The following is a 57,671-nucleotide window of genomic DNA, read 5'->3' on the forward strand; positions in this document are numbered from 1 at the left end:
CATCTCCTCTAACAAGCCCTTCATGGTCTCTGTATCGTGTTCATTCATTTGGCAACCAAAGGTATAGATTATATAATGCTTGCCCTCTCCAAGCCCTCTCAGCTCATCTGGGACGGCATTGCCATATATCACTTGCACATTTTCTTTACCACGTTGCTTTTCTTGTCTATGGTTAGGCTCCGATATAATGTTGATTTCCCGGCCTTTAATTCGAATTTTCTTACCAAACTCATCCTCAGATAACACTTTAGCATCTGAGAAATCAAAATATTTAGAGTAATCCTTACTTTGTTTCGTCATACTGTTAGTCACTCCTTCAATTCCGTAGAGGAAATTCAACTCCCCTTTAAAAGGCATTACGATAAATTATACCATGAACTGGACGGCATTTCTAGCGTATCTCTTTCCTTATGTAACATCAAAAAAAGCAGGAGAATGATTTCCCCCGCTTTCAATAAACGACTATATTCAACAGATCAAACCTATTTATTCAACAATTTCTGCTGTATCCCCGTTCTTGGCACCAGAAGCGTTCGCTTCATCCGTATCAATGTGCATATCCAGTGCAAACGAATCGGATACACGTGCTACGACATTCTCTAACACGAGTCCACGACTTCCGCCCAGGCGAACTTTCAATAATTGCTTATCTTTGATACCCCACGCATCTGCGTCTGAAGTATGGAAATGAATATGGCGAGCTGCTACAATTACACCCTGGTCAAGTGTTACTTCACCAGCTGGTCCTTTAATTGTAACTCCTGGAGTTCCTTCAATATTTCCAGATTCCCGAACAGGAGCCTTCACTCCAATTGCGAAAGAATCAGTACTAGAAATTTCTAATTGAGATGCTGGACGCGCCGGTCCCAATATTCTAACCTTATCAAATTGACCCTTAGTTCCAATAACAGCTACAGTTTCATTCGCTGCAAATTGCCCTGGTTGGGATAATGGCTTGAACTCTGTTAATTGGTAGCCTTGTCCAAACAAAGCCTCTACGTGCTCTTGTGTAAGGTGTATATGTCTAGCAGACACACCTACAGGTACTGTTTTACTCATCGTAATACACTCCTTATTTTCTCTGTAATTAATATTATGCCGACATCAATATCCATTATACATCCTTTTATCTCAAAATAAAAAGGCGCTCCCTCACTAGAGAGCCCCCCATTTTCATATAATTTGCGTTCTGTTACAGGATTGTCAAATATATAGATTGAACTAAAGTTTTTGCCTTCAAGTTCTATAGATTCTAAGGAATATCAGGAATAGTATTCCTATTTTAGTTGATTCTATAAAGTCTATCGAAGATCAGGATTTCTTGATCCTATCAGTCTATTCGGTAAATGATGCTCTAAAAAAGTTAAAGCGTTCCCCGATAACCAACCTGTAACCTGCGCCTCACTATAGTGTTTTAGCAACAGTTCAACAAAATCAGGATATTGACCCGGATGTTCAAGCCCACTAATCCAAGTCTCAATTCCATCAAAATCAGAACCGAACATGAGATGTTTCTCTGCACCAAGGCCACACATATGCTCAATATGATAAAGAAGATCCTCAGATGTAACCAAGTCATCCGTAGTTTTAACAAACCAAGGAACAAACGTCAATCCGATCCGACCATCCAGTGCAACGATGGCTTTAATCTGTTCGTCTCTTAAATTACGGGGATGTTCACATATAGCATGAGCATTGGAATGAGATGCAATAAAGGGTCTCCGTGTTAAATCCACCAGTTCCCAGAATCCAGCCGTCGATAAGTGGGATACATCAAGCAACATCCCAATCTCATGACATAATTCTACTAACTGTCTCCCTTTTGCAGTAAAGCCCCCGTTTCTTTGTTCTAGTATTCCATCTGCGGCCCAGTTCGCATAATTCCAAGTCACCCCTAGAAAGCGTACGCCTAATTCAAAAGCAGTCTTTACATAAAATAAGTTACCTTCTAGTCCATCTGCTCCTTCAATCGAGAGCATCCCCCACTTACTTTTGGAGTCTCGAACCCGTTCTACTTCATCTTTCCATTTGAGCCACTGCAGACCCTCTCCCGTGGGTAACACACGGTTACGAAAAACATCAATACTATTTAGTATATATTCAAATCGCGCCTGTCCCCAGTGCTGAGACAAATAGATAGCAAAACATTGTAGACCAATACCACCCTGCTGCATCCGTTCGTAAGTGATGTCTAACCTAGCATCATCCAAAAAGGATATCTTAACATTCTCAGTCATTTTATTCAGAACATCACAATGTAAATCAACCCAGCGTGGTGGCATACCCTCGCTCCCTTCTGGCCAATCCTGTAGGCTTCACACAAAAAAACCTGTCTACTTCTAAATGAAAGAATGAATTCAACCTTAGAGGCGAATCCTTCCTTCAATTCAAGTAAACAGGTCTAACTCCCCCATTTCATCTGGGTTCAACGATTAATTTAATCGCAGTGCGGTCTTCCCCATCAATCACAATATCCGTAAAAGCTGGAATGCAAATCAAGTCGACTCCACTAGGTGCTACGAATCCCCGGGCAATAGCTACTGCTTTTACTGCTTGATTCAGTGCACCTGCTCCAATCGCTTGCAATTCAGCACCACCTCGTTCACGGAGAACTCCAGCAAGTGCGCCCGCAACCGAGTTGGGATTAGATTTAGCTGAAACTTTTAATACATCCATAGTAAGATCCTCCCCTGGGAATGATGATGGCTCGCTTCCACATACTTAGATGTTATTCAGGAGAGGGGAAAAAATGCCTTCTTTTTTGTAATCCTATTCCATAATCCATTCATCTTCGCGCAAACGGATCTTCTCTATTTTCGTAGCCTTGCCTGTTGACTCGTCAATTTGCACGAATACTCCATGGAAATGCCATTTCCCTGTATCTACAACAAAGCGCACAGGGAGTTGTGTTTCAAATTTGCGTAGGACAGCTTCACGTTCCATACCCAGTATTCCTTCTTTAGGTCCTACCATGCCTGCATCAGTTAAATATGCGGTACCTTGTGGCAGAATCGTATCATCATTACTTTGTACGTGAGTGTGGGTACCTACTACTAGGGATACTCGTCCGTCTAAATGCCAGCCCATAGCAATTTTCTCTGATGTAGCTTCTGCATGGAAATCAACTAAGATACATTTATGATTTCTCCGCAGTTCTTCGACAATTTCATCACTTTTACGAAATGGACAATCAATAGCTGGTAAAAAGGTACGACCTTGCAGATTAACGATCGCCAGTTCTTTGCCGTTTGCTTTAATGACAGTATGTCCAAGCCCAGGCGTGCCCGGAGGGAAATTTGCAGGACGAATTAATCTCGGCTCATCATCAATAAACTCGAATATATCTTTATTATCCCACGTATGATTCCCCATAGTGATCCCGTGAACTCCCCAGTTATAAAAATCATTGGCGATCGATTCTGTTATCCCTCTACCCGCAGCAGAGTTCTCACCATTAGCTATAATAATATGTGGGTTATACTTAGATTTTAATACAGGCAGTAAAGATTTGAGCGCCTTTCTGCCTACCTCACCTACAATGTCACCAATAAATAAAACGTTGATAGCAAATCTCCTCCTTGTTCGTCTAAACAATATGAAAAGTGGCCCCAATGTGGCCACTTTTCATATTTACCATTATTTCGCGTATTCAACCGCGCGTGTTTCCCGAATGACTGTAACTTTAATGTGTCCCGGATAATCAAGTTCATTCTCGATCATCTTCGTGATGTCACGTGCCAAGCGGAAGGATTCAGCATCATCAATTTTCTCAGGGTGTACCATTACGCGGACTTCGCGTCCAGCTTGAATGGCGAAGGATTTCTCTACACCTTCGAATGATTCAGCGATTTCTTCCAGCTTCTCTAGACGTTTGATATACGTCTCAAGCGTTTCTCTACGTGCTCCCGGTCTTGCTGCTGATAATGCATCTGCTGCACCAACAAGCATAGCAATGACAGAAGTAGCTTCAACGTCTCCATGATGGGAGGCGATACTATTAAGGACTACTGGATGCTCTTTGTACTTCTTCGCCAGTTCCACGCCAATTTCAACGTGTGACCCTTCCACTTCGTGATCTAGCGCTTTCCCGATATCATGCAATAATCCGGCACGTTTCGCCAACACGATATCTTGTCCGAGTTCCCCAGCCATCAATCCTGCTAAGTATGCAACTTCCATTGAATGCTTCAGAACGTTCTGGCCATAGCTTGTGCGGAATTTCAATCGTCCCATAATTTTGATCAAATCAGGATGCAGACCATGAACACCTACCTCAAAAGTAGCTTGCTCACCATACTCACGAATCCGTTCATCGACTTCCTTACGAGATTTCTCCACCATTTCTTCAATACGTGCAGGGTGAATCCGTCCATCTGCTACTAGTTTCTCTAGAGCAGTACGAGCAATTTCACGACGAATTGGGTCAAATCCTGACAAAATTACAGCTTCCGGCGTATCATCGATTATAAGGTCAATTCCGGTAAGGGTCTCAAGCGCACGGATATTACGGCCTTCGCGTCCAATAATCCGTCCCTTCATTTCCTCATTCGGAAGCGTTACGACAGAAACAGTTGTTTCTGCGACATGATCGGCGGCACAACGCTGAATTGCAAGCGTAATAATTTCACGTGATTTCTTATCCGCTTCTTCTTTCGCTTGTTGCTCAATGTCTTTAATCATTTGTGCTGTCTCATGGCGAACTTCTTGTTCCACATTGCTCAAAATAATGCTTTTTGCATCTTCCGTCGTCAAGTTGGATATTCTTTCTAGTTCAGTCACTTGAGTTTTGTAAATTGTATCGATTTGTTGCTGTGTTTCTTCAATTCGTTTCTCTTTGTTCGCCACTTGCTCTTCTTTACGTTCTACCGATTCTAATTTTTTATCCAACGATTCTTCTTTTTGCAATAGTCTACGTTCTTGCCGTTGCGTTTCATTGCGGCGCTCACGAGTCTCTTTTTCAGCTTCAGTACGGATTCTATGGACTTCGTCCTTAGCTTCCAGAACTGTTTCTTTCTTCAATGCTTCAGCGTCCTTCTTCGCGCTCTCCACGATTTGTACGGCAGCTTCTTCGGCACTGGAGATTTTAGCTTCTGCAATAGATTTGCGAATAAAATAACCGACGAACCCAAAGATTGCGGCTACAACGAGAACGATCAATATCCAGATCCAGGTTGGTATCAACCCGTCCACCTCCTCGTTGGTTCCTCCAAGGCATTCCTTGGGATTTCTGTAGTTGCCCATCTTTTTCTTCTACACATACATCATACCACTAAATCGGTCACCCGATCTTCATTTGTACACTTTCGCAGATGTACAAAACCCACCTTTACTAGCTCTAAATACATTCATATAAATTAAGAAAAATACAATCTTTCATAAAAGAGAACCTCTTTTGGAAGGAAAAAGGTCCCTTAATGATTTCGACTCATTTTCATTTTAGTATTTGTTAAAAGATATTGTCAAGAGAATGCGTTCTATCACTTCTAATCTTCTTACCTTAATCAAACATTACATCGTCCTCATCGCTATCCTGTAAATCATCTTCTTGAAGCATTTGATGGAGAACACGTCTAACTTGTTCACCTGAAAATCCACGGCGCATCAGGTAAGAACCCGCTTTGCGCTTCTTCTCTTGCGCCTCACCTTTTGTCTGATTCCACTTTTTTCTTCCGATGGTCAGTGCACTTTCATATTCTTGATCGGCGCTTACACTATCAAGCGCTTCTGAGATCAAAGATTTATCTATCCCCTTTTGCCTCAATTCTTGTCGTACCCATGCTTTTCCCTTACGCTGGCTCATGATACGCTGCTCAGCCCACTGCTCAGCATACATAGCGTCATTCAGTAGCCCCTCCTGCGTTAGACGTACTAGCACTTCTTCGATCACGCGTTGCGCTGCACCCTTTTCCTGCAATCGAATACTTATTTCTTTACGAGTTCTTGGTTTGCGTTCCAAATACTTCAATCCTTGAACATAAGCCTGTTGTTTCTCATCGGCAAGAACAATTTCTTCTAACTCATGCTTCCAAAAAGAATTTCCCTTGATCATACGATATTTGATCATCACATCTTCATGGATAGACAACACATGTTCACCAAAAGAGATTAAATATCGATATCTCTGCTTAGGCTCACGCTCGACCCCTGTAATAATTAATTCTATATGATCTGGGAAAAGAGATACCCCTCCCATTTCTTGTTCCTGCTCCATATCATCATACACTTCTCTCACGCTTACAATCCCTCTCTTCATCATAGAGATAACCCATTACAAAAGAAGCAACGGCCTCTCCGTCCTTAAAGTCTTATATCTTGAATAAAAGGCGCCCTATAGGATCATCTCCCGGGCGCCTTTCTATAAATTAATCAGATCAGATCCGTTACATTCTAGAATTTATTCAATTTCCAATAGTTCTTGTTCTTCTAAATCTTCTGCCTCTTGGTCCTCTGTTGTAGGAACCACAACAGCATTCGTAAGATTGCTAGCTTCCCGAATCTTGTTCTCGATGACATCAGATATCTCTGGATGATCCTTCAAGAACTGCTTTGCATTCTCACGACCTTGGCCTAAACGCTCACCTTCATAGGAATACCAAGCGCCACTCTTGTTAACGATATCTAAATCCGTACCGATATCCACAATGCTACCCTCTTTGGAAATACCTAGACCATACATCATGTCAACATCTGCCTGTTTGAAAGGCGGAGCTACCTTATTCTTCACGATTTTGATCTTCGTACGGTTACCTACGATGTCATTTCCATTCTTAATACTCTCCACACGACGCACATCTAAACGAATCGTGGAATAGAATTTCAAAGCACGTCCACCCGGAGTCGTTTCAGGATTACCAAACATAACCCCTATTTTCTCACGGAGTTGGTTAATAAAGATAGCAGTGGTCTTAGACTTACTAACAGCCCCTGACAGTTTACGTAGAGCTTGAGACATCAAACGAGCTTGTAGACCCACATGGGAATCACCCATCTCGCCTTCAATCTCAGCTTTCGGTACCAATGCTGCAACAGAGTCAACAACAATGATATCTACGGCTCCACTACGTACCAGAGCCTCTGCAATTTCCAATGCTTGCTCACCCGTATCCGGTTGGGATAGAAGCAATTCATCGATATTAACCCCTAGGTTACTAGCATATTTAGGGTCTAACGCATGTTCCGCATCGATGAAAGCAGCTTGCCCGCCCGCTTTCTGAACCTCAGCGATAGCATGAAGAGCTACAGTTGTCTTACCGGAAGATTCAGGTCCGTACACTTCAATAATCCGTCCCCTTGGAAATCCCCCAACACCCAACGCAATATCCAAAGCTAGCGATCCACTGGAAGTAACTTCCACTTGCATATGGGTAGATTCACCTAACTTCATAATTGAACCCTTACCGAATTGTTTTTCTATTTGACGAAGCGCTACATCTAGCGCTGCACGACGATCTGACAATATACTCACATCCTTCTTCAATGTTTATACTTATAATGATACCTTGTTTTAGAACGTTTGCCAAGCATTTTTTCGAACATACATTCGTTTTTTTTGTAGAACCATACCCCTCTCTCATGTTGCCACAAGTTCGCGATATAGAAAAAGAACCGCAGCATCATTGCTACGGTTCTTCCGTTAAAGCCATTATACTCCTATTCACATGAATCATTCAACTCAGTCTATTACAACTTCTCACTTAGCATGATTGTTCTCCATAGACGATAGAGTAAGCTTTTAACCGTGCGATGACGAATTGAATCTCGATTACCCGTTAAGTTAAGCTCATGAACCTCCGTTTTCTTACCTCGTTCGGCAATAGCAACATATACTAATCCCACTGGCTTTCGCTCCGAATAGGCAGGACCGGCAACCCCCGTAATCGAAAGACCAAAATCTGTATCCCCGATCATTCTTACCTGTTCAGCCAATACTTCAGCTACTTCTGCACTAACTGCACCCGGAGCATCCTCGCCTTCAAGTAGATCATGAGGAACATTCAACAGCTTTTCCTTCAACTGATTCGAGTAACATACAATACCACCAAGAAACATAGTCGCGCTCCCTGGGACGGATGTAATGCGTTCCATCAGTAGCCCCCCTGTACAACTCTCTGCAGCACTGAGTGTGAGCCCACGGTCAGCCATAAGGTCTACAATCGCTTTCTCAATCGGTATATCTTCATTCGCATATAAGTGATCTGGAAGCAGTGCTTGAATTTGTACTTCTAAAGCATTTAGTTTCATCATCGCTTCTTTTTCACTTCGTGCTTTAGTAGAAATTCTAACGGTTACCTCCCCTTCTTTGGCGTAGGGAGCAATGGTTGGGTCACTCTGGTTGTTAATGAGATCTAGAAGGCGCTCCTCTAAAGCAGATTCACCAATTCCAGCAAATTTCAGCATGGTAGAATAAATAGGCATCTCATTCGTTAAAGCATGCTGCAAGAGCCACGGTTTGGCTTCATCTTGAAACATAGGTCTCATCTCTTTAGGAGGCCCCGGAAGTACGACGTAATATTTCCCTTCATGTGAAATAGCATTACCTACAGCCAGTCCCGTTGAATTAGCTAGCGGAGAACTTCCCTCAATAGCGAGTGCTTGCCTACGATTATTCTCGGTCATATGAATACCGCGTTGTACGAAGAACTTGTCCACATGCTCCATTGCAAGTCGATCTATATGTAATGTACGATTCAGTACGGTAGCCAATGCATCTTTCGTCAAATCATCTTGAGTCGGTCCAATCCCACCGGTCAATAGAATGATATCTGCACGCTGACGCGCTAATTCAATAGACTCCTGGAGTCTCGACATGTTGTCGCCAACTACGGTCTGAAAGTATACATCAATACCCATTGTTGCTAGTTCTTGTGATAGAAATTGCGCATTGGTATTCACAATTTGCCCAAGTAAAAGCTCCGTTCCTACTGCAATAATCTCTGCCTTCATAATATTATGACCTCCATGAAAAGAGTATTTCGTTCTATGACCATTGTTTTGAAAGAAAAGACAATAGGAATTTATCCTATTGTCTTCAAACTGCGTTTAACTATTGGAGAGGTGAAGCAATGACTTATTCTTGATAAAATAATCAACTCCAGAATACAGAGTTATCAAGGCAGCAGCCCATGTGACAATGACGTCCAACGGTACATGGATCCATTCAAATGGAAAGTTATTAATCAGCATCATTACGATAGCTACAATCTGCACAACTGTCTTTACTTTGCCCCAATTACTAGCAGCAACAACTTTACCTTCCAAGAGAGCAATTTGACGAAGTCCGGTAACTGCAAATTCACGGCTAATGATTATAACTGCAATCCAGCTATCGCACTTCCCCATCTCCACTAAAGAGATCAGAACGGCTGCCACAAGTAATTTATCTGCAAGTGGATCAAGCAGTTTCCCTAAATTTGTCACCATATTATGCTTGCGTGCTAGAAAACCATCAATCCCATCCGTGCTCGCTGCAAGGATGAAGATAATCGCTGCAATAAGCTGATTGTAAGGTAATTCATATGAATCCCATGTCAAAGGAGAGGGATAGAAATCAAAATCAACTAACAGAAACACCATCATAATGGGAATCAGACAAATTCTTGCTATCGTGATACGATTAGGTAAATTCACAGAATAACCTCCTCGGATATGTACTCCGAATTCACCGAAAATTTCGATCTAAGTGTTGTAGTTATGACTCTCTCTGTCATGTATGCATGCATCCCCCAATGATTAACAACCCATTATCCCTAAGTAATACTCACAATTATAATATATCCGTTTGTAACCTGTCAAAAAGAAAGACCTATGCCATTCTTGAGCTTAGCCCCTTCTTCAAGAAAGAGAAACTAAATTACTTCACGTTAGTAAATTGTAGATCTAATGAAAGATCCGCTTTACGTAATAATTGAATGATACCTTGTAGATCATCTTTACTTTTACCCGTTACGCGAATTTGATCACCTTGGATTTGACTTTTGACTTTCAGTTTAGAATCACGAATTAAAATGTTAATTTTCTTCGCGTTGTCATGATCTATTCCTTGCTTTAGTGTCAATCTTTGACGTACGGTTCCAAGGGAGGCAGGCTCTATTTTACTGTAATCTACATTCCTTAACGATAAACCACGCTTAATCATTTTGGTCTGTAGAATATCAATGACAGCATTTAGCTTATACTCATCATCTGAAACAATGACCAGTGTGTCTTTATCTAACTTCAGACTACTCTTACTGCCCTTGAAATCAAATCTCGTTTCAATTTCTTTTTCCGCTTGCGTTATAGCATTAATCATTTCCTGTAAATCAAATTTGGATACAATATCGAATGAATTTTCAGAACTCATTGTTCCACGCCCTTTCTAAACATCTACGTAGTCATAATATATGATTCTTACATTGAAGTCTAATCAGCAAAAAAGGTACTCCTGTGAGAAACTGCCTCATCTATAGGAATACCTTTTCTGAGTAAGTGATTTATTTACTATATGACGGTGCTCTAAACATGTTCAGAATTCCCAAGAAAATATGAGCGAGTCCAAACCCTAGAATACCGTAGCCCCAAGCATTGGGAGTTAGATAATAACCAAGGAGACTCACAATAATACCTAAGCCCGTTACAATCCAGCTTACTGTCATGGCAATAGACCTCACTTCATCGGAAAATAAAAGATTCTAGTCTTGTAAAGCTGATCTTATCATTTCCGTCAAAAGTGGAGCTTATTCGCCAGTAACTGAATTATTTTCTTCGGGTTCACCCATTTTCAACAAAATCCGTGATGTAGCCTTACCATCTGTTACTAACTGTCCTCCAACCGTAATATTCGTCGCTTTGGAGTATCCAGACTTAATATATAGGCCTTGACTATCCAAATCGAAAGACAAATTGTCTCCGTCTTTAGTATTGTTAAAAAATAGCTTTTCTCCCTGAGAATTTCCTCCTCGGTAGATTTCCATCCAACTTTGACCTGTTGCTTTAATTTCCACCTGAACCTTACTTCCCACTGGAGCAGCTACTTTAAAGATTGTATTTTTCCCGCTTTTGCCATCTTCGGTAACTGTCAAACTCTGCGGAACCTGCTCTGGATTCGGTTCTTCTATGGGTTCTTCATCAGGCACTACTGTGCCTTCTTCATCTGGTGTTGTCCCAGCCTCTCCACCATTGCCTGTCGGTGGTGTGACTTCAGGAGCCTTAGGTTGAGTTGAAGGATCTTGCTGTGAATCTGTTATCTTTTGTCCCGAATCGACGACCTTGTTAGCATCAGGCTTATCATCTCGTGTTGATAAATACACATAAATGACCACGACAATCAGTATCGGAAAAGTCCACATTAATACGGTAGATAACCATTTAACATTACGCTCCGAAGGAGCTTTATTACTCGAACGCTTTTGAATCACTGGCTCCATTGTAGATTCAGGCTCAGAGGATGACACATCTTGTTTATGCCCTTCTAACAGCTCATCTGGATTCAATCCCACCGTTTCCGCGTAAGTCTTAATAAAAGCCCGCACATAAAAAGTTCCCGGAAGAACTTTATAATCACCTGCCTCGATGGCTTCTAAATATCGCTTACGAATTTTTGTCATTTCCTGAACATCGTCCAGACTCATTCCTTTTTCCAATCTAGCTTCTCTTAACTGCTGACCCAGTTCCGACATACCATCACCTCCTGTCTAATTTATAAATCGTCGGTATAAGTGCTGGTGAATGTATCATAAATAATTTCCTCACTAGGATTATTCCGAAGTTCTATAATGATCGTGAAATCGTCGTACGAATACTCCGACTCCTTAACAAAAATATCGGGATGTTCAATCACCTTCGTACAAGGCATATTCATAATATCTTGCAACAAATTATAGTGTTTCTCACTAGACCGAATTGTACTAACAATTCCATCAATAATAAAAACATTGTTCGGGTTCATTTCATCCTCAGAGAGTTGACTTCGGATAGTCTGACGTAACAATGTCGAAGAGACGAACGTCCAACGCTTCATGGCACATACACTTCCAGCAATAATGGATTCCGTTTTACCGACGCGCGGCATCCCTCTTAATCCAATAACCTGATTTCCCTCTTTCTTAAAAACTTCACCCAAAAAGTCCACTAATAAACCAAGTTCATCCCGAGTAAAACGAAATGTCTTTCGATCATCTGAATCTCTATCAATGTAACGACCGTGACGAACAGCTAAAATATCGACAAGTTTAGGCGGTCTTAATGCAGAAACGGTTATACTATCCACTTTTTTGAGCATAGCACCCATAAGGTGAATTTTCTCCTCGTCGTCCGTTTCAATGAGCATCCCACGGGTTTCACCTTCCACGCCATTAATTGTCAGTATATTAACTTCCAGCATCCCGAGTAAAGAAGCAATATCTCCCAGTAATCCCGGACGGTTTTTATGTATCTTATATTCCATATACCATTGTTGGATTCCCAATTAAACACCCCATCTTAACACAGATTATACTTAACACTTATTCGACAAAATAGACCTCTGACCCTTTCCGGGAGAGGCTCGTCTCTTGATCGGTTTTGAATAACGGGTCACGTTAATGATATATAAAAAAAATATGAAAGGCAAGGTCAAGTCTTTAAATTTGTAGAAAAGCCCCCGTGAGGGGGCTTTTCTCATGTACTATACGTTTTTTTTGGCTAATTTCACCATTAGACGGGCGATTGTACGCCGTTCTTCTTTGTCTCCCACCGACCATAATTCTTTCAGGGCACGGTTAGAGGGGTTTTGCGGATCGACTTTTTCATCTAGGAAATCGCCAATTTCGTAAGCTAATTTAGATATAGTGTCTTCACTCATACCCATTTTCTCAGCTTGCGTCACACGTTCACCCAAGAACTTTTTCCATGTGTCAAAATTTCTGAGTACTGTTGACATCATAAAACCTCCTTTGCTTGTAGCATGAGATATTTAAAATCAACAGTTGTAATATGACCTAATCCGCTCTTCCTTATTCGGAATAAAATTCGGAAGTTTTACTTAGGTAATCCATCCTCCATTAGGACTAATAATTTGACCATTAATATAACCAGATTCAGGGAGTGCCAGAAAGTAGACAAGTGAAGAAATTTCATCTGGTCTAGCCAGTCTACCCGCAGGAATCTCCTCCTCCAGCATTCGAATTTCTTCCTGCTCCAGATGATCCATCATGGATGTATCCACTGCTCCAGGCGCCACCCCATTGACCGTAATGCCTGAAGGTGCTAATTCCTTAGCTAAAGCTTTAGTGAAAGCATTCACGCCACCCTTACTTGCTGAATATAATACTTCGCAAGAAGCACCCGAAATTCCCCAGATGGAAGATATATTAATAATCCTCCCGTACCTCTGAGCAACCATATATGGCATAAACTGTTGAGTACATAAGAACATGCTTTTAAGATTAGTGGACATCACATCATCCCAAATCTCTTCTGTAACATCAGAGAGAAGACCATAATGTGAAATACCCGCATTATTCACTAAAATATCCGGCATTAATCCATGACTCTCGAGTTTGTCACGTACTCTCGAAATTTGATCCTTATCCTTCAAATCTGCTGTGACTGTCAACACCTTTGCCCCATGAGACATACATCGTCTAGCCACATCATTAGCCGCTTCATGGGAATTCATATAGTGTATGACTACATTCATACCCACCATGGCGAAACGTTCAGCAATAGCAGCTCCAATGCCTCTGCTGGCACCTGTTACTAGAACAGTCGTCTCGCCAATCGGCTTATTTCCGCCTGTAACTAGTTTACTCAAGGATTCACCACGAGCGACACTGCCATCTGCTCCCAATCAATATGCTCATGTAGACGTTGATTCACATCCTCCAATGTAATCGATTCATACACCTCAATCACACTAAAGAAATCACTACCTCGGAATTGATACTTCGTAAACTCATGCGCCATATTCTCAGGAGAATTGAGCATACGTAAATAACCGCCTATTTTCTTTTTGCGAGTCCGTTCGAAATCTGTTTCTGTAAAACCAGTTTTGATAATAAGCTCCACTTCTTCACTGATTCTTTGAAGCAACAAATCAGGGTCTTGCGTGTCCCCACCTATGGCAGAAAAGGCATACTGCGGCGAGCTATTATATTCATGACCGAAGCTGTCAGAAATAAGATCTTCATCATACAGCTTTTGATATAACTTCGTACTAGAGCCAAATAACAAATCCAACATAATTTTACTTGTGAGATCACGTCTCAACAATTCTTCACCTGTGAAACCAACATTTTTCTCCTTGAATCCGAATAAGCACTTAGGCATAGAGACCGCCAGCTTACTCACACGACGTTTCTCTGCCACCTCTACCTGTTCTTGATCAAAGATCCGTTCAATATTACCTTGAGCATCATAGGACTTCTTCGCTTGGTTACTGCGGACAAGTTCAAATACCTTTTTCGGATCAACTCCTCCTACGACAAACAACAGCATATTGCTGGGATGATAAAAAGCGTTGTAGCAACTATATAGCGTCTCCTTAGAGATGGTAGCAATGGATTCAACTGTTCCTGCAATATCGATATGAACAGGATGTGTCTTAAACATGGCTTCAATTAAGCCGAAATAGACACGCCAATCCGCGTTATCTTTATACATATCAATTTCCTGACCAATAATCCCCTTTTCCTTCTCCACATTCTGATCTGTGAAATAAGGGTGCTGAACAAAGTTAATCAACGTTTCTAAATTATCTACGATATTCTCTGTAGCTGAGAACAGATACACCGTTTGATCAAAACTTGTAAACGCATTAGCCGAAGCTCCTTGTGAAGCAAACGTAGCAAAAATGTCTCCCTCTGGTTCCTCGAACATCTTGTGTTCTAGAAAATGAGCAATGCCATCAGGCACAACCGCTTCTTCTTCCCCTTCTACACGAAAATGATTGTCTACCGATCCATATTTCGTGGCGAACGTAGCATAGGTTTTGTGAAATCCTGGCTTTGGCAGAACATATACGTGAAGACCATTATCCATCACTTCAGAATAAATCGTTTCTTGCAGATTATCATAATGTACACTTTGCACCGGCTATTCCTCCTTTTGCCCTCTCAAGAAGTAGATGGTATCCAACTTAAAGGTAGATGCTGCTGCTTGCACATCCTCCACCGTGATATTCTCAACCTGCTGAAGGAGTTCTTCTCCCGAGCGCTCTTTTCCTGATAATTGGCGATTAAAATCAAATCCGATCATTTCAAAAGCAGAGTCTTCCATTTCACGAAGTAAATTGCGGATCATTGCTTTCGTCTGTGACATTTCAAGCTCACTAATCTGACCTGATTTCATTTCCGCGATCTGATTCTGAATAATCTCAACTGCCTTCTTATAATTCTGAACCTCAATACCGGATTGAATCGTTCCAATACCTTTATGACCGTCATACCTTGACGAAGCATAATAAGCTAAACTCTCCTTCTCACGGACATTAAGGAAGAGCTTGGAATGCGGATATCCACCTAGTATACCGTTATACATAAGTGCAGCAGCATAGTTATCATCGCCATATGTGATCGTTGTGCGAAGCCCCATATTCAGCTTACCTTGACTAACATCTAATTTCTCTTCAATTGTCCGTACCTCTCCTACATCACGAGAAGATGGCTTCGTTTCATATGAGATTGACTTAGTAGAACCCAATTGAAAATGCTGCTCTACCAGTTGTTTAACTTCTTCAAGTGTTGTATCTCCTACAACATAAAGGTCAATATTAGCTTCCTCAAGCCATTTGCGATATGCTTTATAAAGTACCTCTGAGTTAATATTATCTAAATCTTTACGCTGCCCTAATGGATGAAGACGATAGGGTTCATTCTGACACATCTCTTCCAAACATCGTTCTGCAGCATATCGAATTTTATCATTAACAATGGATTCTAACTTCTTACGCACATTTTCACGCTCTGCTTGCACATAAGAATCTTTGAAATGGCCATCTTCTAGTACAGGTTTTGTCACAACTTCTCCCAAAAAAGCAAAAGACGAGCTCAAGAGACTCTCCTCACTTTGTACGAAAGAATCATTGATCGTGTCCATACGAAATTGGACGATTTGATAATCACCTCTCTTGTACACATCAAACCCAAAACCAGCACCATATAACTGTTCTAACCGTTCACGAAACTGTGTTGTTTCTGGATATGACTCCGTACCTCTACGCAACACAAATGGCGTTAATGCTGTAGTTGTCACCGTATCTTCTGAAAGTGGAGTTCCTAAATACAGAGACATTGCGAATGTTTTGAAGCGCTTTGTAGGTAGCACATGAATCCGCACCCGTCCCGTATTATCATGTTCAAATCCCATTTTATTCAAGGTCCGAATCTCCTTTATATTGTGGCTTTGTGAAACCATTTACGGTCATTATTAATATCCATTCTATACCAGACGAAAGTCAAGAAGCAACCGAAGACAAGTCTTCGATTGCCGTTTTGTAGTTACATACAGAAAATATGCTCTCCTATCGTTTTCACTTGCGGTCGTGTCCATATCCACTTCGAAGTTGCTGTTTTGGGATTGAAATAATATAAACAACCGCCAGATGGGTCCCAACCGTTCAATGCCTGTTGCACGGCTTGACGTGCTTGGTCATTCGGCTCTAACCAGATCTGACCATCAGCTACAGCCGTAAACGCTCCAGGTTGAAATATAACCCCTGAGACCGTATTCGGAAAACTTGATGATTTAACCCGGTTCATAATGACAGCAGCAACCGCAACTTGTCCTTCGAAGGGTTCACCACGTGCTTCTCCATATACTGCGTTAGCTAGTATCTTCAAAGTGTTCTCAGACAACCCCATCGTATTTGAGGAGGTTCTATCTGGATTATCTTTGGTAGCTTCCGGTTTCTTGGATGTCTCTCCTTGAATAGGTTGTGTTGGTTTCCAATCTTTCGTTGCATTGTATAGTTTTAGCTTAGTCTTACCGCCTACTACACCATCTATTTTCATGCCGAACTCTGACTGAAACCATTTCACAGATTTCAATGTACCACTTCCGAAATTACTATCTATCTTCCCCGTATAGAACCCTAAATACTTAAGTCTACCTTGCAGCTCGTATACATCCTGACCTGATGCTCCATATTTAACTATGTTTGAACTAAATACGGGTTCTGAAGGCGTTGACTGGATATTGTGATCATTCATGCCTATCGTCTCAGTCCCACTATTCATCAATCCGAATACAACTGCGGACAAAAGAAGTAGCACACTGAAAATAATCCAACCTTTTTGTTTTGTCATAAGTTAGCTCTACCTTTCTCTTGTGGGTTTTACAGGATCGCTAAGGTTATTATGACAAGAGCTGTGACTTCCTATTCATTGAATACATACAACGATAAAGAGCCTTCCGCTAACATACGCGAAAGACTCTTATCCTCATCATGAACTTATTTTGTTCTGCTGTTGATACTGCTCTATTGATAAAAGAACCTCGCGGGGCTTACTCCCTTCGTACGGTCCGATAATTCCACGTGACTCCATAGAATCAATTAAACGTGCGGCTCGAGTATAACCCACCCTCATTCTTCTCTGCAATAAAGATACCGATGCTTGCTTGGCTTCAAGTATGATTTGCACTGCTTGATCATATAGTTCATCAAGCATTTCATCTACATTCGCTGACGCTTCCTCTACTTCAGGTACTAGAAATTCGTCATATTTAGCCTGTCCTTGATCACGTACATAATCGACAATATTCTCTACCTCTTGATCATTTATGAATGCCCCTTGCACTCGAATCGGTTTAGAAGAACCCATCGGTAGGAAGAGCATATCTCCTCTACCCAGCAACTTCTCAGCTCCACCCATATCTAGAATGGTTCTAGAATCGATTTGAGAAGATACTCCAAAAGCAATTCTTGAAGGGATATTGGCCTTAATGACACCGGTAATAACATCAACAGAAGGTCTCTGTGTAGCGATGATTAAGTGAATACCTGCTGCACGTGCCATCTGTGCAAGCCGCGTAATTGCATCCTCAACATCGTTGGCAGCTACCATCATCAAGTCAGCTAACTCATCCACAATGACTACAATATAAGGTAATATAGCTGGCAAATTATCTTTCATTAATTTATTATAACCTTCAATATTACGTGTCCCCGATTTAGAGAACTGCTCATAGCGCTTTTCCATCTCAACCACAATTTTTTTCAGTGCTAATGAAGCTCGCTTAGGATCAGTCACAACGGGAGCCAGCAAATGAGGAATCCCATTATATACATTTAACTCAACCATCTTAGGATCTACCATGAGGAACTTCACTTCGTCAGGCTTCGCCTTATAAAGGATACTTGCGATAATCCCATTAATACAGACAGATTTGCCTGACCCTGTGGCACCCGCTACAAGAAGATGGGGCATCTTAGCAAGGTTGCCTATAATCGTTTGGCCCGATATATCTCTACCGAAAGCGACAGAAAGCTTAGACTCAGCATCCTGAAATATCGAAGTCTCCATCACTTCACGCATCGTTACAATAGACACTTCATTGTTGGGCACTTCAATCCCAATGGCTGATTTCCCTGGAATAGGTGCTTCCATTCGAATATCCTTCGCCGCAAGCGCCAAAGCGATATCATCAGTCAGGCTAACAATTCTGCTCACCTTCACCCCAATATCAGGCTGTATTTCATAACGAGTTACTGCAGGACCTCGAACAACCTCTAACACCTTCGCACGAACTCCGAAGCTCTCCAGTGTAGCTTCAAGTTTACGGGCTGTTTGCATGTAATCCTGCTGATCACCCGAATTACCATTACCTTGCTGTTTCGCAAGTAATCGGAACGGAGGCAATATGTACGGCTTTGGAGGTGGGGCTTGTACAATCGGTTCCTCAGGCATGATATCAACATCGCTCGTTAAGACTTCCGAAGTAGAAACATCATCCAATTTGTTCATATCCCCTTGATCCTGATCCCTAGTATGACCCACAGCAGCTACGTCTGGATTATTCATAATCACATTCTTTAAATCTTCAACTTCCTGTCCAGTAAAGACATCCTCTAGATCATCTTCCTCTATCATACCTTCAGACTTCACCTGTTCGAAGAAATTTCGGATGATCGGTGTAGCTACAATCTCTGGCGACTTCGTCTCTGCCGCTCTAATCCAAGGATGCTTATGTTCCTCTGCTTCAAGGTCATCTTCATCGATCAAGGATTGGTCTTGAATAACAGGCGATCCTTCTTGACCCTCCGTATCCGCTCTTGTAGATTTCTTTTTACTACCAAACAGCTGAAAAAATAAAGGCGTCGAGCGCTTAGTCTTAGGAAGGCTAAAGTCCTCATCTTCCTCATCTTCGTCTTCAGGCAAGAGCCGACTCTTATGCACGGTTGCAGACTTAGCATTAGATTTGGTCTGATTCACAGACTGACGATGTGTTACGAACTGCTTTGTTAAACTTGATCCTGTCTTCCAGACTTTTGTACGGACAATTCGTATCAAATCTATGTAAGACAAGTTTGTAATCAACATAAAACTAATAACAAACATAACGATCATCATTAATTTAGCACCGATAGTACCAAACAACCAGAAAAGTACAGTATACTGCACCGTACCCACGTATCCGCCACCGATATCTTTATCCATCATAGAACGTTCTGTTTCAACCGAAGGCGATAAGAGCGCTTCATGTAAATCCATTTGCCCTTGTTTAAAAATGCTACCCGAATTTAGTTCGATCGGTTGTAGCTTTTTCTCTAATCCAGATAGGCTACTCATCAATGTTAGAGCAAGTACAAGTAATACTAAGCCACTTTTACGTGAATTCCATCGTGTAGGCCACTTCCTATTGATCATGACCATAAGACCAAAGTAAATTCCTATAAGTGGAAATACAAAGTAAAACCTTCCTAGAAAAAGGGCGAATATTTTGGATAGAGACCATCCGACTGTAGCTTCACCTGATAGTGCAATAACGGATAATGTGATGAGAATAATCCCATATATTTCATATTTAAGTACGCTGCTAAGTAAAGCTTTTTTCTTTTTTCTTCTTTTTGCCAAAAAATTCACCCCCGGAACATTATTATACCATATAAATCCGTGGGTACCTATGTTCTGTTTTTCAGTCAAAAGCCTCATTTTTCAAGTAAGGAAGATAACTAATTATTTGCCCCGGAGCATAAGCTGGATTCAAGTAATCTGCTAAAGAACAGTTAAGGAGTCTAACAATTTGAGCTGTATTGTTTTGCCTTGGCATGACTTGCATGAGAATACCATTTATTTGGATGTCAGCTGTTAGTTCGGGCTCCTTCAAGCTTCCTTCCCATATTGTCTCCATAGGAATAACCGTATAAAGTGTCATCACTGCACCCTTCCTTGTAGTAATGTTCTTTTTTGTTCATCGATCATAAGGTTTAGCTTGGCCAATGCCTTACCAATACCCCCAACCTCATCCATCAATCCATACTCAACGGCATCTAATCCCCCAACCGCAGTCCCAATATCTCGATTAAGTTCACCTGTCTGGAACATCAGATTCTTGAATTTCTCCTCAGATATTCGGGAATGAGAGGTTACAAAGCGGACAATCCGCTCTTGCATCTTCTCCATATATTCAAACGTCTGAGGCACACCAATGACTAAACCGTTCAGACGAATTGGATGAATCGTCATGGTTGCACTTTCAGCAATGATAGAATAGGTTGAGGCGACTGCAATCGGCACGCCTATACTATGCCCACCACCAATGACTACTGTAACCGTAGGCTTCGTAAGAGAAGCGATCATCTCTGCAATGGCAAGACCAGCCTCCACATCTCCACCTACTGTATTTAAGACAATAAGTAGTGCATCAATACTTTTGTTCTGTTCTGCCGCTACAAGCTGAGGAATGATATGTTCATACTTGGTCGTTTTATTTTGTGGCGGTAATACGATATGCCCCTCAATTTGACCAATAATCGTCATACAAAAAATATTCGATTCACTGCTCGGTACGGCTGTTTGTCCTAACTGCTCAATCGTATTTACAACTTGGGCTTCTTCATTCAAGGGCAAATTTTCTGGAATTTCATTCTCCTCAGATGTTTTTGCATTAAATTCATGATTCGTATCGCCGGAATGGCTTGTCATTTTATTTCTCCTTTTTCTCAACTATAGGGTTAATAGTTAGTATGGGAAAAAAGAGACTAGATTTATACAAGATAACAACATAAAAAAGCCCCTATTCCGCAGGAAACCGTCCAATATTGCCTGCGAAATAGGGGCGACTGTGTGCTTGCACTTATCTAGTCGTTTATTCTATTGTTGATTTTATACTTCCATGATGATGGGAAGAATCATCGGTCTACGACGAGTTTGTTCGTACAAGAACCGTCCCAATGCATCCTTCACCCCTGTTTTGAGGGAAGCCCATTCATTCACTTTCTCACTCATAAGCTTCTGAAGCGTACTGGAGACAATCCGATTCGCTTCGTCAAGCAATCCTTCAGATTCACGAACGTAAACGAATCCTCTAGAAATGATATCAGGTCCTGACATGATGCTACCATCTTGTTTACTCAATGTAACGACTACAACAAGTATACCGTCTTGAGAAAGTAATTTCCGGTCACGCAACACGATGTTACCTACATCACCAACACCTAACCCATCGATCAATACATTACCTGCAGTGACTTTACCAGCTTTACGAGCTGAACCGTTAACAATCTCAACGATTTCACCAAGTTCTGTAATAAATATATTAGCAGGATCAATACCTACTTCTTGAGCTAACAAAGAGTGACGACGTTGCATCCGGAATTCACCATGAATTGGGATAAAGAATTTCGGCTTCATCAAGTTTAGCATCAATTTTAATTCTTCTTGACTACCATGACCTGATACGTGAACCCCCGAATTAGAGCCACTATAGATAACATTAGCACCCAACTTGAATAGTTCATCAATCGTACGTCCTACATATTTCTCATTACCTGGAACAGGTGTAGCAGCAATAATAACAGTATCTCCAGGTAAAATATCTACTTTACGATGTGTAGAGCGAGCCATACGTGTTAGCGCAGACATTGGCTCTCCTTGACTTCCTGTACACAATATAACTACACGATCTGCAGCCATCTTATTTACTTCTTCAGGTTCAATCAGCATTCCATCTGGTATATTTAAATAACCAAGATCTGATGCGATCGATACTACATTAACCATACTACGACCAATTACAGTCACTTTACGGCCTGTAGCTTCCGCTGCATTCACAACTTGCTGAATACGATGTACATTTGAAGCAAATGTCGCTATAACAACACGTTGGGATGACTTACGGAAGATATCTTCAAGGACTACTCCCACATTTCGTTCCGAAGGAGTGAAGCCTGGTTTCTCAGCATTTGTACTATCTGATAGTAGAGCTAATACTCCTTCTTCTCCAATTGCAGCCATACGTTGTAAGTTCGCAAATTGACCATTAACTGGTGAATGATCGAACTTAAAGTCTCCAGTATGAACTACATTTCCCTCAGGAGTAGCGATGCAAATCCCTACAGAGTCAGGAATACTATGATTTGTTCTGAAGAAAGTAGCTTTCATCGTTGTACCGATTTCAACTACGGAATCTTCATCAATTAGAATACGTTTTGTTTCACCAAGAAGATTGGCTTCTTTTAATTTGTTCTCAACTAAACCAAGTGTTAGTTTCGTTCCATAAATCGGAACGTTCAGGTGTTTCAACACGTAAGGTAGTCCACCGATATGATCTTCGTGTCCGTGCGTAAGCAAAATACCTCTCACCTTGTCACGATTTTCTGTCAAATAGGAAATATCAGGAATAACAATATCAATTCCGAGCATATCCTCTTCCGGGAACTTCAATCCGGAATCCACTACAATGATGTCATTTCCATATTGAATGACATACATGTTTTTCCCGATTTCACCGACGCCGCCCAAAGCAAAAATCGCCAATTTATCGTTATTTATTTTTTTAGACAATTGAATCTTACCCTCCTGTATGGTTTTGGACGTCGCACCATCATTTATATTTTATTTCAAAAAAATACCGCACCCAGTCACTTGACATCATTATACATGATTAAAAAGCGAAAAAACAAGTCATCATCTATGTAAGCATTAGTTTTCCCGATTGAGGAAGCCTTTATCTATGAAGAAGACGCCTCAAAAGAGACGCCCCTTTACTACGATAAATGAAAATTTAAAGACTCTAATTATAACGAATCAACCAATTTTTTGATGAATTTCGCCTCTTCCTCATTAGGAGAAATCAGTGGAAGTCGTACATCCCCTACTCGGTATCCTAGCAGCTCAAGAGCATATTTAACGGCTGATGGGTTAGGTAGTGGGGTTGGGGATTCAAATAGTCCTTTAAACACAGGAAACAGTTGTTGATGAAGACGTGCAGCCTCTTTACTATCGCCTTCAAGGTATGATAATATCATCTTCTTCATAGGAACCCCTACGATATGACTCGCTACACTAATAATTCCATAAGCTCCTACAGCTAACGTTGGCAGAGCCGCTGAGTCATCTCCAGAGTAAACTCTGAATTGTTCGTTAGCCCCTGCAGCTATTTGAGTCACTTGATCTACGGATGCACATTCTTTGGTAGCCACGATATTAGGGATCTCCGCCAAACGGAGAGTTGTGTCTACCGATAGACTAGATACTGTACGACTTGGTACATTATAAAGTATTACGGGTAGCTTTGTACTGTTCGCAATAGCTTCGAAGTGACGAAACATACCTTCTTGACTAGGTTTGTTATAGTAAGGTACTACCAACAGAATACCATCGACACCGAGTTTCTCAGCTTCTTGAGTCAAATGGATGGAGTGTGCTGTATTATTAGAGCCTGTACCTGCAATGATCTTGCACCGTTTATTCGCCTTCTCTACAGCAAAACGAAATAGCTCCGATTTCTCATCATCACTTAACGTCGGCGACTCACCTGTCGTTCCAGCAATGACCAAAGAATCTGATTGTTGTTCTTCAATCAAATAATCAATCAATTTCGAAGTTTCATTCCAATTAATATGACCTTGTTCATCAAAAGGGGTTACCATTGCTGTAATCAATCTTCCAAAGTCCAATTCTTTTCCTCCTAAAAACAACGTAAACTACTACTATTTATCATCAAAATAAGGTATCACCGATGCAATTGAAATTTAGTATGTAGTGCGCGCATCGATTGCACCATATCTTCTTTTTTGACAAGAACCCAAATTGTTGTATTGGAATCTGCTGATTGTAATATTTGAATATTATGTTCACTCAGAGCTTCCACTATTCTAGCCATTATACCCGGTACTCCATTAATTCCACCACCAATAACGGAAACTTTGGCACACCCGGACAAACTTCTCGGCTTAAATCCCATCTCTTGTAGTACCGTCAGTGCTCGCTCTGAATCATGATCAAACACCGTATATACCGCACCTGTCAGTGTCACATTAATAAAATCAACACTAATCGAATTTTCGGCCATCGACTTGAACACTTTCAGTTGAAGATTACTCATTTCTTCTTCACAGTCTACCGTTATTTGAGTCACGTTACTGACATAAGCTATGCCCGTAACAAAACGATCTAATATACCTGACTGTACATCTTGGAATCCTTCTGGATGTGTAACCAACGTTCCTTCATTCTCTGAGAATGTTGAGCGTATACGCACAGGGATCTGAGCCTGCATCGCAATTTCTACAGCACGTGGATGAATAACTTTGGCACCTTGGTGGGCCATATTACATATTTCAGCATAACTCACGTAAGTTAATGGCTTAGCATCTTCAACGATCCTAGGATCTGCTGTCAATACACCATTTACATCCGTATAAATGTCAACCATTTCAGCATGTAATACTGCACCTAACGCTGTGGCTGAGGTATCACTTCCACCTCTTCCAAGCGTAGTGAAATCACCAGACACACTCTGACCTTGAAATCCTGTCACAATAACCACTTTATGAGTCTTAAACTCCTCAATGATCCGACTAGGACGGACATCTAGTATCCGAGCACTACCGAAATGATCATCTGTCACGAAACCAGCTTGAGCCCCAGTGAGAACAGTTGATGAGATGCCTTCATGTTGTAGCAGACTACATAATGTAGCTGCGGATATAATTTCACCGCAGCAGAGCAGTAAATCTTTTTCGCGTTCAGGTAATGAATCCCCATTCTGTACAGCCCAATCAAGCAAGGAATCTGTAGCATAAGGATCCCCTTTTCTCCCCATAGCAGACACGACAACAACTAGGTTATAATCAAGAGCCAGTTCTCGCTTAATGTGTGTTAATACATGCTCTCTAGCCTTGGATGAGGAGAGTGAAGTACCCCCGAATTTCTGAACTAAGATGCGCATTTCCATGTCCTCCATATACCCTATGCGCGACTGGAATGCTTAGAAACTATGATCTCAGCTATTTGTACAGCGTTCCATGCCGCACCTTTCAGGAGATTATCAGATACAATCCACATATTAAGACCTAAGTTATGTCCTAAATCACGGCGTAAACGTCCAACGAATACATCTGGCTTACCCGTAGCTTCAGTAGCTAGAGGATAAGATTGTGTTGATGGATCATCCACCAATGTAATACCCGGTGAATTTGCAAGAAGTTCCTTGACTGCATTAAGGTCATAATCTTGTTTCAGTTCCACGTAGACCGATTCAGAGTGGCCATATACGACAGGAATACGAACACAGGTCGCTGTTACTTCGATAGAAGTATCACCCATAATCTTCTTCGTTTCGTTAACCATCTTCATCTCTTCTAACGTGTAACCATTCTCTTGAAATTTATCAATTTGCGGAATCGCATTAAAGGCGATTTGATGTTTCACAGGCAGTGACCCTACAGGTAGAATATCTGGTTGAACATCCTCGCCTTCAAGCACACTTTTACTTTGACGAAGCAATTCCTGAATGGCTTGATTCCCTGCACCTGATACAGCTTGGTAAGTAGAAACGATAATACGAGAAATGCCATAAGCATCTTGTAACGGTTTCAATGCAGCTACCATTTGTATCGTGGAACAGTTCGGATTCGCAATAATCCCTACATGCTCATCGATTTTCTCCGGATTGACTTCTGGTACTACAAGCGGTGTACTCGGGTCCATGCGGTAAGCGTTCGTGTTATCGATACACACCGCACCATGCCTTACAGCATGAGGGGCCAATGCTTTAGTTACATCACCACCTGCACTAAACAACGCAATGTCAATGCCATCAAAACTATCAGGGGTTGCTTCTTCTACTGTTATGTCTTGGCCTTTAAAGTTAATGACAGTGCCCGCAGATCGTGCAGATGACAGTAGCTTCAGCTTAGCAACTGGAAAATCACGTTTTTCCAGAAGGCCTAAAATCTGTTCTCCTACTGCTCCTGTCGCTCCTACAACCGCCACATTAAACTTTTGATTGCTCATTATGCCGTATCTCCCCTTATCAATTAAGACATTTTCTTGTAATCCATATAAGTTATAAGTTCTTACGCTGAATGAAACCGTTCAATAATCATGGGTTGCAGTTGAGCTCCTTGCAATGCGGAATAGCAAGCTTCAGGAATAAGATCCATCTTAGCAACGAGAGAATTTGGCTTTTGTACAGGATTATCCTGGCCAAATGGCACAAAATAAATATTCTTTGTCACTAATAATTTAGCAATATTCGCTGCATTCAAGCCAAGCCCATCATTCGTAGATATAGCCAGCACCAAAGGGCGACCATTTCGCATTTGAGCTTTAGCTGCCATTAACACCGGAGTGTCCGTCATTGCATTAGCTAGCTTACTTGTCGTATTGCCTGTGCACGGCCCAATGACCAGCACATCTAACAATTTAGACGGCCCTAATGGCTCCGCCTCAACAATTGTAGAAATAATATCATTACCTGTTATATCTTTCAACTGTTTCAACCAATTTTGTGAAGTACCAAAACGTGTATCAGTGGTTGTTACTGTATTGGATACAATTGAAACAACGTTGGCACCCAACTCTACAAAACGCTTAATTTGCGGCATTACTTCTTCAAGTGTACAGTGAGAACCTGTTATTGCATAACCGACCGTCTTGCCCTTCCAATTCATTCCCCATCCCCCCGAATCTTCTTTCCGTCCAAAATCAACTGCACCAATGTATTGGCAATGATAATACCAGCTGTTTTGGGAGCTACGATACCGGGCAGACCAGGAGCAAGGAGCGCCTTAATTCCTCGCTTCTCTGCATAACGAAAATCACATCCGCCAGGGGCTGAAGCAAGGTCAATTATGACTGCGCTTTGGGGCATTTTTGACAGGGTCTGTGCTGTGACTATCATAGTCGGTATCGTATTAAAAAGCAAGCCGATATTGCCCACTTCATACTCCAAATCCCTTGTCAGGAAAGGCTCCCAGCCCATCTCAGAAGCCCTAGCAAAGTGCTCCTCAGAACGTACTCCCATCCTCACTTTCGCTCCCAAACCTTGTAAACTTCTAGCCATCGTAAATCCCGTTCGACCCATTCCCAGAACGATGCAGTTCGACCCATGTATCGTAAAGTCAGTGTTCTGAATTGCCATCATTAGTGCACCCTCTGCCGTAGGGATAGAGTTGTAAATAGCTACATCATCACGCTCAAGCAGCTCTACAAGCTTAATCCCATACTGAATGCATACTTTCCTTAGATAAGATTTAGCCATACCTGTGTAAACCGTGCATTTTGGCGACAGTGCTGCAAAATGTTCATCCGTAAGCTCAATAGAATCAGAAGAGAATAACGTATTAACTTTCCCCTCATCATCACACCCTATCACGGGTAATACGAGACAGTTTGCCGTCTCTAATAACTTAGGGGAGAGCTTATTTCTTGAAATATTTACCAACTTATCCTTCAAATCTTCGAATCCGACAATACTTACCGAGGCGTTCAACTCCGAACACTTCCGAATAACTTCGATCTGCCGCGCATCCCCACCTAGGAACACCATTCTGACTCCTGTCAGCATAATGTCGCTCCTTTCACAATACGTGTTCTATACCCGCATAATATGCTACAGGCGAATGAGGGGTGAACAAAAAAAGCTTGCAGCCTGCCTTATTGAAGGCAGAACTACAAGCTCAATGTATTTCACATTAAATTATGATTTTCCAGTATGGCCAAATCCGCCCGCTCCCCGTACGGTTTCTGAGAGTTTATCAACCACTTCCCAAGCCACCTCAGGTACGATTTGAAATACCATCTGAGCGATTCGCTCATTTCTTACAATGGTAAAGGGGAGATCTCCAAGGTTAATGAGAAGAACTTTAACTTCACCTCGGTAATCGGCATCAATTGTTCCTGGAGTATTTAAGCAAGTTATACCATGTTTAAGTGCTAACCCACTCCGAGGACGAATTTGCGCTTCTAGGCCTTGAGGCATAGCAATAGAAAATCCTGTAGGAATCAATTTTCGTTCACCGGGATTTAGTACCCATTCATCTTCTACTGCTGCATATAAATCAAATCCTGAGGCAAGCTGAGACATTTTCTCAGGTAGCTTGATATCCTCATGACCGGGAAACTTATGAATTTGAACGTAATGTAACAAGGTCGTCCCTCCCTATTCCTGTAATGATTTTATCTGAATTCCCTACCATAGCTATAGACATTGGCTCAGCAAACATAAGATTGAGCACCGAATCAACATCTGCCATCGATACTTGCTCAATATTATGAATCATTTCATCGATTGTAAAGTGCTTTCCAAGCATTAGCTCATTCTTGCCGAGGCGATTCATGCGACTGCCTGTTCCTTCTAAGCTCAGTATAAGACTACCCTTTAACTGCTCTTTACCTTTGCGTAGCTCATTTTCACTAATACCATGAGTAGCTACATCAAATAATACTTCTTTGGTTAAATCCATAACCTCTTTAGTCTGCTTAGGAGCTGTACCTGCATAAATAGTAAACAGACCATTGTCTGCATGAGCGCTATGATAAGAGTACACTGCGTATGCTAATCCCCGCTTTTCACGAATTTCTTGGAACAATCGTGAGCTCATTCCGCCACCTAGCGTATTATTTAACAGCACCATAGCATACAACCGCTTATCATCATTCGAACATCCAGGAAAAGAGATACAGATGTGATTCTGCTCTGTCTTCTTTTTATGAAACAAAAGATTGCTATGAAAACTAGGAACGGTAACTACACTTTCTGTACTGTGGTTCTGGAATTCACCAAAGTGACGCTCAAGTAGTTCTACTAAATGCTCATCAATATTACCAGCTACACTAATAACGGTATTCTCTATCGTATAATGTTTAGCCATATAGGATCTTAGGTGGTCAGCGTTCATTGATTCTAGACGTTCCCTAGTTCCTAGGATTGGATACGCTAGTGGATGATCTCCGTACACTGCTTTAGCCATCAAATCATGAACTAGATCATCCGGATCATCCTCATACATTGAAATTTCTTCTAGAATGACGTTCTTCTCTTTGGAGAGCTCTTCATCATCCAGCTTCGAACGAAAAAACATGTCTGATAGCACATCTACTGCGATGGGAAGATGCTCATCCAGCACTTTAGCATAGTAGCAAGTATACTCTTTGGACGTAAAGGCATTCACATTTCCACCAATAGCATCAAATTGTTCTGCAATATCTTTGGCGTCGAAACGCTCCGTTCCTTTAAATAACATATGCTCAATGAAATGAGAGATCCCGTTGTTGTCATGATTCTCATTTCGCGAACCTGTTCTGACCCATATACCAAAAGACACAGATCTACAAGTCGGGATTTTCTCCATAACTACTCTAAGGCCATTAGTTAGTTTTATTCGTTCCACTCGAAAGGCCTCCTATCATTATCCGCAAGCTATTTTTACCTGCTTCATAACTATTTCCTCATCTAGATTCTATCTTTATAAACGTAATCCTTATCCTATCAAAAAAATGCTCCTCACTCAACTGCATGTCCAACTACCCGCTCTGCAGATAACGTCTGACTTACTGTTCCAAGTACTAGACCTTTCCTCTTAATCCCTTGGATCATTCCCTTTAGTGCTCTAGAGGAGGATGAGGTTGGATGCATCAGGATAAGATTTCCTGGTTCTACCTTGCTTGAAATCTTGTCTACAATCGACTCAGGAGAAGGCTTCTGCCAATCTACAGTATCTAAAGTCCATAGTACAGTGTACATTCCAAGCTCACGAGCAATCTTCACGGTGTTATTGTTGAAATCTCCTGACGGAGGAGCGAACCATAGATTATCAACACCTAACTGATCCTTAAGCAGTTGCTGAGTTTTGCTTATCTCTGCTATAGCACGTTCCTTACTTAGCTGGCTCATATTAGGGTGAGAATAAGCATGATTCGAAAGTTCATGCCCTCTTTGTTGAATAACTTTAGCAAGATCGATGTTTTTTTTCAGCCAACTACCATCAAAAAAGAACGTAGCTTTAACCTTTTCCTGATCCAAAATATCAAGCATCGGTAAAATAAATTCATTTCCCCACGCCACGTTTATCATTAGCGAGGCCATAGGCTTATTTGGGTTACCACGATAGATAGGTTCTGCTCCTAAATCCGCAATGGACACCTTCGGAGTAAGCATACGATACATATATGTAAGAGGCGTAGATCGACCTTTATTCTCAGCCAAATGATACGTTGCTTCCACATCAACTTCCATTCCATTATAGCCTGGAATCACTTTCCACACTCGATCTAACTTAGCATCAATGGGTTCAATTCTGCTCTGGGTAGCCTTTGCTTTAATGTGTTGATATAACGGATCTATGTCCGGAGTATCCTCCACTTGTTCAAATGTATCCGTTGAGATGAAAGTGAGGCGTCCTTCCTCAATAAATTGCCGAATACTGCCTACTTGACCTAATCCAATAACAATAGTAAAACAAGCAAGTATGATCGCGATTCTTCTCGTATACATGGAATTTTCATCTCCCTTGTCACCTTTGTCCAATCATATGAACAAGCTACAGGGAATATGAATAAAGTATTCTACAAGGAGAGACGGCTTAGCCGGATACAATTATATTTTAAAAAAAGAGCCAGAAGGTTACCTCTCTGCCTCTTTCCTATATTTGATTACTTCCAGAAATTATGATCTGCTATATGATTAAACGGTTAATGTAGCTTTGCGGGACAAATTAATACGTCCTTGTTGATCAATCTCCGTTACCTTCACCGTGATAGAATCACCAATTGCGATCACATCTTCACACTTAGCTACACGTTCTGTCGATAGTTGAGAAATATGCACAAGGCCTTCTTTATTCGGAAGTATTTCTACAAATGCTCCGAATTTCTCAATTCGTTTCACTGTACCCACATAAATTTCGCCAACTTCAACCTGACGAACAATACCTTCAATTATACCTCTAGCCTTTTGATTCATCTCTTCATTCGTAGATGCGATGAAGACACGACCATCTTGTTCGATGTCAATCTTCACACCGGTCTCTTCAATAATTTTATTGATAATTTTGCCACCTGCACCAATAACATCACGAATACGATCTGGATTGATCTGCAGCGTCATAATTTTAGGAGCATATTGAGAAAGGTTCGATCTAGGTTGTTGAATAGCTTCCATCATTTTACCTAAGATGAACATGCGGCCTTCTTTAGCTTGGTTCAATGCTTCATTAAGAATGGCACGATCAATACCATCGATTTTGATATCCATTTGAATAGCTGTCACACCTGCTGCTGTTCCTGCTACTTTAAAGTCCATATCGCCAAGGTGATCTTCCATTCCTTGAATGTCAGATAGAATCGATACATGATCTCCATCTTTGATCAATCCCATAGCTATACCAGCTACTGGTGCTTTAATCGGAACACCCGCATCCATCATGGCAAGAATACCTGCGCAAATACTAGCTTGGGAAGTGGAACCATTCGACTCCAACACTTCAGATACTAGACGAATTGCATAAGGGAAATCTTCTTCAGAAGGTAGAACTTTAGACATTGCACGTTCACCCAAAGCACCGTGTCCAATTTCACGACGACCAGGAGCGCGAAGCGGACGTGCCTCACCTACGCTGAACGGAGGAAAGTTATAGTGGTGCATAAAGCGTTTGGATTCCTGTGGATCAATACCATCAAGAATTTGTACATCTCCAAGTGCTCCCAATGTACATACACTAAGGGCTTGTGTCTGACCGCGTGTAAACAATCCTGTGCCATGCGTACGCGGTAAAATATTCGTATCACATTCAATCTTTCGAATCTCATCCAAATTCCGTCCATCCGGACGAACTTTATCATGTGTAATTAAACGTCTTACTTCTTCCTTAACTATGTCATGCAGCACTTCCTTGACATCTTTCATGAGTTCCGGAGTCTCTATGTACTTCTGTTCAAATAAAGTTACCGTAGCTTCATTAATCGCGTCAATGGCATCCTGACGTGCATGTTTTTCAGATATTTTAACAGCATCTTTAAGCTGAGCTGCTGCAAATTCACGAACTTCATGATTAGCAGTATCATTCACTGCATGAAGTTTAACTGCCATTTTTTCTTTTCCAGCCTTTGCAACTAATTCTTCAATCGTCGCTACAATTTTCTTGATTTCATCATGACCAAACATGATTGCCTCAAGCATAATTTCCTCTGGCACTTCGTTGGCTTCTGCTTCCACCATCATAATCGCGTCTTTCGTACCTGCAACGACCAAATAAAGATCACTAGCTGCTTGATCTGCTGTGTTCGGATTGATGATGAATTGTCCATCTTTACGTCCAACAGCAACTCCACCAATAGGACCACTAAAAGGAACATCAGAAATACTGAGAGCTGCAGAAGTACCGATCATAGCCGCAATATCAGGTGCACAGTCTTGATCCACACTCATAACAAGGTTAAGAACTTGTACATCATTACGGAATCCTTCAGGGAATAACGGGCGAATAGGACGGTCAGTTAGTCGGCTTGAAAGAATAGCTTTCTCACTTGGACGGCCTTCGCGTTTAATGAATCCCCCTGGTATTTTTCCAACTGCATACAGTCTTTCTTCATAATTAACCGTTAGCGGAAAAAAATCTAAATCTTTAGGTTCATTAGAAGCTGTTACTGTACACAGAACTACGGTCTCACCATAGTGAACCATTACTGCTGCATTCGCTTGTTTAGCAAAACGGCCTGTTTCCAAAATAAGAGTTCTTCCACCTAATTGCATTTCAACTCGATTCTCCATGAAATCCCTCCTTTATTAAATTATAAGTAAGCTAAGGCCCATAGCCTGTCTTCTTATAATTATTTGAAACGGATACCCGCTCCTTACAGAGTGTGTAAAGCCGCTTCTACTTATCCATCAGTATTTCCATATCCTATAAAATTCATATGCATCTACATAAAAAGCAACCCGGTTGCCCCGCTGTCACTCCTAAAAGGACATACGGTGATCAACCAGGCTGCATTTAGTAAATCTATTGGATTATTAACGGCGCAATCCGAGTTTTTCGATAAGTGCGCTATAACGTCTAACATCCTTGTTCTTCAAGTACTTCAATAGTCTACGGCGTTGTCCAACCATCTTCAACAATCCACGACGGGAATGATGATCCTTCTTGTGAGTACGAAAGTGATTTGTCAAATTCGTAATGTTCTCAGTAAGGATAGCAACTTGCACTTCTGGTGATCCAGTATCGGATTCATGAGTTTTATGCTCGTCGATTAATTGGTGCTTACGTTCTTGAGTTAATGCCATTGCTATTCACCTCCTTCATATAATCGCCATTAGCCTCGTTAACGTCGGTGAAGTTCGTATAACCAAGCTAAGGTCGTATGTCATAGTCTTAATGACGTTAATCAGTATAGCATATCCATCTGTAAAAAGTAAATGTCATTCATCAAACTTACTCCAGCGTCATAAGTAACTGCTCTGCTTGCCTAGCGTCTGCTTGAATCTGGATAATTAATTCTTGTATAGAAGGAAAGCGCCGTTCTTCACGGATATAATAAACGAGCTCAACGGTTAGATGTTCGTTATAGATGTTCTCATCGAAGTGAAGTAAATGAACTTCAAAACTAGGTGCAATTTTATGTTCATGAAAAGTGGGTTTGACTCCCAAATTCATAACTCCCGGAATCCAGTTCCCCTTATACAAGGCACGAATTGCATATACGCCTTTAGCTGGAATGACGTAACCGGCATCCAAAGATAAGTTAGCTGTAGGGAAACCAATCGTTCTCCCCCGCTTCTCACCATCAATCACCGTACCACTAATGCGATAGTAACGACCAAACCAATGATTAGCCCGTTCAATGTCCCCTGTCTGGAGCGATTTCCGGATGGCGGAACTACTTACCTTCTCACCATCTAACAGAAACGGAGAAACACATGCAACTTCTATGTCCCCTTGTCCCATCTCACGAAGCATCTCCACATCCCCTTCACCCTTATATCCGAAGCGGAAGTCAAATCCGACAACTGCGATCTTGATGTTCAAAGGAAGCAAAACACCTCTATAGAAATCCAATGGACTAACACGAGAGAACTCTTCATCAAACTGAGCAACATATAACGTATCGATACCCATACTAGCAAGGAGTTCTTGTTTATCCTGAAGCGGTGTTAAGTACCCCTCATAATCACCTTTACCCATAACATCTTTAGGATGCGGATTAAAGGTTAGAACCGCAGAGGGAATACCCTTCTCTTGTGCCAAAGAAATAGCGGTAGAGATCACAGAGGTATGTCCTCGGTGTAGTCCATCAAATTGGCCAATAGCAACCACTTGAGAAAGTGGACGCTCACGAACCATTTCGGATGAGAGGGGATAGGATAATATGACAGTTTTCACAACTTTCTCACCTGCAATTCCATTAGATAACATCACCTGATGTTGTGTCATGAGATCATTAAATAATTATTTATTCTCGCAAAAAGACTTTCACAGCAGCAATAGCTCCCGTCTCTTCCTGCCTTTGAAAAATACCAAGAAATCTTCCAACACTATCGTATAAACGAAGGGGTTCCGGGTGAACTACTTCTGGAATGACGGACTTGTATGAAAGCCGTTGCCCCTGAAGAGCTGCAGATGTTTTATCCTCAGATACCGTATGCGCAGGTAAATGGGAGATCGCCTGATCCACAGGAATTAAATGTGAATGGATTGATCCATCTTCCATATACCGTTCGATATCCTCGAAACTTAGACATTTCTCGGCAAGAATACCTGCAGAGCTCGTACGCTCTAACTTCACCATAACCGAAGGTAGGCCAAGCATTCGTCCAATATCAACACACAGCGTCCGAATATACGTTCCTTTAGAACATAATACACGAAAAGATAGTTCAGGATAAGGTCCTTCTAACCTAATATCCGTCATTTCGATCTCGTATATCGTGACCTCACGACTTTTCCGTTCGACAGTTTTACCTTCACGAGCTAGCTCATAAAGACGTTTACCATCAACCTTCACAGCGGAGTACATCGGAGGAATCTGAGATATAACACCACGGAAAGAGTGGAGTACCTCCTCCACCTGTTCTTTGGTAATAGAAACTTCATCGACTTGCTCTATAATTTGTCCTGTTAAATCTTCGGTATCCGTGGCCATGCCGAGCCGTAATGTCGCCTGATATTCTTTAGGAAGTTCTTGCATGTACTCCACGACCCGAGTTGCTTTACCTAGGCAAAGAGGCAGTACACCCGTTACCTGTGGATCAAGCGTACCGGTATGACCTATACGCTTCATGCAAAGAATTCCACGAACTTTGGCTACGACATCATGCGATGTGAAGCCAGCCGGTTTGTATACCGCTAGAATGCCTTCAAGTTCACTCATAATAAATTTCTCACCCGCTCAATCACTTGTGGAATTATGGTGTCTAAGGTACCTTCCATCCGACATCCAGCAGCCCTTGCATGTCCTCCACCACCAAATGTTTGCGCTAATTCAGCAACATCCACTTTTCCAGCAGATCGCAAGCTGACTTTCACTGCATGGTCATCAATAACTTTAAAGAAAATACCGACTTCTACACCTCGAATATTACGAGGGTAATTAACGATACCTTCAAGATCCTCATTGACAGCACCACACTCCAACATATCTTCAGGCGTTAGGTGTACCCAACTAACCTGACCGTCTGTTGACATTTGAAGCGTATTTAATGCTTTGACCAAGACGCGCATTTGAGGAAGCGTGATCTCCTCCAATAAGTTTTCAGCAAGTTCAGGACCTTTAACTCCATAAGTTAATAATTCTGATGCTATGCCCATGATCTTTGGAGAAGTATTCGAGTACCGAAATCCACCACTATCCGTTAGAATCCCTGTATAAATGGCTGTAGCTAGCTCTTGAGTCCACTCTATATCGAATAGCTTAAGTAAATCATATAATATTTCAGCAGTCGCTGCTGCGTCTGCTTTAATTAAATTAACCTGTCCATAGCCATTGTTCGTAGGATGATGATCTATATTCAGAATAAGAGCATCTTCAGCAAACAACTTGTTCGTTAAACCTACGCGCTTAAAGTCAGCACAATCTACACATATAACATGCTGAAAGGTGCGTAAGGGAGGATGGATCTCCATGTTCTCGATTTGATCCGCCATATTCAGAAACAGCATGCGTTGCGGAATAGGACCTTCGTTAATCATAGTAAATTTCTTCCCTAGACATGAGAGAAGCCAGCCCACGACTACCGTGGAACTGACTGCATCTCCGTCTGGCTGTACATGCGACACTACAAGATAATCATCGTGCTTCAGCAAATATTCCTTAGTATGCTTAAGCGCTTGTTCATAGGTCTGCATCGCCGTCTCCTTTAAAACTGTCATTAATGTTATTCACTCTTGTCGAGATCACCTAGTAGCTTCTCAATGTGACTGCCATAAGCAATCGACTCGTCAATTTTGAAGAAAAGTTCAGGTGTATGCCGAAAGCGAATTCGTTTCCCTAGTTCTGAGCGAAGAAACCCGTTAGCTTTATCTAATGCTTTTAACGTGTTATTCTTCTGTTCCACATCACCAAGTACACTTAAATAAATCTTTGCCTGTGAAAGATCGTTAGTGATTTCGACACCAGTGATGGTGACGAAACCAATACGTGGATCTTTCAGCTCACTTTGAACGAGTTGGCTCAGTTCTTTTTTGATCTGTTCTCCAACACGTCCTGTTCTAATTTTAGCCATGTAAATTCACCTCTCTACTTGCGTTCCACCGTTTCCATGATGAACGCTTCTATAACGTCGCCTTCTTTGACGTCATTATAGCTTTCCAAAGTAATCCCACATTCATAACCTTGGGCAACTTCTTTCGCATCATCTTTATATCTCTTAAGGGAATCGATTTTGCCTTCGTGAATAACAATGCTGTTACGTATCAAGCGAATTTCAGCATTACGAGCAATTTTGCCTGAAGTTACCATACAACCTGCAATTGTACCCACCTTGCTGATACTGAACGTACTGCGAACTTCTGCGTGTCCAATAATATTTTCTTTGTAGATTGGATCAAGCATACCCTTCATCGCTTGTTCAATTTCTTCAATAACATTATAGATAACGCGATGTAAGCGAATATCCACTTTTTCTTGATCTGCTGTTATGCTAGCTTGGTTGTCTGGACGAACGTTATATCCGATGACGATAGCATTAGATGCAGCTGCCAGAATGATATCGGATTCGGTAATTGCACCCGCACCACTATGAAGGATTTTGACGCGTACGCCTTCCACTTCAATTTTCACTAGAGAGCTCTTAAGTGCTTCTACAGTACCTTGAACGTCACCTTTGATAATGACATTAAGTCCCTTAATTTCGCCATCTTTAATGTGTTGGAACAAATCATCCAGCGTTACGCGGACATTGCTACCCATCTCAGATTGACGTTGAGTAATAGAACGTTTATCCGCAATGGAGCGTGCTTTCCGTTCATCTTCGAACACCATGAATGGATCTCCAGCTTGTGGAACTTCAGTCAGACCTGTAATTTCAACAGGTGTCGATGGACCAGCTTCCTTTAAACGACGACCTTTATCATTGACCATCGCACGAATACGACCGAAGCAGTTACCAGCTACGAATGCGTCACCTACGCGAAGTGTACCATGCTGTACTAATACACGTGCTACCGGACCGCGACCTTTATCTAGCTCAGCTTCAATAACGGCACCACGAGCACGTTTGTCAGGATTCGCTTTATATTCGTTCATTTCTGCTACTAGCAGAATCATTTCAAGCAATTCTTCAAGGCCCATTCTTTGTTTCGCAGATACATTTACAAAGATCGTATCTCCGCCCCATTCTTCTGGAACCAAACCATGCTCTGTTAATTCTTGCTTCACCTTATCAGCATCAGCACCCGGTTTATCGATCTTATTAACAGCAACGATAATAGGCAATTCTGCCGCTTTAGCATGACTAATTGCTTCTACAGTTTGTGGCATAACGCCATCGTCTGCAGCAACTACGATAATGGCAATATCTGTAATTTGAGAACCACGAGCACGCATAGCTGTAAATGCTTCGTGACCCGGTGTATCTAAGAAAGTGATTTTTTTGTTGTTGATTTCTACTTGATAAGCACCGATATGCTGTGTGATACCACCAGCTTCACCGCTTGTTACATTCGTAGAACGAATAGCATCCAATAGTGTCGTTTTACCATGGTCAACGTGACCCATAATAGTCACTACAGGAGGACGGGATTTCAAATCAGCTTCTTCATCAATTTCTTCAACGGTTTCGAAGCGATCGTCTTCCACGGCAATTTTCACTTCAACTTCCACGCCAAATTCAGCAGCTAAAAGAAGAACTGTTTCAAGATCCAACTCTTGGTTGATCGTTGCCATTACACCCATCATGATTAACTTCTTGATGACTTCTGAAGCATCTTTATGCAGAAGCTTAGCAGATTCACCAACAGTCATCGCACCACGTACAATGATTTTTTTAGGTGTATTATCCACTTTTTCACGGCGTTCAGCTTGATATTGGTTTTTACCTCTACCATTGTTTCTGCCACCGCGATTGTTTCTGAAATTGCCACCCTTGTTATCATCATAACGTCTAGCGCCATTGTTACCTGAGTTTCCTGGTCTATTCTTATTTACGCCTGGCTTAGAGCTATCTGTCGTTTGGGCACCACCAGCACGGTTTTGCGTTTGAGGACGAGCAGTCGTACTGCTTGAACGTTGTCCTCCACCTTGCTGCGAGCTACCACGATTAGCGGATTGGCCCCCTTGTTGCCCTGTAGTTCTTTGACCTCCTTGAGTTGATGAAGGTCTTTGTGTTCCTGTACTGCTTTGCGGTCTTGATGTACCCGCATTGCTTTGTGGTCTTGATGAGCTAGTACTGCTCTGAGGCCTTGAAGCCCCTTGACTTGTTTGCGGCGTTGACGATACTGCACTTTTATTGTTACTCGGATTATTGTTCATACCTACCTGCTTTTCCTGTTGTTTTTTGGACTGCTCTTGGTCATTTACAGAATTTACTGCACTAGTAGATACCGTCTCCTGTTTAGGATCTGGAGTCTCAACCTTAGCAGTTCCCGCTGACCCATTATTACTAGATGACGTTGATGCGGTTACACGATTATCACCGCTGTCTCTTTTAGCTGCTGCATTTGACTTTATGTTCTTGAAGAACTGTTCCACTTTATGAACTGACTCGCTCTCCATCACACTCATATGATTGTTTACTGGAATATCAAGTCGTTTCAAAATGGTGATAATTTCTTTACTACTCATGTTGAGTGATTTAGCATACTCATATACACGAGTTTTATCCTTATTATCTTGTTTACTCAATATACTCCACCTCCGACATTGTCCCCATTGGTTTGGAGATCATTTCAGCGAACCCTTGATCCGTAATTGCCAGCACAACGCGATTTGGTTTTCCTATACTTGTGCCCAGACTTTCCCGGTCAAATCCGATCAACAGAGGGATTTTGTATGTTCCGCATTTATCACGGAACTTTTTTTGTGTATTTAACGAGGCGTCACCCGCCAAAATAACTAATTTGGCTTCTGAAGAACGAATTGTTTTGAGCACAATCTCATCACCGGTAACAATTTTCCCTGCACGCATGGCTAGACCAAGACGCGAAAGCGTCTTATTCATCATTGGAATTCTCCTTTTGGACCATAAACTGATCTTCTGCAGCTATGAAATCATCTGCTAGTTGCTCATAAATTTCAGGCTTAACATGATGTTTCAGAGCACGATCCAATGATTTATTCTTCTGTGCCAACTTGAAACAGGATACTTTACCACACAAGTACGCCCCACGTCCTGACTTCTTACCTGTCAGATCAATGAGCACCTCGTCTTCCGGTGTTTTCACAATGCGAATCAATTGTTTCTTCGGCATCATTTCTTGGCATGCCACGCATTTACGCAATGGAACTTTTCTTTGTTTCATCATGATACCTCCGTCCTGACTGGAGATTAATCGACAGAGAATGAGTCTTGTTGTGTTTCCTCAGTGTAAGTCTTGGGTCTACCAAATTCCTCTTCCGCCTGAGTTTCACTCTTAATGTCGATCTTCCATCCTGTCAACTTCGCGGCCAGTCGAGCATTCTGTCCCTTAATACCAATAGCTAGAGATAATTGATAGTCCGGCACAACAACACGAGCCATCTTCTCACTCTCAAACACATGGACTTCTAGCACTTTAGAAGGACTAAGAGCGTTAGCTACATACTCTTCCACTTGATCTGAATAGCGTACGATATCAATCTTCTCTCCACGAAGTTCGTTTACAATCGTCTGTACACGAACACCCTTAGGACCGACGCATGAACCCACGGGATCAACTTCATCGTTACGTGAAAAGACTGCAATTTTGGAACGGAATCCCGCTTCTCTTGCTACAGATCGAATTTCAACAACACCATCAAAAATTTCTGGAACTTCTAATTCAAACAAACGCTTGAGAAGACCTGGATGTGTACGAGACAGCATAATTTGCGGTCCTTTGGTCGTATTCTCAACTTTGGTGATATAAGCTTTGGTCCGTTCACCATGTTTGAATTTCTCATTCGGCATGAGTTCGTTTAGTGGTAATAAGGCTTCCACTTTACCTAAATCAACATAAACGTTCCGCTGATCCTGACGCTGCACCGTTCCAGTGACAATATCTTCCTCTTTGTCAACAAAAGCATTATAGATGAGTCCACGCTCCGCTTCGCGTATACGCTGGGTCACTACCTGCTTCGCAGTCTGAGCTGCAATACGTCCGAAATCACGAGGCGTTACTTCAATTTCGGCTATATCCTCCAGTTGGAAATGTGGGTTAATCTCCCTTGCTGCCGGCACTGAAATCTCTGTACGAGGATCAAGAACTTCTTCCACAATTAACTTGCGGGCATAAACTTTAATTACCCCCGTATTGCGGTTCATATCCACTCTTACGTTCTGTGCCGTATTAAAATTACGTTTGTAGCTGGAAATTAGTGCAGCCTCGATTGCTTCGAACAGCACGTCTTTACTAATTCCTTTTTCTCTTTCCAACTCATTCATTGCTTCAATAAAATCCATACTCATTGGAATGTAGTTCCCCCTTTCTTAACAGTACAAAAGATCAATCCGCTTGGGACATCCTTTAGCACCGTACATTTACGATGAAATACTAGACCTCTTTATATATATCTAATATTTTTAAAAAATAATGGCCAACCTAGCGCTGGCTACTTTTTCATACGGAACACTATACTGCGTTTTCTTTTGCTTCTTAGCGACCTCAATGAGAAGTACATCATCCTCAAACGAAAGAAGCCGGCCTTCAAATTCCTTGAGACCGCCCAGCGCTTCGTATACAGTGACAAACACATCTTTGCCTACAGCCTTTAGCACATCTGTGTTTTTCTTCAGTGGGCGCTCTGCACCTGGGGAAGATACTTCCAGAAAATAAGCATCTGGAACAGGGTCATTTCCATCCAGTTTCTCGCTCATATATTCGCTAACCAAGCCGCAGTCATCAATATCAATGCCACCTTCTTTATCAACAAAAATACGCAAGAAATAATTACTTCCCTCTTTTACATATTCCACATCAACAAGTTCAAACGCATGTTCATCCAAAAATGGCTGTATCATTTCTTCCACGATACTTTTTATCTTCGGTGTGCTCAAAGACTATAACCTCCAAGACTTTCATTATCCTATATACCAAAGAGTAAAGAGTGGGTTGCCCCACTCTTTAAACAACGGTTCTATCTCCATGATTACCAATAAAAATTATAACATAGTCTGCCAACACTGACAAGTATCTGTCCTTGACTACCCTTGATCTACAAGGGCTAAAAGCACTTCTCCGTAGCATCTTCACGGTGTTGAATAGTCAACTTCTTGAACTCGGACTTTTAGAATAGAGAAAGCTGATTGCTCTCTGGAAGACCTCGGAAGCATCCTAATTGTGTTAATACTTCGATTATCGCTTTACCTGTCTTGGATTTTTGTTGAAAATCCTCTACAGACAAATACTCTCCCTCTTGACGAGCGGCCACAATGTTACGAGCCGCATTGTCTCCAATTCCTTGAATCGCTGCAAATGGAGGAATTAATGAATCTCCATCCACTGTAAAGCTAGTTGCCTCAGAACGATAAAGGTCAACATTCTTGAATCTGAAGCCACGTGCTGTCATTTCAAGTGCCATTTCTAGAATAGCCAACATACCCTTTTCCTTCGTCGTAGCTTGAAAACCCTTTTGCTCAATTTCTTGAATCTGACGATAAATGGCATCATACCCCTGACAGAATATATCAGCATCGAAATCCTCTGCACGAACCGTAAAGTACGTTGAATAATATTCAATAGGATAATTCAATTTGAAGTAAGCGGTGCGAACAGCCGAGATAACATAAGCTGCAGCATGCGCCTTCGGGAACATGTATTGTATTTTGAGACAAGAATCAATGTACCACGTAGGTACTTTACATTTCTTCATCTCATCTATCCATTCTGGAGAAAGCCCCTTACCTTTACGAACACTCTCCGTTATGGTGAAGGCAAGTCCCGCATCCATTCCCGCCTTATAAATCAAAAAGAGCATAATATCATCACGACAGCCAATCACAGTCTTAATATTACAGGTTCCACTTTTAATTAATTCCTGTGCATTTCCGAGCCATACACCTGTTCCATGCGATAATCCGGATATCTGAAGTAAGTCAGCAAAAGTAGTTGGTAGTGCTTCTATCAACATCTGACGCACAAATTTAGTCCCCATCTCGGGTATCCCATAAGTGGCTACTGGGGTCCGTATTTGCTGCGGTGTAACTCCAAGTGCTTCTGTAGAACTGAATAAACTCATGACTTTAGCATCGTTCATAGGAATGCTTGTCGGGTCAACTCCCGTTAGATCTTGGAGCATACGCATCATTGTCGGGTCATCATGACCCAGAATATCTAGCTTTAATAAGTTAGCATCAAAGGCATGGTAATCAAAATGAGTTGTCTTCCACTCCGAACTCTGATCGTCTGCAGGGTATTGAACAGGCGTGATATCTTCAATTTCCATATAGTCAGGAAGAACGACAATGCCCCCTGGATGCTGTCCTGTACTCCGTTTAACACCTGTAAATCCAGCTGCAAGCCGACTCAATTCAGCTCCACGCCACTTTTTCTGATGTTCTTCTTCATACTTTTTGGTATAGCCAAATGCTGTCTTCTCAGCGATGGTACCAATCGTCCCTGCACGGAACACATTTTTTTCACTAAAGAGTACTTTAGTGTAGTTATGTGCTGTCGGTTGATAATCACCCGAGAAGTTAAGGTCGATATCGGGAACCTTATCTCCTTTAAATCCAAGGAAAGTTTCGAATGGAATGTCTTGACCCTCACCTTTCAGTAGTCCTCCACAATCTGGGCAGGTCTTATCAGGAAGGTCAAATCCACTCGGTACGCTACCATCTAGGAACCATTCGCTATGTCTACAATCTGCGTTTTTACATATATAATGCGCAGGCAATGGATTTACTTCAGAGATACCTAGAAAAGTAGCTACGACTGACGACCCTACAGACCCCCGGGAACCAACCAGATAACCATCTTGGTTAGATTTCTTAACTAAACGTTCAGATATAAGATAGTTGGCAGAAAAACCAAACTTGATAATAGGTGCCAATTCTTTCTCTAAGCGTGCAACCACCACATCAGGCAAATTCTCGCCATAGATGCTCTTGGCTGTATCATAACAGGTGTTACGGATCTCTTCGTCAGCACCTTCTATGATCGGCGTATATAACTGATCAGGGAATAGTTTTATCTCTTCGAATCGTTCTGCAAGCACAACTGTATTGGTAATAACAACTTCAGTGGCTTTATTCTTGCCGAGAAACTCAAACTCTTCAAGCATCTCATCCGTTGTGCGGAAATGAGCATCCGGCTTTTGAATATCTTTCAGTGGGCTGAATCCAGTAATGCCATTGATTGCAATATCACGGAACAACTTCTCACGAGGCTCTAAATAATGCACATTTCCCGTTGCGATCACTGGCTTATCTAATTTCTCTCCAATTTCACATATTCTTTTCACTGCCGTCTTCAGTTCAAGTGCACTATTGACAAGTCCCTTTTCCACCAAATGCATGTACATCGTCAAAGGTTGAATTTCTAACACATCGTAGAATAGTGCTACATCTTCTGCCTCTTCAACTGACTTATTCAATACTGCCTCAAAGAATTCGCCCTTCTCGCATCCAGAAATGATAAGCAATCCTTCGCGAATCTCCTCAAGCTTAGATCTAGGAATGCTTGGAACACGTTTGAAATATTCCGTATGCGACATGGAGATAAGCTTAAATAAATTTTTCTTCCCTATCATATTAAGCGCATATATGCAGCAATGAAAAGGTCTAGCATTAGATAGATCCTTACCCACATAGTCATTGAGACGATCTAACATCGTAATCCCTTTCATTTTCTCAGCATCTACAAGTAAACCGTTCAATATACCTGCTAACGCAATCGTATCATCTACAGCTCTATGATGACTTTCAAGCAGAACCTTGTATTTAGCCGCCAACGTGTTTAGACGGTGATTTTTCATCCCGGGGTATAACAAGCGTGCAAGTTCCAATGTATCCAGAGCAGGATTAGTCATTTCAGACATTCCATATTCCTTCAAAGATGTTTGTATAAATCCCACATCAAATCTAGCGTTATGAGCGACTAAAATGCCATCCTCAGCAAATTTCACAAATTCGTGTAATACAGGCTCCAGGTCAGGCGCATCTTTAACCATCTCATCCGTAATGTTTGTAAGCTGCTGTATATGATATGGAATCTTCTCATGAGGGTTAACAAAGGTGGCGTAACGATCAATCTCTTTACCATCTTTTATTTTGACAGCCGCTAATTCCGTAATATTGCTATTGGTGACCGATAAACCCGTGGTTTCAATATCAAATACGATAAAAGTAGCCGTCTTAAGATCAATAGATTGTGCTTGAAGAACAATAGGAACAGAGTCATTAATAACATTCGCTTCTACGCCATAAATCATTTTCATTCCGTTCTTTTTTGCAGCTTTTGCTGCATCTGGAAAGCCTTGAACTCCACCGTGATCCGTAATTGCAATCGCTGTATGTCCCCAATTGGCAGCTGTTTTGACATATTCACCAATAGGTGTGATTGCATCCATCGTACTCATAGTTGTGTGTAAATGAAATTCCACTCTCTTTACAGGTGCTTTATCTTTGCGAGTTGCTGGGGCTTGTACTTCATTCAGATCTGAAGGAATCATAACAAGCTCTGGTATCTGCATGAAACGATCTAGTTCCACACGTCCCCGAGCTTTTACCCACTTACCATTTTCAAGCAGATTCATGACCCGTAGATCTTCTTTGGTCTTAGCAAACATCTTCATTTGCATGGAGTCACCGAAATCCGTGATATTGAACATGAATAAGGTACTGCCGTTACGCAGCTCCTTCCGGTCAAGCCCAAATACAGTGCCTTGAATTGTTATCTTCTTCTCTTCATCTTGAATTTCCTGAATAGGAACTGGAGGCTCTTTGATGTCATAACCCACTTGAAGTCTAACGTCACCTGCATCTTCATCATAGCTCTGAGCTTCTGCTTCCATGCTACTGATCATATTCTGAACAACTTCACGCTCTTCCTCAAGTCGCTTCTGTTGGAATTCCTTCTGAGCTTCTTTGGCCGTATCTCCAATGAGAAGTTTAACTCGCAAAGGTAGCGCGAAATGCTGCACATAGTAACGTGTAATTGCCTGATCAATTTGCTTCTTCTTTGCTAATTCCAACGTGGTGGCATCCGTCATTTTCAGAAGTATTTGATCCCCTTCTAATTCGTGCACAGCTCTGACCATCCACCCATTGACCGAAGGAATTTCACGTTGTACCCACTCTATAAATAAGTCCCAATAAGTGTCCACGATATCAGCTGTAGGAACATTGTCGCTATACTTTATAATAAAAGTGATTTTGGCTATATGCTGCAGCTTTTCTTGAATTTTGAGACAGAACGCTCGATAAACCTCACCTGGAATGAGTGTATCTTTAATGATACTGATAACCCACTCATTACTGCTATGGCTAGTTTCCACTTGATCAATATATCCGTCCATAAAATGAGATTGAATAAGTGCGGGTGGAACTTGACCTTGTTTCATAAGAAGTTCGAATCTCTTTCTCTTCTCTTCCTCGTTACTCAATGTTACTCCCCCTTACTCCCATGCTGTAGAAAAAATGAAAAGCTCCTGTTCACAAAAATGTTCTCGATCTCTTGCCCACCGACTCATTTCTGCCCAGAAGCTCTCCATCATTTATCTTTATTCGTATCTTACACTTTAGTAGGCTCTGGCAAAAACCACCGTATGTTCTGCTGGTTTCCCACATACAAGACAGGTATGCTTTTGTTCAGCAGGCTCAAATGGAATATTACGACTTGTTGCTCCCGTTTCTTCCTTCACCTTGCTCTCACATTCTTCGGAACCACACCATCCTGCTAAAGAGAACCCACGACGTTCCTCCATGCTTGTCTTCATTTCTTCCAAAGTATCTACGGAATAAAAGTTATCTTGCATAAATTGTTTAGCACGGGTAAACATTTCTTGTTGTACTTGCTCTAACATGGCATTGATTTCTTCAACCAAGTTATCTTGCTGAACGATTTTTTTCTCCCCTGAGATACGGGATACTAATACACAGACACCATTCTCCATATCGCGAGGACCCAGCTCTAATCTCACGGGCACGCCGCGCATTTCATATTCATTGAATTTCCAGCCCGGTGTTACATCACTACGGTCATCTACACGAACACGAACTCCTGCTTTTTTCAGCTCTTTAAACAATTCGTCGGTGCGTCCTATAACAGCTTCACGAGTCTTTGCTGGTCCAATAGGAATCATGATAACTTGCGTTGGTGCCACTTTGGGAGGTAGAGCAAGACCACGATCATCTCCATGAACCATGATCATAGAACCGATCAAGCGAGTACTCGTTCCCCATGAAGTCGTGTGTACATATTCCTGCGTATTCTCACGACTTAAATATTGAATATCAAAAGCTACAGCGAACTTCGTTCCTAAATAATGAGAAGTCCCTGCTTGTACAGCCCGCCCATCCTTCATCATAGCTTCAATAGAGAATGTATCTACTGCACCAGCAAAACGCTCTGAAGCTGTCTTCTGTCCCGTAATAACTGGAATGGCAAGATACTCTTCTACAAAGTCACGGTAGACTTCAAGCATACGCATCGTTTCCTCGCGTGCTTCTTCCTCAGTCTCATGTGCCGTATGACCTTCCTGCCAAAGGAATTCACTTGTACGAAGAAACGGTAACGTTCTTTTCTCCCAACGAACCACGTTAGCCCATTGATTAATCAATACAGGCAGATCACGATAGGATTGAATCCATTTGGAATACATGTGACCAAACATCGTCTCCGAAGTTGGACGAATCGCCAAACGTTCTTCCAGCTTTTCACCTGCTGCTTCCGTAACCCAAGGTAGCTCTGGATTGAAACCTTCGATATGCTCTTTTTCTTTTTGAAAAAAGCTCTCTGGTATAAACAAAGGGAAATAGGCGTTTCTGTGACCTGTCTCTTTGAAACGTCGATCTAATTCTTGTTGGATGTGTTCCCAAATTTCATATCCATCCGGACGGAATACAATACATCCGCGTACTGGAGAATAATCCATTAACTCAGCCTTTTTAATAACATCAATATACCAGCGTGAGAAATCTTCACCTTGTGGTGTGATTTCCGTTACAAATTGTTTATCTTTTGACATAAAAATGGACTTCCTCCCAAGACTTGGCCCCACATCTCGCATATAGAACCTATCAATATTTCCGTTATCCGTTAATTAATCTTAATATATCGTTATATGTTACAGCTATCATGAGTAAGAATAACATCGCAAATCCGATGAAATGAACCATACCTTCACGATTAGGATCGATAGGTTTACCGCGGATCCATTCTACACCGAGAAAGGCAAGACGACTTCCGTCAAGTGCAGGAATCGGCAATAAGTTGAAAATACCTAAGTATAGACTTAATATCGCTGCCCAATAAGTAAGCTGCTCGATTCCCTGCTTAGCAATCTGACCAGTTACCTCAAAGGTACGTACAGGTCCTCCTAAATCATCCATGGAGAACTTAGCAATTAATTGACTGAAGCCTTGAAAAATCATTTCTGTTGTGGTTACCATCGCTTTACCTGAGTTAGTAAACGTTTCTCCAAACGAAGCTTTACGGGTAGGAAGCTCAGACGTAATACCCACCTTACCGCCTTCCTGTCCAGCCATCTCACGTGGAGTTAAGGTTACATTAAAGGTCTCATCATCACGAATAATAGTCCACTCCATAGGCTTACCTTTAGATTCGAACGTCATATCAACCATCTTCTTACGATCCGCACCAATCTTAACACCATTGATGGAGTCGACGATGTCTCCCTTTTGCAAACTAGCTTCTTCAGCAGGCATGCCTTTAGTCACATCAGCAATTTGTATATACTGAGGATTATCTAACGGTATTCCAGCCATCTGAATGTGCATTGCAAATAGAATAAACGCCAGCAAAAAATTCATTAGCGGCCCAGCAAAAATAGATAGAGCACGTTGTCCGATAGTCTTACTGCCAAATTGACGATTTTTCGGTGCAATTTGGGTTTCTTGCCCCTTAGTCACCATCATGGCTTGTGGATGCACCTGATATGATTGGCTATCTCCATCCACATTCAGTCGGAGTGTTAACGCAATATCCAAATCAATGGATTCTACTTCACCACGGATGACGTTCTTCCGATTATCTAGTTGGTCCAAATAAATTTTCTTAGCTTCACCATTAACGATTCGAATAGCAATGGTCTGCCCTGGGAGAATCTCAATAATCTCAGGATCCTCCCCAGCCATACGAGCATAGCCACCGAAAGGTAACAATCGCAACGTGAACTGCGTTTCATTACGTTTATAAGAAAACAGCTTTGGGCCGAAACCGATCGCAAATTCACGAACTAGTATTCCAGCACGTTTAGCGAAATAGTAATGTCCCCATTCATGAACCGTCACAATCAAGAAAAACATCAGTACCGTCAAAAATACTACCTGCACCATTTCCAATCGTCTCATCCCCTTTATTGTCTAAGATCGAAGTATGTCCATATAGATTATCATTATTCTCCGACCCAACACAAGAGAATCACTTCTGAAGCATTTTTATAAAAAGGAGGAGTCTTATGGTGTTCAAATTATAACTTCGAAGCTAACTCACGTGAACGAAGATCGCATTCCTCAATACCGTAAATATCCGGTTCAGAAAGATTGATATGCTGTTCAAGCACACCTTCAATAATCTGTTCTATTTGTAAAAACGAAATTTCTCGATTCAAAAAGCGTGCCACGGCTACTTCATTAGCAGCATTAAAAGCTGTTGTTGCGGTGCCTCCCATTCTACCACATTCGTAGGCTAATCTTAAACAAGGAAATCTTGCATAATCCATCTCCTTGAAATGAAGACTTCCTACTTGCGCTAGTGACAATCTCGCTGAAGGAGAAGGCCAACGTTCAGGATACGTTAACGCATATTGAATGGGAACGCGCATATCTGGATTTCCAAGCTGAGCAACAATCGAACTATCACAATATTCAACAAATGAATGAATGATGCTCTCGGGATGAAGAAGGACATTAATTTGATCATAAGATAGATCAAAAAGCCAATGTGCTTCAATGACTTCAAGTCCTTTGTTGACCATCGTAGCGGAGTCAATTGTAATTTTGGATCCCATAGACCAATTGGGATGTTTCAGTGCATCCTCTACGGTGACATGCTTCAATTCTTCGCGGCTCAAATCCCGAAAAGAACCTCCAGAAGCAGTTATTGTAATTCCTGCAACATCTTCTCTACGTTCTCCATTCATACATTGGAAAATAGCAGAATGCTCACTATCAACCGGAAGAAGTTTCACTCCTTTTTGATGAGCAAGCGATGTGACCAGATGACCTGCAGTCACTAACGTTTCTTTATTAGCGAGTCCAATATGCTTACCAGCTTCAATGGCCGCAAGAGTTGATCGCAAGCCCACACTTCCCATAACTGCTGTTACAACCGTATCTGCTTCCGTGCCGGCCGCAATTTCTATCAAGCCCTCACTACCATAAAATACTTCAGTTGTAGTTGGAATATGTGGCTTGATTTGGTCAGCTAAATCTTTCGTGGATACAGATACTTTACGTGGCTTATATTGACTGACTTGCTGCATTAACAATTCAGTATTATTTCCTGCCGCCAATCCCTCGACTTGAAACTGCTCTGGGTGCATCGACACCACGTCAAGGGTCTGAGTTCCAATGGAGCCTGTGGAACCCAGAATACTAATTTTTTTCATAATGCACCTTCTCTTGTGTTAGTAAGGTAACAACATCACGATATGTACAAATGGAAATACAATAATCCAACTATCGCAGCGATCTAGAATTCCACCATGACCTGGGAGTAACTTACCAGAATCTTTAATATCATATACTCTTTTATAAGCAGACTGAATTAGGTCACCTAATTGACCAACAACAGCACAGGTAAGCCCAATGAGTACAGCTCTTCCTACACTCAGAATATCCCCTGAAAAACCAGCAAAAATGATAGCAACGATAATAGCAACCATGACCCCACCTAGCGCACCCTCAATGGTTTTGTTAGGACTGATGGAAGGCCACAACTTATGACGCCCAAACATTTTGCCTAGAAAATATGCCCCTGAGTCACTTGCCCATATACAGGATAGAATAAGAAACGTCCAAAAAAGACCATGGTCGTCTGGTGAATTTCGAGACCCCGCAATATAGGAAAAACCGATTCCTACATAAAGGGCACCTATAAATAACAATGAAATATGTTTAATCCCGATTTTATTTCTACTGAACACAGTAATCAACATGAACAAAAACATTAACAACCATATTCCATGTTCTAGTGTTGGTGTATATGTGATATGTAAAAGTTCCCAAGGAAACATGAACATCAATACGCCTAAGTAACCTACGAGGGCCACTATACTAAAGGGGTGTATTTTAATCATTTTAACAAATTCATAATAGCCTATAAAAGACATAGCCAGAATAAGAAGATGAAATGGGTAGCCACCAAGTATACAAAATCCCAAGAATATAGTTCCAGCAATGATTCCGGTAATCAGTCGTTGTTTCAACGGTTTCCATCCTCCACTTGAGTTATGACAGGCCGCCGTATCGCCGAGTTCTACGCTGATATTCAGCAACCGCTTCGTGCATATGTTGTTTATTAAACTCAGGCCAGTATATATCAGTGAAACATAATTCACTGTAAGCGAGTTGCCAGAGCATGAAGTTACTGAGTCTCATCTCTCCACTTGTTCGAATCAGCAGATCAGGATCTGGTAATCCTTGTGAATGTAGATGATCATCAATCCACTTCGTTGTAATCTCTTCTGCCTTCATTCGCCCTGCTTCAATTTCGCGACCCATGTGTGACACACAATCAGTCAATTCCTTACGACTACCGTAGTTAAGAGCAAAATTCAACACAAGTCCATCATTCTTTGAAGTGAGCTTCATAGCTTTCTCCATAGCTAGCAACGTGTGTGTGGGCAATCCTTCTTTGTCACCCATCATACGGATCTGAACATTTTTTTGTATTAATTCATCTAACTCGATAGCTAGAAATTCTTCTGGAAGCCGCATCAAGAAATCAACTTCATCTTTAGGTCGTTTCCAATTCTCGGTCGAGAATGCATATAATGTCAAATATTTAATTCCAAGATCATCAGCTGCAATCGTAGCACGTTTAACAGCTTTCATACCATTTTGATGTCCAACAATACGAGGTAAACCGAGCCTTTTCGCCCAGCGCCCATTACCATCCATGATGATCGCGACATGCCGAGGAATATTGTCCGCGGATATGTCCATTGGCTTCAGAGCGTCTTTCTTTCTCCACCACGACCTTATTCGTTTGATCATTCCATTTCCTCCAAGCCACATTGTGCAGGTTGAAACAGCTATGCCAATCACTATGGACACCGTTTCTATTAGAAAGAGACAAACCCCACCATAAAGGAGGGGCTATACGTCTCTTATACTTCCATGATCTCTTTTTCTTTTGCTGAGAGAACTTTGTCTACTTCTCCGATAAACTTGTCCGTGAGTTTCTGAATGTCCTCTTGGTGTCTATGAGATTCATCTTCGGAAATATCGGTTTTTTCCATTTTTTTAATTTCATCATTTGCATCTCGACGAATATTACGAATGGCCACCTTTGCTTCCTCACCGAATTTTTTGGTTGACTTCACTAAATCCCCACGACGCTCTTCTGTAAGAACAGGGATAGATAAACGAATCATAGATCCATCATTTGAAGGCGTAAGTCCAAGATCCGATTTAGAGATAGCTCTTTCGATATCTGAGAGAGAAGATTTGTCCCACGGCTGAATCATTAGCGTACGTGAGTCTGGTGTAGTTATGTTAGCTAATTGATTGAGTGGTGTGGGTGCTCCGTAATATTCCACTTGAATTCGATCAAGTATTGCAGGTGTTGCTCGTCCTGCACGTAAAGACGAAAGATCACGTTTTAACGAGAGGATGGCTTTTTCCATTCGATCCTCAGTATGTTTTTTCACGGTTTGTGGCATCAGTCTACGCTCCTTTTACAGTAGTTCCGATTTTTTCCCCTAGAACGACACGTTTAACGTTTCCTTGTATCGTTAAGGCAAATACGATTAGCGGGATGTTATTGTCCATGCACAAGGATGTTGCAGTAGAATCCATCACACCTAAATTTTTATTCAGTACATCCAAGTAAGTCAATTGCTCGAACTTCTCTGCAGTACTATCTATGAAAGGATCAGCTGAATATACGCCATCCACTTTATTCTTAGCCATTAGAATAACTTCCGCTTCAATTTCTGCAGCTCGTAATGCAGCTGTTGTATCCGTCGAGAAGAACGGATTGCCTGTACCTGCAGCGAAAATAACGACGCGACCCTTTTCTAAATGGCGGATAGCTCTACGCCGGATATACGGTTCTGCAATTTGTTGCATAGCAATCGAAGTCTGAACGCGAGTAGGTACATCAATTTGCTCCAATGCATCCTGTAGCGCAAGCGAATTCATTACTGTTGCAAGCATTCCCATATAATCGGCTGTTGCACGATCGATACCTTTAGCGCTTCCAGCAATCCCACGCCAGATGTTACCACCACCACAAACGACGGCTACCTCAACGCCAAGTTCTACTACTTCTTTAATTTGTTCTGCAATAGAAACTATGGTATCGGCATCAATACCGTATCCATTTTGACCCGCGAGTGATTCACCACTGACTTTCAACACAACTCTTTTAAATACAGGCTGCTCCAATATTCTACCTCCACTTTAAGACAGCACCTCAATAGGGCGGTGCCAAGTTATAAAAATTTCATCTAACATTCAAGAAATATAAGAAAATATGGGACAATACTCTATACTTTCTTATATTTTAAAAAAGAAGGAACACACTGTGTTCCACTCTTCTTTATAACTTATATTGTCATATCCAGTACTTATTTATTAACTTGAGCCATAACTTCTTCTACGAAATTATCTTGTTTCTTTTCCAAACCTTCTCCAAGTTCAAAACGAGCAAAGCGACGAATTGTAATATTTTCACCAATTGTACTGATTTTTTCTTTCAACAAAGTGCTGATCGTTTTGTCAGGATCTTTAATGAAAGATTGCTCCATAAGACAGAACTCTTCGTAGTATTTACTGATACGTCCTTCAACCATTTTTTCAACAATTTTCTCAGGCTTACCTTCATTCAAAGCTTGGGCCTTCAAAATTTCTTTTTCTTTCTCAATTGCATCAGCTGGTACTTCTTCACGACGTACATAAAGAGGATTAGTTGCTGCAATATGCATAGCGATATCACGTGCAAATTCTTTGAACTGATCTGTTTTACCTACGAAGTCAGTTTCACAGTTAATTTCTACAAGTACACCGATCTTCCCGCCTGCGTGGATATAAGATTCCACAGTACCTTCAGTAGCTGTACGTCCCGCTTTGTTGGCAGCAGCTGCCAATCCTTTTTCGCGAAGCAATACGATTGCTTGGTCCAAATCACCATTAGCTTCTTCAAGTGCTTTTTTACAATCCAACATACCTGCACCTGTTTTTTCACGAATCTCTTTAACCGCACTAGCATTAACAGCCATTAAATATTCCCTCCAAAATAGTATTATTTAGTATCATATCTAGTTTCATAAGTAAACGCGGTACGCTTACTTTGAAAGTGTACACTAGGCCCTAGCCCTAGCCCTAGCCCTAGCCCTAGCAACTATTCTCTAATGTCTTTAAAAAAAGGGCAGTGAGAGGTTATCCACCTGCCAACCACCCTTTTCATTTAATTCATATATGAATTACTCAACCCAAGATTAAGCAGTTTCTTCTTCACCTTGATGTGCTTCAACGATAGCATCAGCCATTTTACCCGTTAAAAGTTTAACGGCACGAATAGCATCGTCATTACCAGGAATAACGTAATCAATTTCGTCTGGATCACAGTTAGTATCTACGATACCTACGATTGGAATACCCAATTTGCGAGCTTCTGCAACTGCAATACGTTCTTTACGAGGATCAATAATGAACAAGGCACTAGGAAGGCCCTTCATGTTCTTGATTCCGCCCAAGAATTTCTCAAGACGATCTTTTTCTTTGCGAAGAAGGATAACTTCTTTTTTAGGTAGGACGCCAAATGTGCCGTCTTCTTCCCATTTTTCAAGTTCCTTCAAACGGAAGATCCGTTTTTGAATTGTTTCAAAGTTTGTCAAAGTTCCGCCGAGCCAGCGTTGGTTAATGTAGAACATACCACAACGTTCAGCTTCTTCTTTCACAGAATCTTGAGCTTGCTTCTTCGTTCCTACGAAAAGAATAGTACCATTCTCTGCAGAAACGCTTTTAATGAAGTTGTAAGCCTCTTCTACCTTTTTAACCGTTTTTTGCAAATCAATGATGTAAATTCCGTTTCTTTCTGTGAAGATATAACGATCCATTTTTGGATTCCAGCGGCGGGTCTGATGACCGAAATGTACCCCTGCTTCCAAAAGTTGCTTCATGGATATTACTCCCATTGTAAAGCACCTCCGAATTGGTTTTTGTGTCCTCCGCCAACCGTCATTTTCCTTCAGGACTTTCTATGCAGAAAGAACCCCTGTAAGAATCACTTGGCGTGTGTTTTTAACACCGTCAATTAATATAACATAACTGGATGATCTATGCAATCTCTTTTCATAGAACATCATCTCTAACTATAATGATATCACAAAAACCGTCCACTATAATAAATCTTAGCGTGACGGTATCGTTGTGATCTTGGTAATAATCGACTTATGGGTATCCTCTTCTGAAAAAGTATAGGAACCTTCTCGTAACTTCGTATTGACTTTCTGTGAGGTAGCTTCCTTAATGAATTGCTCTGAGTTCGTGATAACGCCAGCTTTCTTCAAACCCTTTGCAATGTCAGTGAGATTGCTTCCCCCCTTAATCCTAAAAGGAATAACCTCCGAAGATTTAGGTTTAGCTGTCGGTGTTGTGCCCGCTGATTTGGCTGGGGCTGTTGGAGTCTTAACAGTTGGCTTCGTTGTCTTACTGGCCTCACTTGAGGTCTTAGCAGGTGCTATAGGCTCTCCTGGGTTCGTTGGTTCTACTGCAGGGTTACTTTGCTTTGGTTCTTCTGTAGCTCCCCCCTGTAGTTTACCACTCTTCTCCACCATCACCTCTGTCCACTCTGTTTCAGTTAATAGTTCCTCCGATGAATCCACTACTTTCAGATCCAGCACTTCCGCTTGTTCTACAATCTGCTCTTTCGTTAATGGAGTTGTAGATTTATCATTTGTAGCTAAACCCTCAGCTTTGCCCATAAGAGCTAACAAGAGTGCTCCAATCACAAGACCAGCACCAAGACCCGTCATAAAAAAACGATCTTTGATCACATCGCTGCCTCCTGTTTCGCAAGTTGAAGAATAAGTTGTATCTCTCCACGCTGAAGACCTACTGTCTTAGCTATAACATCGATAGACTTACCTTGATCATGCAATTCGAATAATTCCGGATAACGATGCTTGATGGTGTCAATCCGTTCTTCCGGCGTATCAAGCAGTTCTATAGGTTGCACTTCAGCAACTATATTCGCGCCTATTTGAAGATCATTAGATTGTTTATTCTCAGTTATAGTAATACGATTAGCATGTTCAATTAAATGCTGTTCAACATGAACTAGTTGTTGCTTCAGTTCAGTCAACTGCCCTTCAAGAACTGACTGCTTCACTGATGAATCTTTCTTCATTTGTGATACTAATTCAACCAATGCATTATTTTCCTCTTCAATATCGGCCATATACTGTTCTAATGTAGCCTCTACTTCCTTTACTACACGATCTGATGAAGACTTGTCCACAGGTACTGCTCTCTTCGGCAACATGAAAGCATACACTAAGGCTGCAGCCCCTAACAGGACGATAATTATCCACGGTTCCAAAAGATTCTAGTCTCCTTTTGTTCCTATCATTCAATCATAAAGACAGATCAATGCGATGCCCCTTATAAGGATGCTCCGCCAGATGTTGTTCTGTGACTTGTTCTTGTTGTTCTTGTTCTTGTGTTCGTGACAGTCCATCTTTCTGTGAAGAATGCTGCTTCCCTTCTTCACGAATCGATGAATGCGCTGTCTCATCTACTTCAGTACTGCGCTGGCTCATTTCCCGGCTTTCCTTTATACTCTGCGCAGCCAATTGAACCTGATCTTGTACGGGCCGCTGAAGAAACTCGTTTTGTATTTTCCCTGCTTCATGGGTTCTCGGCATTGCAATTTGCATTTCCACCGATTTCATACTCACGATATCCACCTCTTCCTATAAGACTTTAATATAGGCATTCATTGCAGTGAATCATTAGATGAAAGGAACCATGCTAATATCTCCTTCATGATAATAAAAAGAAACGCGTTCCGAAGTATCCTTCACATAACGTGTGTATCTTCCAATGACTATTTTGGAACCTCCGTAAATGGTTTTCTCAATATCTACTTTCGCTCTCCCCGTATCTTCTAACATTTTCTCAATATCTAGAATACGATCCTTAATTTCGGCGTTCTCACGAACATAGGAGCTTTGTGTTGCCTTAAGTTTAATTCTCATACTGAGTTTATCCGGTGTCAATTGACCTAAAGCAGCCAACTGGTCTAA

At 41.5% G+C, this 57,671-nt stretch carries 56 protein-coding genes (2 of these 56 cut by a window edge); all 56 read right to left on the minus strand.

Features of this window, described 5'->3' with window-relative positions; genetic code table 11:
* On the minus strand, positions 1 to 300 hold the beginning of the coding sequence (gene miaB / locus UB51_RS12215) for a tRNA (N6-isopentenyl adenosine(37)-C2)-methylthiotransferase MiaB (protein ID WP_044877522.1). The gene continues 1,248 nt to the left of window position 1, outside the view; 300 of the gene's 1,548 nt are visible here — the first part of the coding sequence; its start codon is at positions 298 to 300; its stop codon lies beyond the left edge, outside the window.
* 186 nt (positions 301 to 486) lie between these two features.
* Positions 487 to 1,059 (minus strand): phosphate propanoyltransferase, encoded by a 573-nt coding sequence (gene pduL / locus UB51_RS12220; RefSeq protein ID WP_044877523.1) that lies wholly within the window; start codon positions 1,057 to 1,059, stop codon positions 487 to 489.
* A 242-nt stretch (positions 1,060 to 1,301) separates the two neighbouring features.
* A complete protein-coding gene (locus UB51_RS12225) occupies positions 1,302 to 2,282 on the minus strand; it encodes a dipeptidase (RefSeq protein WP_044877524.1) in 981 nt (326 codons plus the stop codon).
* Between the two features lie 133 nt (positions 2,283 to 2,415).
* Positions 2,416 to 2,676: a stage V sporulation protein S gene (locus UB51_RS12230; RefSeq protein ID WP_044877525.1), complete on the minus strand. Its 261-nt coding sequence runs from the start codon at positions 2,674 to 2,676 to the stop codon at positions 2,416 to 2,418.
* A 93-nt stretch (positions 2,677 to 2,769) separates the two neighbouring features.
* On the minus strand, positions 2,770 to 3,564 hold the full coding sequence (locus tag UB51_RS12235; protein WP_044880104.1) for a TIGR00282 family metallophosphoesterase: 795 nt from the start codon (positions 3,562 to 3,564) through the stop codon (positions 2,770 to 2,772).
* Between the two features lie 72 nt (positions 3,565 to 3,636).
* Entirely contained in the window at positions 3,637 to 5,178 is a 1,542-nt protein-coding gene (gene rny / locus UB51_RS12240) for a ribonuclease Y (RefSeq protein WP_044880105.1), read from the minus strand.
* Positions 5,179 to 5,497: 319 nt separating this feature from the next.
* Positions 5,498 to 6,256 carry a regulatory protein RecX gene (locus UB51_RS12245; protein ID WP_234405617.1) on the minus strand — a complete coding sequence of 253 codons (759 nt, stop codon included), beginning with the start codon at positions 6,254 to 6,256 and terminating at the stop codon, positions 5,498 to 5,500.
* A 138-nt stretch (positions 6,257 to 6,394) separates the two neighbouring features.
* On the minus strand, positions 6,395 to 7,456 hold the full coding sequence (gene recA, locus UB51_RS12250) for a recombinase RecA (RefSeq protein ID WP_044877526.1): 1,062 nt from the start codon (positions 7,454 to 7,456) through the stop codon (positions 6,395 to 6,397).
* 224 nt (positions 7,457 to 7,680) lie between these two features.
* Positions 7,681 to 8,943 carry a competence/damage-inducible protein A gene (locus UB51_RS12255; RefSeq protein WP_044877527.1) on the minus strand — a complete coding sequence of 421 codons (1,263 nt, stop codon included), beginning with the start codon at positions 8,941 to 8,943 and terminating at the stop codon, positions 7,681 to 7,683.
* A 96-nt stretch (positions 8,944 to 9,039) separates the two neighbouring features.
* On the minus strand, positions 9,040 to 9,627 hold the full coding sequence (gene pgsA, locus UB51_RS12260; protein ID WP_044877528.1) for a CDP-diacylglycerol--glycerol-3-phosphate 3-phosphatidyltransferase: 588 nt from the start codon (positions 9,625 to 9,627) through the stop codon (positions 9,040 to 9,042).
* 223 nt (positions 9,628 to 9,850) lie between these two features.
* Positions 9,851 to 10,342 carry a YajQ family cyclic di-GMP-binding protein gene (locus tag UB51_RS12265; RefSeq protein ID WP_044877529.1) on the minus strand — a complete coding sequence of 164 codons (492 nt, stop codon included), beginning with the start codon at positions 10,340 to 10,342 and terminating at the stop codon, positions 9,851 to 9,853.
* A gap of 130 nt (positions 10,343 to 10,472) precedes the next feature.
* Positions 10,473 to 10,634: a hypothetical protein gene (locus UB51_RS28530; RefSeq protein ID WP_199925008.1), complete on the minus strand. Its 162-nt coding sequence runs from the start codon at positions 10,632 to 10,634 to the stop codon at positions 10,473 to 10,475.
* Positions 10,635 to 10,715: 81 nt separating this feature from the next.
* Entirely contained in the window at positions 10,716 to 11,657 is a 942-nt protein-coding gene (locus UB51_RS12270) for a helix-turn-helix domain-containing protein (protein ID WP_044877530.1), read from the minus strand.
* 20 nt (positions 11,658 to 11,677) lie between these two features.
* On the minus strand, positions 11,678 to 12,445 hold the full coding sequence (locus UB51_RS12275; RefSeq protein WP_144407010.1) for a DUF3388 domain-containing protein: 768 nt from the start codon (positions 12,443 to 12,445) through the stop codon (positions 11,678 to 11,680).
* 198 nt (positions 12,446 to 12,643) lie between these two features.
* Positions 12,644 to 12,898 carry a DUF3243 domain-containing protein gene (locus tag UB51_RS12280; protein ID WP_044877531.1) on the minus strand — a complete coding sequence of 85 codons (255 nt, stop codon included), beginning with the start codon at positions 12,896 to 12,898 and terminating at the stop codon, positions 12,644 to 12,646.
* 102 nt (positions 12,899 to 13,000) lie between these two features.
* Positions 13,001 to 13,771, minus strand: a complete 771-nt coding sequence (gene ymfI, locus UB51_RS12285; RefSeq protein WP_044880108.1) for an elongation factor P 5-aminopentanone reductase — start codon at positions 13,769 to 13,771, stop codon at positions 13,001 to 13,003.
* On the minus strand, positions 13,768 to 15,048 hold the full coding sequence (yfmH, locus tag UB51_RS12290) for an EF-P 5-aminopentanol modification-associated protein YfmH (RefSeq protein ID WP_044877532.1): 1,281 nt from the start codon (positions 15,046 to 15,048) through the stop codon (positions 13,768 to 13,770). The genes ymfI and yfmH overlap by 4 nt, the downstream gene beginning before the upstream one ends.
* 3 nt (positions 15,049 to 15,051) lie before the next feature.
* Positions 15,052 to 16,332 (minus strand): EF-P 5-aminopentanol modification-associated protein YfmF, encoded by a 1,281-nt coding sequence (gene yfmF / locus UB51_RS12295; RefSeq protein ID WP_044877533.1) that lies wholly within the window; start codon positions 16,330 to 16,332, stop codon positions 15,052 to 15,054.
* A 122-nt stretch (positions 16,333 to 16,454) separates the two neighbouring features.
* The gene (gene sleB / locus UB51_RS12300) at positions 16,455 to 17,261 is read right to left on the minus strand and encodes a spore cortex-lytic enzyme (RefSeq protein WP_044877534.1); all 807 of its coding nucleotides are present in this window, start codon (positions 17,259 to 17,261) and stop codon (positions 16,455 to 16,457) included.
* A gap of 138 nt (positions 17,262 to 17,399) precedes the next feature.
* Complete coding sequence (locus UB51_RS12305) at positions 17,400 to 20,030, minus strand: FtsK/SpoIIIE family DNA translocase (protein WP_044877535.1); 2,631 nt, start codon at positions 20,028 to 20,030, stop codon at positions 17,400 to 17,402.
* Positions 20,031 to 20,091: 61 nt separating this feature from the next.
* Complete coding sequence (locus tag UB51_RS12310) at positions 20,092 to 20,331, minus strand: YlzJ-like family protein (protein ID WP_044877536.1); 240 nt, start codon at positions 20,329 to 20,331, stop codon at positions 20,092 to 20,094.
* Entirely contained in the window at positions 20,331 to 21,101 is a 771-nt protein-coding gene (locus UB51_RS12315; RefSeq protein ID WP_044877537.1) for a ClpP family protease, read from the minus strand. Before UB51_RS12315 ends, UB51_RS12310 begins: the two co-directional genes overlap by 1 nt.
* A 180-nt stretch (positions 21,102 to 21,281) precedes the next feature.
* Positions 21,282 to 22,961 (minus strand): ribonuclease J, encoded by a 1,680-nt coding sequence (locus tag UB51_RS12320; protein WP_044877538.1) that lies wholly within the window; start codon positions 22,959 to 22,961, stop codon positions 21,282 to 21,284.
* A gap of 233 nt (positions 22,962 to 23,194) precedes the next feature.
* A complete protein-coding gene (gene dapA / locus UB51_RS12325; RefSeq protein WP_044877539.1) occupies positions 23,195 to 24,076 on the minus strand; it encodes a 4-hydroxy-tetrahydrodipicolinate synthase in 882 nt (293 codons plus the stop codon).
* Between the two features lie 56 nt (positions 24,077 to 24,132).
* On the minus strand, positions 24,133 to 25,350 hold the full coding sequence (gene dapG, locus UB51_RS12330) for an aspartate kinase (RefSeq protein WP_044877540.1): 1,218 nt from the start codon (positions 25,348 to 25,350) through the stop codon (positions 24,133 to 24,135).
* A gap of 20 nt (positions 25,351 to 25,370) precedes the next feature.
* Positions 25,371 to 26,417: an aspartate-semialdehyde dehydrogenase gene (locus UB51_RS12335; protein ID WP_044877541.1), complete on the minus strand. Its 1,047-nt coding sequence runs from the start codon at positions 26,415 to 26,417 to the stop codon at positions 25,371 to 25,373.
* A gap of 62 nt (positions 26,418 to 26,479) precedes the next feature.
* Complete coding sequence (locus UB51_RS12340) at positions 26,480 to 27,076, minus strand: dipicolinate synthase subunit B (protein ID WP_044877542.1); 597 nt, start codon at positions 27,074 to 27,076, stop codon at positions 26,480 to 26,482.
* On the minus strand, positions 27,073 to 27,972 hold the full coding sequence (dpsA, locus tag UB51_RS12345) for a dipicolinate synthase subunit DpsA (protein ID WP_044877543.1): 900 nt from the start codon (positions 27,970 to 27,972) through the stop codon (positions 27,073 to 27,075). Before dpsA ends, UB51_RS12340 begins: the two co-directional genes overlap by 4 nt.
* A gap of 132 nt (positions 27,973 to 28,104) precedes the next feature.
* Positions 28,105 to 28,554 carry a dUTP diphosphatase gene (dut, locus tag UB51_RS12350; RefSeq protein ID WP_044877544.1) on the minus strand — a complete coding sequence of 150 codons (450 nt, stop codon included), beginning with the start codon at positions 28,552 to 28,554 and terminating at the stop codon, positions 28,105 to 28,107.
* Positions 28,529 to 29,797, minus strand: a complete 1,269-nt coding sequence (locus tag UB51_RS12355) for a M16 family metallopeptidase (protein WP_044877545.1) — start codon at positions 29,795 to 29,797, stop codon at positions 28,529 to 28,531. Before UB51_RS12355 ends, dut begins: the two co-directional genes overlap by 26 nt.
* 113 nt (positions 29,798 to 29,910) lie before the next feature.
* Positions 29,911 to 30,900, minus strand: a complete 990-nt coding sequence (locus tag UB51_RS12360; protein ID WP_044877546.1) for a polysaccharide deacetylase family protein — start codon at positions 30,898 to 30,900, stop codon at positions 29,911 to 29,913.
* 189 nt (positions 30,901 to 31,089) lie between these two features.
* Positions 31,090 to 33,174, minus strand: coding sequence for a polyribonucleotide nucleotidyltransferase (pnp, locus tag UB51_RS12365; RefSeq protein ID WP_044877547.1), 2,085 nt, complete (start codon positions 33,172 to 33,174; stop codon positions 31,090 to 31,092).
* A gap of 243 nt (positions 33,175 to 33,417) precedes the next feature.
* Complete coding sequence (gene rpsO, locus UB51_RS12370) at positions 33,418 to 33,687, minus strand: 30S ribosomal protein S15 (RefSeq protein ID WP_044877548.1); 270 nt, start codon at positions 33,685 to 33,687, stop codon at positions 33,418 to 33,420.
* Between the two features lie 148 nt (positions 33,688 to 33,835).
* Positions 33,836 to 34,816: a bifunctional riboflavin kinase/FAD synthetase gene (locus UB51_RS12375; RefSeq protein WP_445322380.1), complete on the minus strand. Its 981-nt coding sequence runs from the start codon at positions 34,814 to 34,816 to the stop codon at positions 33,836 to 33,838.
* Between the two features lie 37 nt (positions 34,817 to 34,853).
* Positions 34,854 to 35,771: a tRNA pseudouridine(55) synthase TruB gene (truB, locus tag UB51_RS12380; RefSeq protein WP_044877549.1), complete on the minus strand. Its 918-nt coding sequence runs from the start codon at positions 35,769 to 35,771 to the stop codon at positions 34,854 to 34,856.
* Entirely contained in the window at positions 35,768 to 36,745 is a 978-nt protein-coding gene (locus UB51_RS12385) for a DHH family phosphoesterase (protein WP_044877550.1), read from the minus strand. The genes truB and UB51_RS12385 overlap by 4 nt, the downstream gene beginning before the upstream one ends.
* 29 nt (positions 36,746 to 36,774) lie before the next feature.
* Positions 36,775 to 37,122, minus strand: a complete 348-nt coding sequence (rbfA, locus tag UB51_RS12390) for a 30S ribosome-binding factor RbfA (protein WP_044877551.1) — start codon at positions 37,120 to 37,122, stop codon at positions 36,775 to 36,777.
* Between the two features lie 14 nt (positions 37,123 to 37,136).
* Positions 37,137 to 39,740, minus strand: a complete 2,604-nt coding sequence (infB, locus tag UB51_RS12395; protein WP_044877552.1) for a translation initiation factor IF-2 — start codon at positions 39,738 to 39,740, stop codon at positions 37,137 to 37,139.
* Positions 39,733 to 40,056 carry a L7Ae/L30e/S12e/Gadd45 family ribosomal protein gene (locus tag UB51_RS12400; RefSeq protein WP_044880110.1) on the minus strand — a complete coding sequence of 108 codons (324 nt, stop codon included), beginning with the start codon at positions 40,054 to 40,056 and terminating at the stop codon, positions 39,733 to 39,735. Before UB51_RS12400 ends, infB begins: the two co-directional genes overlap by 8 nt.
* Positions 40,049 to 40,357, minus strand: a complete 309-nt coding sequence (gene rnpM / locus UB51_RS12405; RefSeq protein WP_044877553.1) for an RNase P modulator RnpM — start codon at positions 40,355 to 40,357, stop codon at positions 40,049 to 40,051. The genes UB51_RS12400 and rnpM overlap by 8 nt, the downstream gene beginning before the upstream one ends.
* Positions 40,358 to 40,383: 26 nt before the next feature.
* Positions 40,384 to 41,481, minus strand: coding sequence for a transcription termination factor NusA (nusA, locus tag UB51_RS12410; protein WP_044877554.1), 1,098 nt, complete (start codon positions 41,479 to 41,481; stop codon positions 40,384 to 40,386).
* A gap of 114 nt (positions 41,482 to 41,595) precedes the next feature.
* A complete protein-coding gene (rimP, locus tag UB51_RS12415) occupies positions 41,596 to 42,069 on the minus strand; it encodes a ribosome maturation factor RimP (protein ID WP_044877555.1) in 474 nt (157 codons plus the stop codon).
* Positions 42,070 to 42,299: 230 nt separating this feature from the next.
* Complete coding sequence (locus tag UB51_RS12420) at positions 42,300 to 46,616, minus strand: PolC-type DNA polymerase III (protein WP_082063132.1); 4,317 nt, start codon at positions 46,614 to 46,616, stop codon at positions 42,300 to 42,302.
* A gap of 135 nt (positions 46,617 to 46,751) precedes the next feature.
* Complete coding sequence (gene proS, locus UB51_RS12425) at positions 46,752 to 48,200, minus strand: proline--tRNA ligase (protein ID WP_044877556.1); 1,449 nt, start codon at positions 48,198 to 48,200, stop codon at positions 46,752 to 46,754.
* A 64-nt stretch (positions 48,201 to 48,264) separates the two neighbouring features.
* Complete coding sequence (gene rseP, locus UB51_RS12430; protein ID WP_445322381.1) at positions 48,265 to 49,530, minus strand: RIP metalloprotease RseP; 1,266 nt, start codon at positions 49,528 to 49,530, stop codon at positions 48,265 to 48,267.
* A 134-nt stretch (positions 49,531 to 49,664) separates the two neighbouring features.
* Positions 49,665 to 50,804, minus strand: a complete 1,140-nt coding sequence (locus tag UB51_RS12435) for a 1-deoxy-D-xylulose-5-phosphate reductoisomerase (RefSeq protein WP_044877558.1) — start codon at positions 50,802 to 50,804, stop codon at positions 49,665 to 49,667.
* Between the two features lie 18 nt (positions 50,805 to 50,822).
* Entirely contained in the window at positions 50,823 to 51,623 is an 801-nt protein-coding gene (locus tag UB51_RS12440; RefSeq protein WP_044877559.1) for a phosphatidate cytidylyltransferase, read from the minus strand.
* 22 nt (positions 51,624 to 51,645) lie between these two features.
* Positions 51,646 to 52,413, minus strand: coding sequence for an undecaprenyl pyrophosphate synthase (locus UB51_RS12445; protein ID WP_044877560.1), 768 nt, complete (start codon positions 52,411 to 52,413; stop codon positions 51,646 to 51,648).
* Between the two features lie 113 nt (positions 52,414 to 52,526).
* Positions 52,527 to 53,081, minus strand: a complete 555-nt coding sequence (gene frr / locus UB51_RS12450) for a ribosome recycling factor (protein ID WP_044877561.1) — start codon at positions 53,079 to 53,081, stop codon at positions 52,527 to 52,529.
* A 4-nt stretch (positions 53,082 to 53,085) separates the two neighbouring features.
* Positions 53,086 to 53,808: a UMP kinase gene (pyrH, locus tag UB51_RS12455; RefSeq protein ID WP_044877562.1), complete on the minus strand. Its 723-nt coding sequence runs from the start codon at positions 53,806 to 53,808 to the stop codon at positions 53,086 to 53,088.
* Positions 53,809 to 53,990: 182 nt separating this feature from the next.
* Positions 53,991 to 54,641 carry a translation elongation factor Ts gene (tsf, locus tag UB51_RS12460; RefSeq protein ID WP_044877563.1) on the minus strand — a complete coding sequence of 217 codons (651 nt, stop codon included), beginning with the start codon at positions 54,639 to 54,641 and terminating at the stop codon, positions 53,991 to 53,993.
* 219 nt (positions 54,642 to 54,860) lie between these two features.
* Positions 54,861 to 55,559, minus strand: a complete 699-nt coding sequence (rpsB, locus tag UB51_RS12465; protein WP_044877564.1) for a 30S ribosomal protein S2 — start codon at positions 55,557 to 55,559, stop codon at positions 54,861 to 54,863.
* 216 nt (positions 55,560 to 55,775) lie between these two features.
* On the minus strand, positions 55,776 to 56,420 hold the full coding sequence (locus tag UB51_RS12470; RefSeq protein WP_044877565.1) for an MltG/YceG/YrrL family protein: 645 nt from the start codon (positions 56,418 to 56,420) through the stop codon (positions 55,776 to 55,778).
* Positions 56,417 to 56,965, minus strand: a complete 549-nt coding sequence (locus UB51_RS12475; protein WP_052675905.1) for a DUF6115 domain-containing protein — start codon at positions 56,963 to 56,965, stop codon at positions 56,417 to 56,419. Before UB51_RS12475 ends, UB51_RS12470 begins: the two co-directional genes overlap by 4 nt.
* Positions 56,966 to 56,999: 34 nt before the next feature.
* Positions 57,000 to 57,317, minus strand: coding sequence for a hypothetical protein (locus UB51_RS12480; RefSeq protein ID WP_324607780.1), 318 nt, complete (start codon positions 57,315 to 57,317; stop codon positions 57,000 to 57,002).
* Positions 57,318 to 57,377: 60 nt separating this feature from the next.
* Positions 57,378 to 57,671, minus strand: partial view of a flagellar assembly protein A gene (locus tag UB51_RS12485; protein WP_044877567.1) — the end only. 1,116 nt of this gene lie beyond the right edge of the window; 294 of the gene's 1,410 nt are visible here — the last part of the coding sequence; its start codon lies beyond the right edge, outside the window; it ends in the stop codon at positions 57,378 to 57,380.

This window comes from Paenibacillus sp. IHBB 10380 (assembly GCF_000949425.1).
Classification (GTDB): domain Bacteria; phylum Bacillota; class Bacilli; order Paenibacillales; family Paenibacillaceae; genus Paenibacillus_AQ.

Coding starts and splice junctions, on each gene's coding strand:
- pduL (WP_044877523.1), bottom strand. CDS start 1,059: ATGAGTAAAACAGTACCTGTAGGTGTGTCTGCTAGACATATACACCTT.
- UB51_RS12225 (WP_044877524.1), bottom strand. CDS start 2,282: ATGCCACCACGCTGGGTTGATTTACATTGTGATGTTCTGAATAAAATG.
- UB51_RS12230 (WP_044877525.1), bottom strand. CDS start 2,676: ATGGATGTATTAAAAGTTTCAGCTAAATCTAATCCCAACTCGGTTGCG.
- UB51_RS12245 (WP_234405617.1), bottom strand. CDS start 6,256: ATGATGAAGAGAGGGATTGTAAGCGTGAGAGAAGTGTATGATGATATG.
- UB51_RS12255 (WP_044877527.1), bottom strand. CDS start 8,943: ATGAAGGCAGAGATTATTGCAGTAGGAACGGAGCTTTTACTTGGGCAA.
- UB51_RS12265 (WP_044877529.1), bottom strand. CDS start 10,342: ATGAGTTCTGAAAATTCATTCGATATTGTATCCAAATTTGATTTACAG.
- UB51_RS28530 (WP_199925008.1), bottom strand. CDS start 10,634: ATGACAGTAAGCTGGATTGTAACGGGCTTAGGTATTATTGTGAGTCTC.
- UB51_RS12270 (WP_044877530.1), bottom strand. CDS start 11,657: ATGTCGGAACTGGGTCAGCAGTTAAGAGAAGCTAGATTGGAAAAAGGA.
- UB51_RS12280 (WP_044877531.1), bottom strand. CDS start 12,898: ATGTCAACAGTACTCAGAAATTTTGACACATGGAAAAAGTTCTTGGGT.
- sleB (WP_044877534.1), bottom strand. CDS start 17,261: ATGACAAAACAAAAAGGTTGGATTATTTTCAGTGTGCTACTTCTTTTG.
- UB51_RS12310 (WP_044877536.1), bottom strand. CDS start 20,331: ATGACACTTTATACGGTTATTCCTATGGAGACAATATGGGAAGGAAGC.
- UB51_RS12315 (WP_044877537.1), bottom strand. CDS start 21,101: ATGACAAGCCATTCCGGCGATACGAATCATGAATTTAATGCAAAAACA.
- dapG (WP_044877540.1), bottom strand. CDS start 25,350: ATGCGCATCTTAGTTCAGAAATTCGGGGGTACTTCACTCTCCTCATCC.
- UB51_RS12335 (WP_044877541.1), bottom strand. CDS start 26,417: ATGAGCAATCAAAAGTTTAATGTGGCGGTTGTAGGAGCGACAGGAGCA.
- UB51_RS12340 (WP_044877542.1), bottom strand. CDS start 27,076: ATGAATTGGAAGGGCAAGACGGTCGGTTATGCAATAACAGGTTCTCAC.
- dpsA (WP_044877543.1), bottom strand. CDS start 27,972: ATGCTGACAGGAGTCAGAATGGTGTTCCTAGGTGGGGATGCGCGGCAG.
- UB51_RS12360 (WP_044877546.1), bottom strand. CDS start 30,900: ATGTATACGAGAAGAATCGCGATCATACTTGCTTGTTTTACTATTGTT.
- pnp (WP_044877547.1), bottom strand. CDS start 33,174: ATGGAGAATCGAGTTGAAATGCAATTAGGTGGAAGAACTCTTATTTTG.
- rpsO (WP_044877548.1), bottom strand. CDS start 33,687: ATGGCATTAACTCAAGAACGTAAGCACCAATTAATCGACGAGCATAAA.
- UB51_RS12375 (WP_445322380.1), bottom strand. CDS start 34,816: ATGTTATCTAATGGAATTGCAGGTGAGAAAGTTGTGAAAACTGTCATA.
- truB (WP_044877549.1), bottom strand. CDS start 35,771: ATGAGTGAACTTGAAGGCATTCTAGCGGTATACAAACCGGCTGGCTTC.
- UB51_RS12385 (WP_044877550.1), bottom strand. CDS start 36,745: ATGCAGACCTATGAACAAGCGCTTAAGCATACTAAGGAATATTTGCTG.
- rbfA (WP_044877551.1), bottom strand. CDS start 37,122: ATGGCTAAAATTAGAACAGGACGTGTTGGAGAACAGATCAAAAAAGAA.
- UB51_RS12400 (WP_044880110.1), bottom strand. CDS start 40,056: ATGAATAAGACGCTTTCGCGTCTTGGTCTAGCCATGCGTGCAGGGAAA.
- rnpM (WP_044877553.1), bottom strand. CDS start 40,357: ATGAAACAAAGAAAAGTTCCATTGCGTAAATGCGTGGCATGCCAAGAA.
- nusA (WP_044877554.1), bottom strand. CDS start 41,481: ATGAGTATGGATTTTATTGAAGCAATGAATGAGTTGGAAAGAGAAAAA.
- proS (WP_044877556.1), bottom strand. CDS start 48,200: ATGTCAAAAGATAAACAATTTGTAACGGAAATCACACCACAAGGTGAA.
- rseP (WP_445322381.1), bottom strand. CDS start 49,530: ATGGTGCAGGTAGTATTTTTGACGGTACTGATGTTTTTCTTGATTGTG.
- UB51_RS12435 (WP_044877558.1), bottom strand. CDS start 50,804: ATGAAAAAAATTAGTATTCTGGGTTCCACAGGCTCCATTGGAACTCAG.
- UB51_RS12445 (WP_044877560.1), bottom strand. CDS start 52,413: ATGATCAAACGAATAAGGTCGTGGTGGAGAAAGAAAGACGCTCTGAAG.
- frr (WP_044877561.1), bottom strand. CDS start 53,081: ATGCCACAAACCGTGAAAAAACATACTGAGGATCGAATGGAAAAAGCC.
- tsf (WP_044877563.1), bottom strand. CDS start 54,641: ATGGCTGTTAATGCTAGTGCGGTTAAAGAGATTCGTGAAAAAACAGGT.
- rpsB (WP_044877564.1), bottom strand. CDS start 55,559: ATGGGAGTAATATCCATGAAGCAACTTTTGGAAGCAGGGGTACATTTC.
- UB51_RS12480 (WP_324607780.1), bottom strand. CDS start 57,317: ATGAAATCGGTGGAAATGCAAATTGCAATGCCGAGAACCCATGAAGCA.